We start from the raw sequence: 56,710 nt of genomic DNA, 5'->3' as shown, positions 1-56,710 counted from the left end.
TGGCCAGGTCGAGCGGCGCCGCCGATTCGACGGCGCGCTGCATCGCGCCATCCAGATGCAGTAGTTGCTTTTCCGGGCTGAGGTACCAGCCGTTGTCTTGGTAGTTCGATGCTTGCATGACGCTCTCCTCGGGCCTTGCCGGACTATAACCGGGGCCGGGCCGGGGGGGGGCGGCCATGACAGGTCGATCATCCCCCGGGAAGCGCCGTTGAGACGGAATACCCAGGCGGGCAAAGCCGCCGCCCGGGCGGGCGGCGGCCAATGGGTCGGCTCAGGGCCAGACCTTGAGGCTGTCGATCAGGTTGATCAGCTTGCCGGAGATGGCGCGATGGTCATTGACGGACGGATGCCACTGGCAGCCCATGCCGTCCAGGCCGTCATAGTAGAAGTACACCACGCGTGTATCGCCCTGTGCCTGCGCTTCCGCCACCACCGCCTGGGCGGTATCCGCCAGTGCGGTGGTCTGGTACAGCGCGGTCGCGCTCACGATCAGGTAGGCATCGTTGCCGTACTGGCGACGCAGCTTGCCCAGGAACTCCAGGTAGGCCGCCTTGTAGGTCGCCTTCAAGGTTTCGGCGGTATAGGGCTCGCCCGCATTCACCGGCGTCGAAAAGTCGTTGATGCCTAGCCCGACCACCACCACCTGCGGCTTCCAGTCGCCCTGCACCCATTGGTTGCCGACCACGCCGGGCAAGGCGCGATCGTAGTAGGTGCGATAGTCGGTGCCGCGGTCCGCGCCGTTGTAGTTGCGTACCAGGCCGACGCCCGAATAGCCGTTGAGCTGGTAGGCCGCGCCGTAGTGGCGCGCGGTCAGCGCACCGAAGCTGGCGTCGCTGTTGGTCGAGGACACCAGCAGCTCGTCGCTGCAATCGCGATTGCCCGATTCGGCCCCCAGGCCGGAAGTATACGAATCGCCGATGAACTCGATACGGCGGGTCGGGGCCGGCGGCGGGGCAAGCAGCGTGCCACCGTCGGCAGCGACCAGTCCGCCGAAGCGGGCGACGACGCTGGGGAATTCGGTGCGTTTGGACAGGCGCACGGTATGCACGCCATCGTTCAACCCCTTCACCCAGTAGGTGGTGTTGCCGGGCCGGGCCAGTCTGGCGAATGGCTTACCGTCGATCTCGACGTTGTAGTGATTGGTGCCGTCGTCCAGACGCAGCCCGACGCCGGTGCCGCTGAAGCGGCCCTCGAAATACACTCCGGGCCAGCCAAAGGCGACGCGCTCGGCCGACTCGGGCTGCACGCGACCGCCGGAGACGGTCTGCGCCAGCACACCGGCCGGCGTCGGTGTCACGGTCGGCGTGGGAAGCGGAGTCGGGGTAGGCGTCGGTTGCGGTGTCGGGGTCGGCGTGACCACCGAGCAATGGTCGACCTTGGTCCAGACACCCCAGGCCCCGGATTGCGCCGGGTCGTCGCCCTGGGTCCACCACTTGGCCTGATAGAGCACGCCGTTGCGGACGACGCGTTGCCCGCCCAAGTACACCGCGCTCTGCGTCCAGGCTTCGCCGCATGCGGTATTGCCCGGTGCCGGTGTCACGCTGGGCGTGACCGGCACAGCGGTCGGCGTCGCTGCGGGGGTGGGAGTCACCGCGGCGTCACAGCTGCCGCCCACGCGCCACAGCGTCGGCGTCGAGGCGGGGTTCCAGCCTGCGCCGACATGCGCGGTATGCGCCACCGTCGCGGTATAGGTCTGCTCCTGGTAGCGCACGGCGCTACCGGCGGCATAGTGTTCGCCTTCCTGCCAGCCCGGGCAGGCGGCAGCAGCGCCCCCGGACAGCGCCAGGCAGATCAGCCATGGCAAATGACTGCGCTTCATCGAGACTCCTCCTGGAATAAGCCCTCCACCATAGGTAGAAGACCAATTGGATTGTTTTCTTGCATTGCCATTTTCTATCAAAATGGCCGAGCACGGCCCTTGGATGTGGTAAACAAGCACCGTTACCCGATCCAGCCCCCATGCAAGCCGGCTCGGCCCTTGGCAAATTATAGTTTTAAACTATCAAAGTCAAGCCAACGATAAAGCTGAATAACAAAAAAGCCACGCAATGCGTGGCTTTTTTGTTGGGGTGTCGACCGCTTATTCGGCGGCCGGCTCCACCGGCGCAGCCGCAGCGGCTTCGTCGTTGAGCACCGCCTTGATGGACAGGCGCACCCGGCCCTTCTCGTCCTGCTCCAGCGCCTTCACGCGCACGACCTGCCCTTCCTTCAGGTAGTCGCTGACGTTCTTGATGCGCTCGTTGGCGATCTGGCTGATATGCACCAGCCCATCGCGCCCCGGCATGATCGAAACGATGGCACCGACGTTGTTGTCGAGGATCTTCACCACCGGGCCTTCGTAGATCTTGCCGATTTCCACTTCGGCGGTGATCTCGCCGATGCGGCGCTTGGCCTCGTCGGCACCTTCGGCCGAGATCGACGCGATGGTGATGGTGCCGTCTTCCTGGATGTCGATCTGGGTGCCGGTTTCCTCGGTCAGCGCACGGATCACCGAACCGCCCTTGCCGATCACGTCGCGGATCTTTTCCGGGTTGATCTTCATGGTGTACAGGCGCGGCGCATGGGCGCTGACTTCTTCGCGCGCACCGCCGACGGCATCCTTCATGATGCCCAGGATGTGCATCCGGCCGGCCTTGGCCTGATCCAGCGCCACCTTCATGATTTCCTTGGTGATGCCGTTGATCTTGATGTCCATCTGCAGCGCGGTGACGCCGCTGTCGGTACCGGCCACCTTGAAGTCCATGTCGCCAAGGTGATCCTCGTCGCCCAGGATGTCGGTCAGCACGGCGAAACGGTTGCCTTCCTTGATCAGGCCCATGGCGATACCGGCCACGTGCTTCTTCAGCGGCACGCCGGCATCCATCAGCGACAGGCAGCCACCGCAGACCGACGCCATCGACGACGAGCCATTGGATTCGGTGATCTCGGAGACCACGCGCATCGAGTAGCCGAACTCCTCGGCGCTGGGCAGCACGGCGATCAGCGCGCGCTTGGCCAGGCGGCCATGGCCGATCTCACGGCGCTTCGGGCTGCCGACGCGGCCGGTCTCGCCGGTGGAGTACGGCGGGAAGTTGTAGTGCAGCATGAAGCGGTCGGTGTATTCGCCGGCCAGTGCGTCGATGCGTTGTTCGTCCAGCTTGGTGCCCAGCGTGGCCACGACCAGTGCCTGGGTTTCGCCACGGGTGAACAGGGCCGAGCCGTGGGTGCGCGGCAGCACGCTGGTGCTGATCGTGATCGGACGCACGGTGCGGGTGTCGCGGCCGTCGATACGCGGATAGCCGTCCAGGATCTGGTTGCGGACGATCTTGGCTTCCATGTCGTGGAAGATGCCGCGGATCTTGTTCGCTTGCAGGGTATCAGTGGTTTCCGTGACCAGGGCGGTCTTCACCTTGTCCCAGGCTTCGTTCAGCTTGACGGTGCGGGCCTGCTTCTGCGGAATGCGGAATGCCTGGGCGATGTCCTCGCCGGCAATGCCGGCGACCTGGGCTTCCAGCGCTTCGTCGCGGCTCGGCTCGGCCCAGTCGAACAGCTCCGGGTTCACCTCGTCGGCCAGCTCATTGATGGCATTGATCGCGGCCTGCATCTGCTCGTGGCCATAGACCACGGCGCCCAGCATCACGTCTTCCGGCAGTTCCTGCGCTTCGGATTCCACCATCAGCACGGCCTGTTCGGTACCGGCCACCACCAGGTCGAGCTGGCTGGTGGTCAGTTCATCCTTGGTCGGGTTCAGCAGGTACTGGCCATTCAGGTAGCCGACGCGCGCGGCACCGATCGGGCCCTGGAACGGCACGCCCGAGATCGCCAGCGCGGCGGAGGCGCCGATCATGGCGGGGATGTCGGAATCGATCTGCGGATCGACCGACAGCACGGTGGCGACGATCTGCACTTCGTTGAAGAAGCCTTCGGGGAACAGCGGGCGGATCGGACGATCGATCAGGCGGCTGGTCAGGATTTCCTTTTCGGAGGGACGGCCCTCGCGTTTGAAGAAGCCGCCGGGAATCTTGCCCGCGGCGTAGGTGCGTTCCTGGTAGTCGACGGTCAGCGGGAAGAAGTCCTGGCCCGGCTTGACGCCCTTGGCGGCCACGACGGTCACCAGCACCACGGTGTCGTCCATCGACACGACCACGGCGCCGGATGCCTGGCGAGCGACCTCGCCGGTTTCCAGCTTCACCGTATGCCGGCCGTACTGGAACGATTTCACGATTTTGTTGAACACGGATTTTCCTTTCTTCAGTGGTGCGTCCTCGGCCTTGGACGTAACGGCAGTCCGCTGCAATCGGGCCGATGCCCCGCCAGTCCACAGCATTGCGCTGCATCGCGGGCGGTACGACGATTGCCGGTTCCGACACAACCACTTCTTCCCCGCCGCCGCCGGAACCGCTTTTTGACGGACGAGGAACACAAAACAAAAAAGTCGCAGTCTGACGACTGCGACTTTTTTGCCGGGATTACTTGCGCAGACCCAGCTTGGCGATCAGCTCGCGGTAGCTGTCAGCGTTGGTGCGCTTGAGGTAGTCCAGCAGGCGGCGACGACGCGACACCATCTTCAGCAGACCACGACGGGAGTGGTGATCCTTGGCGTTGGCCTTGAAGTGGGGGGTCAGATCGTTGATGCGGGCGGTCAACAGCGCGACCTGCACTTCGGGCGAGCCAGTGTCGCCTTGGGCGCGTTGGTAGGTCTTGACGATGTCGGCCTTCTGGTCAACGGTAACAGCCATTCTTGATTACTCCAGATAGATAAAGGGATCGAGTCCCGACAAGCCAGGCGAGCCGTGGCGACCCTTCCTGACTTCCCCATGCTCACGCGGTGGAAAGCAGTCGTTTGGACCGTAGCACGCCGTCGGCGCCCACCTCGCCCAAACCGAGGAACCGCGCATTATCCGTGCTTTGCTGTGTGCCGTAAAGCCGGAAGGTGCCCGGCGCGACATCCGGTCGGCGGGCGCTCATGCCGTGCAACATGCGGTGGGTGTCGGCCTCGTCGCAGCGCAGTTCGGGCAGATCGAGCACCAGCGTTTCCGCCGGCAGCAGCAGCGCCTCGCGCTGCGGCAGGTCCAGTTGGCCGAAGGCGTCGAGCCCGATGGCGTCGTCCAGCGAGAAGCCGGCGGTGCGCGTGCGCACCAGCCCCGCCAGATAGGCGCCGCAGCCCAGCGCGCGGCCGATATCGTCGGCCAGGGTGCGGATATAAGTACCTTTGGAGCAGCGCACGTCCAGCACCAGCACACCGCTGCCGGCGTCGTAGCTCAGCACGTCGAGCGCATGGATAGTCACGCGACGCACCGCGCGCTCGATCTCCACGCCCTGGCGCGCGTATTCGTAGAGCGCGCGCCCTTCGAACTTCAGCGCGGAGTGCATCGGCGGCACCTGGTCGATCTCGCCGCGAAATCGCGTCAAAACCGCTTCGATCGCCGCCAGGTCGGCAGGCGCGGCGCCGCTGTCGGCAATCTCGCCCTCGCCATCGAGCGTGCTCGATACCTGGCCTAGGCGGACGGTGGCGCGATATCCCTTGTCGGCGTCCAGCATGCGCTGGGCGAACTTGGTCGCTTCACCGAAGCACAGCGGCAGCAGGCCGGTGGCGAAGGGATCGAGCACACCGGTGTGCCCGGCCTTCTCGGCGCTCAGCAGCCAGCGCGCCTTTTGCAGCGCATTGTTGCTGGAAATGCCGAACGGCTTGTCCAGCAGCAGGACGCCGTCGATTTTTCGTTTTGCCATGTGAACGTCGAAGAGTGGTTTTGAAGACTTACGCTTCGTCGTCCGGCGCCTTGGGCAGGCGACCCGCCTCGGCGATCAGGCTGTCCAGGTGCATGCCCTGCTCCACCGAATGGTCGTAGTGGAAATGCAGTTCCGGCATCTTGAACAGCTTGAAGCCACGCGCCAGTTCGCTGCGCAGGTAACCCTTGGCCGCCTCCAGCTTGGCGGCGATGTCCTCGGCCTCCTCGGGGGTGCCGAGGAAGGTATAGAACGCCTTGGCATGCGAATAGTCGCGGGTAACTTCCACGTCGGTGATGGTGATCAGCGACGCCTTGGGATGATCCAGCTCGGCACGGATCAGTTCGGCCAGGTCGCGCTGCAACTGCTGCGCGATCCGGTCGGAGCGGGTGAAGTTCTTGGGCATCTCGATATCGTTCGATAAGGCGCGGTCGGCGAGGCATGCGGCCGCGGCCTGTCAAAAAAGCAAAAGGCGCAAGAGGCCGAAGCCCCCTGCGCCGGTGCCTGGGCCGACCGCGTACCTCGCGCCGGCCCCGCACACCTCATCGAATTACAGCGAACGCGCCACTTCGATGATTTCGAAGACTTCCAGCTGGTCGCCTTCCTGGATGTCGTTGTAGTTCTTCAGTTGCAGACCGCATTCGTAGCCGGCCTTCACTTCCTTCACGTCATCCTTGAAGCGCTTGAGGGTATCCAGCTCGCCCTGGTGCACCACCACGTTGTTGCGCAGCAGACGGACACCGGCGCCGCGCTTCACCATGCCGTCGAGCACGTAGCAGCCGGCCACCGAACCCACCTTGGAGATCACGAACACCTGGCGGATTTCCACCAGACCGATGATCTGCTCGCGCTTCTCGGGGGCCAGCATGCCGGACAGCGCCGCCTTCACGTCATCCACCACGTCGTAGATGATGTTGTAGTAGCGGATGTCCACGCCTTCGCTCTCGGCCAGCTTGCGCGCAGCCGCGTCGGCACGCACGTTGAAGCCGACGACCACGGCCTTGGAGGCCAGCGCCAGGTTGATGTCCGATTCGCTGATGCCGCCGACGCCGGAGTGCAGGATCTGCACGCGCACTTCGTCGGTGGACAGCTTCTGCAGACTGCTGCTGAGCGCTTCCAGCGAGCCCTGCACGTCGCTCTTGATGACGATGGGCAGGTTCTGCACCTCGCCCTCGGCCATCTGCGCGAACATGTTTTCCAGCTTGGCGGCCTGCTGCTTGGCGAACTTGACGTCGCGGAACTTGCCCTGGCGGAACAGCGCGATTTCGCGGGCCTTCTTCTCGTCGCCCAGCACCATCGCATCCTCGCCAGCGCCCGGTACTTCGGACAAGCCGAGGATTTCCACCGGGATCGACGGGCCGGCTTCGTTGATCTGCTTGCCGTTCTCGTCGAGCATGGCGCGGACGCGGCCGTAGACCTGACCGGCCAGCAGCACGTCGCCCTTGCGCAGCGTGCCCGACTGCACCAGCATCGTCGCCACCGCGCCACGGCCCTTGTCCAGGCGCGCTTCGATGATGATGCCCTTGCCCGGAGCGTCCACCGGCGCGGTCAGTTCCAGCACTTCAGCCTGCAACAGGATGGCGTCGAGCAGCGCGTCGATGTTCAGGCCCTGCTTGGCCGACACTTCGACGAACTGGGTATCGCCGCCCCAGTCTTCCGGCACCACTTCCTGCGCCACCAGTTCCTGGCGGATGCGCTCGGGGTTGGCGCCCTGCTTGTCGATCTTGTTCACCGCCACCACGATGGGCACGCCCGCCGCCTTGGCATGGTGAATCGCCTCGATGGTCTGCGGCATCACGCCGTCGTCGGCCGCCACCACCAGCACCACGATGTCGGTGGCGCTGGCACCGCGGGCACGCATGGCGGTGAACGCCTCGTGGCCCGGGGTATCCAGGAAGGTGATGATGCCCTTGTCGGTTTCGACGTGGTACGCACCGATGTGCTGGGTGATGCCGCCGGCCTCGCCCGCAGCGACCTTGGTGCGGCGGATGTAGTCCAGCAGCGAGGTCTTGCCGTGGTCGACGTGGCCCATCACGGTGACGACCGGCGCGCGCGGCAGTTGCTCGTGCTCGCCCTTGTCGTCGTCGCCCAGGTAGGTTTCCGGATCGTCCAGCTTGGCGGCGACCGGCACGTGGCCCATTTCCTCGACCACGATCATCGCGGTTTCCTGGTCCAGCACCTGGTTGATGGTCACCATCATGCCCATCTTCATCAGCGCCTTGACCACCTCGACGCCCTTCACGGCCATCTTGTGCGCCAGATCGGCGACGCTGATGGTCTCGGGCACGTCCACGGTGTGGACGATGGGTTCGGTCGGCGCCTGGAAGGCGTGAGCGTTATCGCTGTCGTTCTGCTTGCGGCCGCCCTTCTTCGACTTCCAACCACCCGAGGTATCGCCGCCACGGGTGCGCATGCCGCCCTTCTTGCCACGGCTGTCGCGGTCGTCGCGGTCGTCCTTGCGGGCGGCCGGCTTCTTGTCGGCGGGCTTGGCCGCCGCCGGGGCAGCGACCGGTTCCGCCTTGGCGGGTTCGGGCGCGCGCAGCGGTGTGTCCTTGGGCTTGCGCAATTCGACGCGCATGCCGATACGCGGGCGGTCGCCATGGGTCGGCGCCGGCGCGGCAGCCGCCGGGGTCGGCACCGGGGCCGGGGTCGGCGCGGCGACGGTCACCGGCTCGACGACCGGCTCGGCCACCACGGCTTCGACGACGGGCGCTTCGACCACTTCGGCAACCGGCTCGTCCTTGCGCACATCGCGTTCCTGCTTGGCACGCATCTCGGCGGCCTGGCGCTCACGCAATTCGGCCTGGCGACGGGCTTCGGTCTCGCGCTGGGCGCGCTCGGCATCATCCAGCACCGGGGCGGCGGCAACGGCACGCTCGGGCGCGGCGGCAGGCGCTGCCGGCACTTCCGGCGACACCACCACGCGCTTCTTGCGCACCTCGACCTGGATGGTCTTGGCCTTGCCGGTGGCATCGGTCTTGCGGATCTCCGACGTTTCCTTGCGGGTCAGCGTGATCTTCTGCTTGTCGCTGGCTGCGCCATGCTTCTGCTTCAGGTGGTTCAACAAGCGCGACTTGTCATCCGCGCTGACGGTATCCGACGGGCTCGACTTCTGCATGCCGGCCGCGCGCAACTGCTCCAGCAGTTCCTGGGGCGGCATCTTGAGCTCGGCGGCAAATTGACTGACATTTATTTCACTCATTCAAATCCCTCCCGGCTCACGCAAACCAATGCTCGCGTGCCTTCATGATCAATTGCTTGGCGGCTTCCTCGTCCATGCCGGTCAACTCGGTGAGTTCATCCACCGCCAGTTCGGCCAGGTCGTCGCGGGTATGGATCTCGTGCTCGGCCAGCGAGGCGGCGAGTTCCGGGGTCATGCCTTCCAAGGTCTTCAGATCCTCGGATTGATGCTCGAGCTTCTCCTCGCGCACGATGGCCTGCGTCAGCAGAGCGTCGCGGGCGCGAGCGCGCAGTTCGTTGACCGTTTCCTCGTCAAAGGCCTCGATCTCCAGCATCTCGTTCAGCGGCACATAGGCCACTTCTTCCAGGGTGTTGAAGCCTTCCTGCACCAGCACGTCGGCCACTTCCTCGTCGACGTCCAGCGCTTGCACGAACAGCTCGCGCACCTTGGAGAATTCTTCCTCGTGTTTCTTCTCGGCTTCGTCCACCGTCATGATGTTCAGCTTCCAGCCCGTCAGCTCGGAAGCGAGCTTGACGTTCTGGCCGCCACGGCCGATGGCCATCGCCAGGTTGTCCTCGTCGACGATCACGTCCATGGCGTGGCTTTCCTCGTCGACGATGATCGAGCTCACTTCGGCCGGCGACAGCGCGCCGATCACGAACTGGGCCGGATCGTTCGACCAGAGGATGATGTCCACGCGCTCGCCGGCCAGCTCGTTGGTCACCGCGTTGACGCGGGTGCCGCGCACGCCGATGCAGGTACCTTGCGGATCGACGCGGGGGTCGTTGGACTTCACGGCGATCTTGGCGCGCATGCCGGGATCGCGGGCCACGCCCATCAGTTCGATCAGGCTGTTCTCGATCTCGGGCACTTCCATCTCGAACAGCTTGACCATGAACTCGGGCGCGGTGCGCGACAGCACCAGCTGCGGGCCACGGCCGAGGCGATCGATGCGCAGCAGGAAGGCGCGGACGCGGTCGCCCACGCGCAGGTTTTCCTTGGGGATCATTTGGTCGCGCGGCAGCACGGCCTCCAGCTTGCCCAGCTCGATGATGGCGTTGCCACGCTCGATGCGCTTGATGGTGCCCGAGACGATGTGCTCGCGGCGATCCAGGAAATCGTTCAGGTTCTGCTCACGCTCCGCGTCGCGGATACGTTGCAGGATGACCTGCTTGGCGGTCTGGGCGCCGATCCGGCCGAACTCGATCGGCTCCAGCTCTTCTTCCCAGGTTTCGCCCAGTTGCAGGTCCTTGTCGTAGTCCGGCGCGTCGGTGATGGCGATCTGGCGGCTCGGCTCCTCGTGATCGTTGTCCTCGACCACGGTCCAGACGCGGAACGAGCGGTAGTCGCCGCTTTCGCGGTCGATTTCCACCCGGATGTCCACTTCGTCGTCGTAGCGCTTCTTGGTCGCGGATGCGAGCGCCATTTCCAGGGCGGTGAACACCACGTCCTTTTCTACGTTTTTCTCGCGGGCCAGCGCATCGACCAGCAACAGAATTTCACGGCTCATTGTCGTTTAATCCTTTAATCCTTCGCACAGACTGCATTCGATGATGTTCGGGTAACTCGTTCGGATCAGAACTGCGGCTCCAGTCGCACCTTGTCGATCTGGGTCAGCGGCAACGCCAGCCGTTCGCCGTCGCACTCGACCACGACGGCGTCGTCCTCCAGCCCCAGCAGGGTACCGACCACGCGCTTGCGCTTGTCCGGCAGCGGCAGGCGCAGCTTGACCTTGACCAGTTGCCCGGCGAAACGCTGGAAGTCGGCCGGCTTCCTGACCACGCGGTCCAGGCCCGGCGACGACACTTCCAGCCGCTCGTAGTTGATGTTCTCCACCATGAAAAGGCGGGTGAAGTGATTGCTGACGTGAACGCAATCGTCCACCACGATGCCGCCCGGCTTGTCGATGAACAGGCGCAACAGGCCGTTGTGGCCGATCTCCAGATCGACCAGTTCGTAGCCCATTGCGCTCAGCGTCGTTTCCAGAAGCTCTTGCAGATTGACTGCCAAATTCAATTCCTTCGCTGCAAACAAAAAATGGGCTGCAACACTGCGCCCATTTGGAAAGCACACCCCTGCCGGCGGAAGCTGCCTGCCCACCTTGGCCGGCCATATCGCCGACCCAGGTTTTCAAACAACCCCCTTGGGGATAGACCGGATTCTATCAGAAACAACCACTTGGCGAAACTGTCAAAACGGGGCGTCCGTTGCGTTACGTTTACGTGGCACACGTTGCATGGCACATTCCGGTGCATTGCCGATCCTGGCGCCCCAAGACACAGCGCGAACCACGCCACGCCGTGGTGATAAGAGGAGACAACACGATGGATCGCCCCTGGTTTCACAGTTACCCGGAACACGTGCCGCACCAAGTGAACATCGAGGAATTCAGCTCGATCCCGGACGTGTTCGCGCAGTCGGCCGCGAAGTATGCGGACCGGCCCGCCTTCGTGAACATGGGAAAATCCCTCAGCTACCGCGACATCGACGAGCGCGCCACGCAGTTCGCATCGTTCCTGCAGAACGACCTGAAACTGTCGCGCGGCGATCGCGTGGCGGTGATGATGCCCAACCTGCTGCAATACCCGATCGCGATCTTCGGCATCCTCAAGGCCGGGCTGGTGGTGGTGAACGTCAACCCGCTGTACACCGCGCGCGAACTCGAACACCAGCTCAAGGATTCGGGCTCCCGCGCCATCGTGATCGTGGCCAACTTCGCCCACACGCTGGAAAAGGCCATCGCCCATACCGACATCGAGCACGTGGTGGTGACCGGCATCGGTGACCAGTTCGACTTCCCCAAGCGCACGCTGGTGAATCTGGCGGTGAAATACCTGAAGAAGATGGTGCCGGCCTATTCCCTGCCCGGCCATATCGGCTTCAACGACGCGCTGGTGCGCGGCGCGCGCCACGCCTTCCGCCCGGTGGAACTCAAGCTGGAGGACCTGGCTTTCCTGCAATACACCGGTGGCACCACCGGCGTGGCCAAGGGCGCCATGCTCACCCACCGCAATATCGTCGCCAACATGCAGCAGGCGCATGCCTGGATCAACGGCGTGGTCGACGAGGGCCGCGAAGTGATCGTGACCGCGTTGCCGCTCTATCACATCTTCTGCCTGACCGCGAACTGCATGGTGTTCACCAAGATCGGCGCCACCAACCTGCTGATCACCAATCCGCGCGACATCCCCGGCTTCATCAAGGAGCTGGCCAAGTATCCCGTCACCTGCATGACCGGGGTGAACACGCTGTTCAACGCGCTGGCCAACCGCCCCGAGTTCGCGCAACTGAACTTCAGCACCTGGAAGCTGGCGCTCGGCGGCGGCATGGCGGTGCAGCAGGCGGTGGCGGACAAATGGAAGAAGATCACCGGCGTGCCGCTGGTGGAAGCCTATGGCCTGACCGAGACCTCGCCGGCGGCGATGATCAACCCGCTGACCATCAAGGAATACAACGGCATGATCGGCCTGCCGGTGCCCGCCACCGACGCGCAGATCCGCGACGACGACGGCCACGTGCTGGCGCCCGGCGAGGCGGGTGAACTGTTCATCCAGGGGCCGCAGGTGATGAAGGGCTACTGGAACCGTCCGGACGAGACCGCCAAGGTATTGGGCGACGACGGCTTCCTGGCCACCGGCGATGTCGCGGTGATGTCGCCCACCGGCTACTTCAAGATTGTCGATCGCAAGAAGGACATGGTGCTGGTGTCCGGCTTCAACGTTTATCCCAACGAGGTCGAGGACGTGGTCGCCGCTCACCCCGGGGTGCTGGAGGTGGCCTGCGTCGGCGTCAGCGACGACAAGACCGGCGAAGCGTTGAAGCTCTTCGTGGTGAAGAAGGACGCGGCGCTCACCGCGGAACAACTGATCGCCTACTGTCGGGAAAACCTGACCAATTATAAGGTGCCGAAGCAGGTTGAATTCCGCAGCGAGCTACCGAAGTCGAATGTGGGTAAGATTCTGCGCAGGGAGTTGCGAACCACCACTACATAAGATGCAGCCATGAATCTGTTGCCCTTCTTCAAGCTGATGGCGGAAAAGCAGGCTTCCGACCTGTTCCTTTCCGCCCATTCCCCGATCACCATCAAGATCAACGGTTTGTGCCACCCGGTGAACAATCAGGTGCTGGGGCCCGAGCACGTCAAGCAGCTGGTCTACCAGTTGCTCAAGCCCGACCAGATCGCGCGCTTCGAGGAAGACCTGGAACTGAACCTGGGCCTGCCGCTGGAAGGCCTGGGCAATTTCCGCATCAACGTGTTCCGCACCCGCGGCAACGTCGCCATGGTGGCGCGCTTCATCCGGCCGCGCGCGCTCAGCATCGAGGATCTGCGCCTGCCGCCGATCCTGAAGGACCTGGTGATGGAAAAGCGCGGCATCGTGCTGATGGTAGGCGCCACCGGCTCGGGCAAGTCGTCCACCGTCGCCGCCATGCTGGAGCACCGCAATGCGCTGCATCCCGGCCACATCCTCACCGTGGAAGACCCGATCGAGTATCTGTACTCGCACAAGAAGAGCCTGGTGAACCAGCGCGAGATCGGCCTGGACACCAAGAGCTATGGCGAAGCGCTGAAGAACGCCATGCGCGAGGCGCCGGACGTGCTGATGATCGGCGAGATCCGCGACCGCGAGACCATGAACTACGCGATGCAGTACGCCCAGGCCGGCCACCTGTGCATCTCGACGCTGCACGCCAACAACAGCTACCACTCGCTGTCGCGCATCGTGAACTTCTTCCCGCAGGATGCGCGCGAATCGCTGCTCTACGACCTTTCGACCGCGCTGAAGGCCATCGTGTCGCAGCGGCTGGTGCGCAATACCCAGGGCAAGCTGATCCCGGCGGTGGAGGTCATGCTCAATACCAACCGCATCGCCGAACTGATCCGCAACGGCCAGCTCACCGACATCAAGGATGCGATGGAGCAATCGCTGTCCGACGGCGCGCAGACCTTCGAGCAGGCGCTGTACCGGCTCTATCGCGATGGCGAGATCGAACTGGACGAAGCGCTGCGCAATGCCGACTCGGCCACCAACCTGTCGTGGATGGTGAACAACGCGCAGACGGTGGAGGAACAGCAGAACGCGCGGCACGCGCCATCGCCGCAGGCACAGGCCCAGACCGTGACAGCGCCCGACATCAACTTCGATATCTCGCTGCACTGACCCCCCCTCACCCACACGCCCCGCCCTGCGGGGCGTTGTTCTTTTTGGCGATGGCCTTCAGCACGCAGCGGCGAACGATTACCATCACGCCTTTTCGCGCACAGGATCTCCCCATGAAGCTCTACGGCATCCCCAACTGCGACACGGTGAAGAAGGCGCGCGCCTGGCTGGCAGAAGCCGGCGTCGCCTACGAGTGGCACGACTACAAGAAGCAGGGCGTGGATCGCGCGCTGCTCGCCGGCTGGATCGCCCAAGTGGGCTGGGAGCGCCTGGTCAATCGCGCCGGCACCACCTGGCGCAAGCTGGACGACGCCACCCGCGTCGGCGTGGTCGATGCCGAATCCGCCATCGCCGTGATGCTGGCGCAGCCGAGCGTCATCAAGCGGCCGGTGCTGGAGCGCGATGGTAAGATCGCGGTCGGCTTCAAACCAGACGACTACGCGGCTTTCCTGAAATGAGCAATCCAACCTTCGACCTCGCCATCCAGTTGATCAAACAAGCCTCGGTCACCCCCGAGGATGCCGACTGCCAGCAGATCATCGCCCACCGCCTGGAAAGGATCGGCTTCCAGATCGAGCACATGCGTTTCGAGGATGTCGACAACCTGTGGGCGCGTTTCGGCGAGAGCGGCCCGGTGCTGGTGTTCGCCGGTCATACCGACGTGGTCCCGACCGGCCCGGTGGATCGCTGGCAATCCGACCCGTTCATGCCCGAGTTGCGCGACGGCCACCTGTACGGGCGCGGCGCGGCCGACATGAAGGCATCGCTGGCGGCTTTCGTCACCGCCACCGAGGATTTCCTGGCCATGCACCCCGCCCCGCGCGGCTCCATCGCCTTCCTCATCACCTCAGACGAGGAAGGCCCGGCCCGCAACGGCACGGTCAAGGTGATCGAGACGCTGAAAGCGCGTGGCGAAGCCATCGATTACTGCATCGTCGGCGAGCCGACCAGCGCCGAGCATTTCGGCGACACCATCAAGAACGGCCGCCGCGGCTCACTGTCCGGGCATCTGGTGGTGCACGGCGTGCAAGGGCATATCGCCTATCCGCACCTGGCCAAGAACCCGATCCACCTGCTGGCGCCGGCGCTGGCCGAACTGGCCGGCACCGTATGGGATCACGGCAATGCCTATTTCCCGCCGACCACCTGGCAGGTGTCGAACATCCACGGCGGCACCGGTGCGACCAACGTCATCCCGGGCACGGCCGAGCTGATGTTCAACTTCCGCTTCTCCACCGAGAACACCGCCGACACCCTCAAGCAGAAGGTCCACGCCATCCTGGACGCCCACGGCCTGGAATACGAACTGGACTGGACCCTCAACGGCGAGCCGTTCCTCACCGACCACGGCGCGCTGATCGACGCCATCCGCGGCGCGGTGGAGGACGTCACCGGCCACACGCCGCAATTGAACACCACCGGCGGCACCTCCGACGGCCGCTTCATCGCCAAGCACTGCCCCGAAGTGGTGGAATTCGGCCCGATCAACAAGACCATCCACAAGCTCAACGAATGCGTGGCGGTGGAGGACATTCCCAAGCTGTCCGCGGTCTATCGCCGGACGCTGGAGCGGCTGCTGGGCTGACGTTGTCAGGTTTTGTCAGGATATCGCCAAGCGCATGACTTCGGCCTATGCTGGGTCCGGTCATCAACCCAGGAGTCATCCCATGTCGGAAACTGACGATATCCCCAGCATCATGTCGCACGTGTCCATCGGCACCAATCGGTATGCCGAAGCCGTGGCCTTCTACGACGCGGTGCTGCCCACCATCGGTGCGCGCCGCATCCTGGACATCCCCGGCGTCGAGGCGGTGGCCTACGGCAAGCAGTTCCCCGAATTCTGGGTCCAGACCCCAATCGACGGGCAGCCCGCCAACGTCGGCAACGGCACCCACTTCGGCTTCATCGCCCCCAGCAAGCAGGCGGTGGACGACTTCTACGCGGCAGCGCTCAAGGCCGGCGCACGCGGCGATGGTCCTCCCGGGCCGCGCCCCCACTACGGCGAGCCCTATTACGGCTGTTTCGTGCGCGACCTCGATGGCCACAAGATCGAAGCCAACTATTGGGACATGAGCAAGGACCAAAGCCACGGCGCCTGAGAGTGGCCGGCACCCCATCTGACCAGACCGTGCCGGATGGTCGTCGAACAGAAAGGCCGCCCGAAGGCGGCCTTTCTGTCTGCGGGCAACGCGTCAGCGCTGCCAGACACGCACGTAGTCCACCTTCAGGTACAGCGGGAAGTCGGCCTTGTTCGGCTCCGCCCACCCGGTGAACAGGCCGCCCAGCGCCAGGTTCAGGTTGATGTAGAACGGTTTGCGGAACTCTTCCATGTTCGCCGCCGTGATATCGATGGTGTGCACCGGTGTCGGCCGGGTTTCGCGATCGATGTAGTAGCGGATCTGGTTTGCATCCCATTCGATCGTATACAGATGGAACTGGGTCACATCGCCGACTTCGGCATTGCCCGGACGCTCGTTGTTCTGGCCGTCGGCCCACGGGAACACGCCGATGCGGCTATCCCAGAACACATTCTGGAACGAGCGCGTCTCGGTGTTCTTCTGCTCCATGATGTCGATCTCGCCGCAGCTCGACCAATTGGACGCCATGGTGTCGTAGTAGGTGATCGGCGCGTTGTAGTTGCTGGTATAGGTATCGTCGCAGGACGTGCCCATCATCCAGAACGCCGGCCAGGTGCCGATGCGCCGCGGCAATGCCATGCGCGCCTCGATCCGACCGAACTGCCATGAGTGCTTGCCCTTGGTGGTCAGCCGGGAAGAGCGCTGATACCACTGGCGACCGGCGATATTCATCGGCGCGTCGAGGTATTCCGCCTTGATCACCAGATTGCCGTTCTCGCGATACGCGTTTTCCGGGCGGTACCATTCCCATTCGCCGTTGCCCCAGCCCTGGAAGGCATTCAGGCCAGGATTCAGGCCATTGCCGACGTGATAGTTCCAGTTGGCCGAATCCGGCGCGCCGCTGCCATCGAACGTGTCCTCCCAGACTACGCGCCAACCATCGGATGGCGTGGGCGTCGGCGTGGGATTGGGCGTCGGTGTCGGGGTCGGATTGGGCGTCGGCGTCACCGAGCCGCTGAGGTTGAACTGGGTCCAGGCGGTATCGAACGCACCACCGGCCGCCTGCCCCACGGTAAGGAAATAGCGCACCGTGGCGCCGGCCGGCAGCCCCGAGACGGTATAGCTGTTGTTGCCTCCCGAGGCCGTCATGCGGATGTTGAGCTGTGCGCCGCCGTTGACCTGGTAATGCAGATCGGCCCACGGCGCATTGTTGGCAAAGAAGCGCACGCTGGACGACGACAGGATCTGGTGCCCATAGCTGCCGACCGGCGTCGGCGCAGGCGTCGGCTGGGGCGTGGGAGTCGGCGCCGGGGTCGGCACGGGTGTCGGCGCTGGCGTGGGCACGGGGGTCGCGCCGCCGCAGGTGCCCTGGTCGGCCCATAGCGACGGCGTCGCCGCCGGGTTCCAGTTGGCGCCGACATAGGCGGTATGCGTCACCAGCGCGCGATAGTTGTGCCCGTTGTACGACACCACCGTGCCGGCGGCGTAGGTGTTGCCTTCCGCCCAACCGGCAACGCAGGCCGCGGCTTGGGCGGCCAGGGGCACGCCGGCCAGCCCGGCCAACAGCAGGCAGGCGATCAATCGATTGGTTTTGTGCTTGGGTTTCATGGTTTCCATCCTTGCTCCGCGTGGTCCGCGCCGTGAGGGCGCGATGTTATGAAAGCGGTTTCATATTGCTATCGAAGGCCGGAAAAGTCATGGATGGACCCGATGAAGGGCAACCGCGACCATGCCATTGTCAAATCGGAAATGAGCAAAAACAGTGCTTGCCGGCACCGTTGCGGTGCGGTATCGCCGCGGCGTCAGCCGATGAGCGGAAGAAGGTTCACCCGCCGGGGCGCCATTGCGGCATCCAGCCACCGGCCATGCGATACGGCGCCGCCACGCCGATCCCCGGCACGGCGACCAGCGCATCGTCCAGGTACAGCAGCGGCCATGCCTCGCGCCGCCATGGCGGGATGGCGGCCTCCTGGTACAACGCCTTCAGCAGGCGCGACCCGCCGCCGACACGCAGACACAGCCGCTCGCCCCCCTGGCGTGGGCGCAGGCTCAGGCGCCCGCCAGCCAGCAGCGACGCATCCAGCCCCTCCGCGGCGGGCGACCAGTCGAGCACGCCTCGCCACGCGGGCACCGGCATCGCGGCGCCATCCGCCCAGCGCAGCACCGTCACTGGCCCTGGCGCCGTTTCCGGGGCCGGATACCAGGCGGCCCGATAGCGTCGCAGTTCGTGCGCACGCCAGCGCCAGCGCGGCGTCGCATCCTCGGCGGCATCGCCTTGGCGCCACAATTCGTCGAAGGCGCGCTGGTCCGGCACGATGCCCTGGCCGTCCAGCCAGCAACGCAACGCCTGCCGCGCCCTCGCCTCGCCCAACCCGCGCGCGCGCGTCAGGTCGAAGCCGCCCGCCGGGTCGAGACATTCCGGCAGATCCTGTTCGGCCTGGGCCGCGAGCAGGCATTCCGCCTCCGCCGCGTGGCCGGCGCTGCGGGCGAGCGCGGCGTCGCAGCCGGGAAAGCGTTCTCGCAGCAGCGGCAATACTTGGCGGCGCAGGAAATTGCGGTCGTAGCGGATGTCGTCGTTGCTTTCGTCCTCGACCCACGCCAGCTCGTGGCTGCGCGCATATGCCAGCAGATCGTCGCGCGGACTGTCCAGCAGCGGTCGCAGCAGCAGCACCTGGCCCAACGGCCGGGCCTGCGGCATCGCCGCCAGCCCCGCCAGCCCGCCGCCGCGCAGCAGATTGAACAGCACCGTTTCCGCCTGGTCGTCGCGATGGTGCGCCAGGCACAGCACGTCGGCGTCGCAGTGCTCGAACTCGGTGTAGCGCGCAATACGCGCGGCGGCCTCCAACCCCGAATCGGCAATGCCGACCACCTGCACCCGCGCCACGCGGCATGGCACGCCGAGGCGTTCGGCGAAGGCCCGGGCGTGGTCGGCCCAGGCATCGGCATTCGGCGACAGGCCGTGGTGGACGTGCAGCGCACTCAGCCGCAGCCCAAGGCGCGGACCAAGCGTGGCCAGCACATGCAGCAGGACGATGGAATCGAGACCGCCGGACAACCCGACGCACACGCGCCGGGCCGTGGGGGAAAGGTGGCGCGCCAGGACGGCCGCCACCCGCAGCGCCAGATCAGGCGACGCTGACTTCCTTGTACTTGCCATAGCCCATCAGGCGTTCGAAGCGGGCGTCGAGCAACTCGTCGACCGACTTTTCCTGCAGGCCCTTGAGCGCGTCGGCGATGGCCTTCTTCATCGAGGCCATCATCTGCGGGTAGTTGCGGTGCGCGCCGCCCAGGGGCTCGTTGATCACCTTGTCGATCAGGCCCAGCGTCTTCAGCCGGCCGGCGGTGATGCCCATGGCCTCGGCGGCCTCGGGCGCCTTCTCGGCGGTCTTCCACAGGATGGAGGCGCAGCCTTCCGGCGAGATCACCGAATAGGTGGAGTACTGCAACATCATCACCACGTCGCCAACCGCGATGGCCAACGCACCGCCCGAGCCGCCCTCGCCGATCACCGTGGTCACGACGGGCACGCGCAGTTTGGCCATCTCGAACAGGTTGCGGCCGATGGCCTCGGATTGGCCGCGCTCCTCGGCGCCGATGCCCGGATAGGCGCCAGGGGTATCGACGAAGGTCAGCACCGGCAGACCGAACTTCTCGGCCAGCTTCATCAGGCGCAGCGCCTTGCGATAGCCCTCGGGACGCGGCATGCCGAAGTTGCGGAACTGGCGATCCTTGGTATCGCGCCCCTTCTGGTGGCCGATCACCATCACGCTCTGCCCGTTGAAGCGGGCCAGGCCGCCGACGATGGCGGCGTCGTCCGCGTAAGTGCGGTCGCCGTGCAGTTCCTCGAAGTCGGTGCACAGCGCCTTGATGTAGTCCAGGGTGTATGGCCGCTGCGGATGACGGGCCACCTGCGAGATCTGGGTGGCGGTCAGCTTGCCGTAGATGGTCTTGGTGAGTTCCTGGCTTTTCTTTTCCAGATGGCCGATCTCCGCCGAGATATCGACGGCCGAATCGTCTTGGACAAAGCGCAGTTCTTCGATTTTGTTCTCAAGCTCCGCGATGGGCTGCTCGAAATCCAGGAATGTGGTCTTCATGCTTCTCTTTCCCCGCCCTGCGGGAGCAAGGCCGCCGTCCCCCCTGGGCGCGGCGAAAAATCAGGCAATCATACAGCAAGCCCCCAGGCGGCCCAATACCGGCCACCGCCTGGATCGCGATTGCCGAAACGGGGCTTCAGACAGCGTTGCGGAACACGATGTCGGCTTGCAGGCCGGTCTTCTGCAACCCCAGGCGGCTCTTGACGTTGATCACCAGCGGGGCCTGGGTATTGGCGCTGAACGGCTGGCCGGATTCCTGCTTGGCCAGCACCAGCAGCAAGGTCACGTCATCCGGGTTTTCCAGCTCGAGCAGCTGGCACTCGTCGTCGGAGAGCTGGATCTGGTAGTTCACGCCCAGCAGCTCGCTGGTGACGACGCTGAAGGCCAGGTTTTCATCGTCCAGCGATTGCAGCCACAGCACCTTGGGCTGCGGCTTGTCCTCGTGCAGCAGCTTGAAACGGGTGAATTGCTCGAAGCCGGGCAGGCCGCGCGGAAAGGTCAGGATGGTGTTCGGATCGACGGCGACTTCGCCGAAACGGGTCTTGATGATCTGCATGATTTCTCCTCTTGATCGTGTTGGTCGATGCGATGTGTCGTAGCATAGCGAAACGGCGTTTGCAGCAGAACACGGCTCTCCCATCAGGCTTAACTTATAGATCAATGATTCTCTAAAGTTTTCGGATTCGGTGACGATAGTGGAGGCATAATCGCACTGGACGCCCGCGCAGAGGCGCGACGAGGTACACCGTCATGAAAATCGATCAAACCGGCAAGAATGCGCTTCCCCAGCCGCCGCGCGCCGGCAATCGCCCCGTCGAGGGCGCGCCCAAGCCTGCGGGCAACGCGCCACAGGACAGCGTCACCCTCAACCCGGTCGCCAGCCAGATCAGCCAGGGCGACGAAGTCGGCAGCACCTTCGACAGCGCGCGCGTGGCCAGTCTGCGCCAGGCCATCGCCGAAGGCCGTTTTTCGGTGCGTCCCGAAGCCATCGCGGACAAGCTGCTCGACAGCGTCAAGGAACTGCTGAGTGAGTGAGACTGGCCGTGCGCAACTGTCGGCGCTGCTGGATGAACTGGAAGCCACGCTGACGCGCTTCAATGCATTGCTGATCGATGAAGAGGACCACCTCGTCCACACCCGGATCGACCAACTCGCCACCCTGACCGCCGACAAGCTGGCCATCACGCAACAACTGGATCAGCAGTTCCAGGCCTTCCGCGCTTTCGCGCAATTCTCCCGCATGCCGCTCAGCCCCGCCCACGTGCTGGACGAGGCCCTGGTGCGCTTCGATGCGCAACTGGGCGAGCAATGGCATCGCATCCGCGAGCTGAGCCTGGTGGCCAAGGCACGCAACACCAGCAATGGCCAGTTGATCGACAGCCGCAAACAGCTGAACGACCGCCTGTTCAACGAGCTTTCCCAACTGCGCGAAACACCGCAGCTCTACGGCGAGGACGGCCGCGTGCGCAGCACGCTGGGCGGCCAGCCGTTCGACAAGGCCTGACCCCTTCCCTGCCCCGCTCAGCGGCCCGCGAACAACGTGCGCCCGCCCTCGAATCGTTCGGCGAAATACGGTTTATCCAATGAATCGACGCGGATCTTGCCGCCGCTGGACGGCGCGTGGATGAACTTGCCGTCGCCGATGTAGACGCCCATGTGCGAGAACGAGCGCCCCAGCGTGTTGAAGAACACCAGGTCGCCCGCCTGCAGGCCCTTGCGTTCGACCGGCCGCGCCATCTGCGCGATCTGCGCCGCGTTGTGCGGCAATGCCACCCCGGCGGCGTTGCGGTAGATGAAGCTGACCATGCCGCTGCAATCGAGCCCGGCTTCGGGGTTGTTGCCGCCGAACTGATAGCCCACGTCCAGCAGGCCCAACGCGTACATCAGGATCTCCTGCCGTTGCGCCGAATCGACGTTGAGTTGCCCGATCGGCGTGGGCGCCGGCTTGTAGCCCGGCCTGGCGCTCTTCTGCGGCGCGGTGCCGCACGCCGCAAGTAGCGCAGCCACCGCCGCCAACAACACGAACTTCAACCTGGTTCCCATCGTTCTTCCCCTGTCGAGCCCGGTCGATGATACCGGACGCCCGGCGCGCCGACAGCCGTCGGCTTTCCCGGGTCAACCTGGCGCTTGCGTTCGCCTGCGCGAACATTTTCTTTCACTTCCAATCGGCGCATCATTTGCAGCGGAGATCTTTGCACCCGACCCATGCCAACGGTAAGCGGCGAATCAGTGCCGCCACAGTCATGGCCGGGCATTGTCTGGATTATCGTTTATGCTCAGACAACATCGGATGCTCCAGATGACAGCCACCGGTTGTCCCGCCACCGGCCATTTCCCGTGCCGGCAAATCTGGACCAGACCTCACCCGCCGACGACGGTTCCCGAATCGTGAGTCCACCCGCCGCGAGCCGTTCGCCAAATCCCGGTACCCGCTATCAGGAGGAAAGCAATGTTCTGGCAAGCACTCATCGACGATTTCATGAGCCGGATGCAGATTCATGCCGTGCCGGTCCGCATCCAGCTATGGAACGGCCACGCCGTGGATCTGGCGCCCGAGCCGCCCGTGGTCATCCGCGTGAATTCGCTCAAGGGATTGCGCCATGTGGCGCACGCGTCGCTCGACAGCCTGGGCCAGGCCTACGTGGAAGGCCATATCGATCTCGAAGGCAAGCTGCTCGACCTGATCGACGTCGCCGCACAACTGGCGCGCCATTCCGGCCATGCCGAACGCGCCGACAACGATGCGCCGCACGCCCACAGCCGCGAACTCGATCGCGACGCCATCCAGTATCACTACGACGTCTCCAACGCCTTCTACGCCCAGTGGCTGGACCCGGAGATGGTCTATTCCTGCGCCTACTTCCACACCCGCGACGACACGCTCGAAGCCGCTCAGCTGCAAAAGATCGACCACATCCTGACCAAGATCCGCCTGCAACCAGGGCAGACCCTGCTCGACATCGGCTGCGGCTGGGGCGCGCTGGCGATCCGCGCCGCCAAGCACTACGGCGCCAGGGTGCTGGGGGTGACCCTGTCTGAGAACCAGTACGAATTCGCGCAGGATCGCATCCGCCGCGAAGGACTGGCCGACCGCTGCGAAGTGCGGCTGCTCGATTATCGCGACGTCACCGGGCAGTTCGACCGCATCACCAGCGTCGGCATGTTCGAGCACGTGGGGCTGGCCAACCTGGAAACCTATTTCCGCTGCATCAACGAGCGCCTGGCCGACGGCGGCGTGGTGATGAACCACGGCATCACCAGCACCGACCCGCATTCGCGCGCCTCGCCGTGGGGCGGCGGCGACTTCATCGACCGCTATGTGTTCCCGCACGGCGAATTGCCGCATATCGGCCTGGTGCTGCAGACGATGAGCGCGGCCGGGCTGGAAGCGACCGACGTGGAAAACCTGCGCCACCACTACGCGCTCACCCTGCACCACTGGGCCGAACGCTTCGAGGCATCGCGCGACACCATCCGCACGCTGGCGGGCGAGGAGCGCTACCGCATCTGGCGCGTCTACCTGGCCGGCTGCGCGCACGCGTTCACGCACGAATGGGTGGCGTTGCACCAGGTGGTGGGCATCAAGGGCCAGGGCGCACGCCCGGGCTACCCGCTGCCGTTGACGCGCGACTACATGTACGTCCACTGAGGGCGGCGCGGCTAGCGCCGAGCGCTACTTGCGCAGCTTCAGCCCGGCCAGCGCCGCCGCCATCGCTCCCTGCGGCTCGGCCTGTCGTTCGGTGGCGCGTTGCTGGCCGCGCGTGGCGGGCACGTGGGTCGGCGCGGCGGCAGCCTGGTCGCGCGCGCTGTCGCCCATCCGCATGGTCAGCGCCACGCGGCGGCGCTTCAGGTCCACTTCCAGCACCTTCACCTTGACCACGTCGCCGGCCTTCACCACCTCGCGCGGGTCCTTGACGAAGCGGTTGGACAGCGCCGAGATATGCACCAGCCCGTCCTGGTGCACGCCGATGTCGACGAAGGCGCCGAAGTTGGTGACGTTGGTGACCACGCCTTCCAGCACCATGTCCGGCCGCAGGTCCTTCAGATCCTCGACACCATCGGCAAAGCTGGCGGTCTTGAATTCGGGCCGCGGATCGCGCCCGGGCTTTTCCAGTTCGGCGAGGATGTCCTTCACCGTCGGCAGGCCGAAGCGCTCGTCGGTGAACGCCTGCGCGTCCAGCTTCTTCAGGAAGGCACCGTCGCCGATCAGCGTGCGCACATCCTTCTGCACCTTGGCGATGATCTTCTCGACCACCGGGTAGGCTTCGGGGTGCACCGCCGAGGCGTCGAGCGGGTTGTCGCCGTTCATGACGCGCAGGAAGCCGGCGGCCTGCTCGTAGGTCTTTTCGCCCAGGCGCGGCACCTTGAGCAACGTAGCGCGGTTGGCGAAGGCGCCGTGCGCGTCGCGGTACTGCACGATGTTGGCGGCCAGCGTGCCGCTCAGGCCGGAGACGCGCGCCAGCAGCGCGGCCGACGCGGTGTTCACATCGACGCCGACCGCGTTCACGCAATCCTCGACCACCGCGTCCAGCGAGCGCGCCAGCTCACCCTGGTTCACGTCGTGCTGGTACTGGCCGACGCCGATGGACTTCGGGTCGATCTTGACCAGTTCGGCCAGCGGGTCCTGTAGCCGGCGGGCGATCGACACCGCGCCGCGCAGGCTGACGTCCAGGTCGGGGAACTCGCGCGCGGCCAGCTCGGATGCCGAATACACCGACGCACCGGCCTCGGAGACCACCAACTTGGTCAGGCGCAGCTCGGGCTGCATCCGGATCAGGTCGGCGGCCAGCTTGTCGGTTTCGCGGCTGGCGGTGCCGTTGCCGATGGCGATCAGTTCCACCTTGTGGCGGGCCGCCAGCGCGGCCAGCGTCGCCAGCGAGCGATCCCAGTCGCGGCGCGGCTCGTGCGGATAGATGGTCGCGGTATCGACCAGCTTGCCGGTGGCGTCGACCACCGCCACCTTCACCCCCGTGCGCAGGCCGGGGTCCAGCCCCATGGTGGCGCGCGGACCGGCCGGCGCGGCCAGCAGCAGGTCCTTCAGGTTGTGGGCGAACACGCGGATCGCATCCTGCTCGGCCTTGTCGCGCAATTGGCCGATCAGCTCCGATTCCAGACCGAGGAAGATCTTGGCGCGCCACGCCAGGCGCACGGTGTCGGCCAGCCACTTGTCCGCCGGCCGGCCCTGATTGTCGATGCCGAAACAGCGGGCGACCTTCAGCTCGCAGACGTTGGGGCCGCTGGGCCGCTCGGCGTCCAGCTCTTCCGGCAGCAGCAGCGTCAGGTTGAGCACGCCCTCGTTGCGCCCGCGCAGCACCGCCAGGATGCGGTGCGACGGCATGGCGGCCAGCTTTTCGTCGTATTCGAAGTAATCGGAGAACTTGGCGCCCTCTTCCGCCTTGCCCTCGACCACCCGGGTGCGGACCACGGCGTGCTGCGTCAGGTAGTCGCGCAATTCGCCCAGCAGCGCGGCGTGCTCGCCGAACTGTTCCATCAGGATGGCGCGCGCACCGTCGAGCGCGGCCTTGGTGTCGGCGATGCCGTGCTCGGCGTTGAGGTAGCCCTGCGCCAGCGATTCCGGCACCTGGCCCGGATCGGCCAGCAGGGTGTCCGCCAGCGGCTGCAGACCGGCTTCGCGCGCGATCTGGGCGCGGGTGCGGCGCTTGGGCTTGTATGGCAGGTACAGGTCTTCCAGGCGCTGCTTGTTGTCGGCCTCCAGCAATTGCGCCTTCAGCTCGGGCGTGAGCTTGCCTTGTTCCTCGACGCTGGCGAGCACGGTGGCGCGGCGGTCCTCCAGCTCGCGCAGGTAGCGCAGACGCTCGTCCAGCGTGCGCAGCTGGGTGTCGTCCAGCCCGCCGGTGACTTCCTTGCGGTAGCGCGCCACGAACGGCACGGTGGCGCCTTCGTCCAGCAACTGGATCGCGGCGTCCACCTGGTTGGGGCGGCAGGCGAGTTCTTGGGCAATGCGGTGGGAAATCGAAGGCAGCATGCGAAACCTGTAGGAATGCGGAGAAAGGCGCCGCAACGCGGCGCCGGGGGTTACGCGCCCTGGCGGGCGGCGATCAGTGTCAGCAGTTGCAGCACCGCCAGCGCCGGCAGGCGGGTGTTGTCGGCCACGCTCCACAGCGTGAGGCTGCGGCCATCGGGCGAGCGGCGCAACCGGCTGACCCACACCTTGTCCCCGCCCACCGCGTCCTGGCTGGCGGCCATGCCGGCGGCGCCGGGCACTTGCAGCACGAACACGCGCTCGGCGGCCTTGAGCGCGTCGGCGGCCGCCTCCAGCGTCACCGGCGCGGCGAAATGCAGCGACACGCTGGCGCCGTGGCCGAAGAAGTGCGGCGTGCGCACGCAGGTGACGTCCACCGGGCAGTCGTCGGGCACCAGCCGGCGCAACAGCGCCAGCGCGGCCTTCTCTTCCGGCGTGTGGCCGTCGGCATCCGGCTCGCCGAAGCCGCCCAGCAGGTTGTAGGCGATGCGCTTGGCGTAGACGGCGGTCTCGTGTTCGGTCTGCGCGAACAGCGCGCGGGTCTGCCCGGACAACGCGTCGACCCCGGCCTGACCCTCGGTCGAGACCGACAACAGGCCAGTGGCGCTGACGGCGAGCAACCGGCCCAGCTCCGCCAACGGCGCGACCACGCTGGCCAGCTGCTGCGAGAACGGGTCGGGCAGCGACAGCACCTGGCCGCGCGCCAGCTTGCCGCCGGCCGGGCGGCTGCCGGTCAGGTCGATCACGGTCAGCCCGGCATGGGCCGCGGCATCCAGCGCGGCGTCTGCGTCCGGCAGGCAATTGACCAGCACCGGGGCCTGCGCCCAGTCGAATTCGTCCAGCGGCAGCTCGGGGTAATCCTCGCCGCGGAACTCGATCAGGCCCGGCTCATCGCCAATGGAAAGCGGGAACAACTGCGGCAGGCGCAGCGGGCTATCCGCGATCACGTCGAGCAGCGCCGTGCCGAGCGCGGTATCGGCGCCGAGCAGCGCCAGGTTCATCGAGGACATGCGGTTCTCCCAAAAACGGCCAGGGCATGGTGCCCTGTAAAGGGGGGCAATTGTAAAGGATTCGCCCGCGCGGGTGCCGCACTACAATGCCAAGCATTCGTCCTTGCGAGATCGTCCAGTGCTCGATCCCACCACCCGCCGCCTGTTGCCGTGGCTCGTCGCCATCGGCTTCTTCATGCAGACCCTGGATTCCACCATTCTCAACACGGCGCTGCCGGCGATGGCCAAGGGGCTGAACGAGAGCCCCCTGCGCATGCAGTCGGTGGTGGTGGCCTACATGCTGACCGTGGCACTGTTGATCCCGGCATCCGGCTGGCTGGCCGACCGCTTCGGCACCCGCAAGGTGTTCATGAGCGCCATCGTGCTGTTCAGCCTGGGGTCGCTGCTGTGCGCGTTGTCGAGCAGCCTGACGCAACTGGTGGCGTCGCGCGTGGTGCAAGGCATGGGCGGCGCGCTGCTGCTGCCGGTGGGGCGCCTGGCCATCCTCAAGGCCTTTCCCAAGGAGCAGTTCCTGCCGGTGCTGTCGTTCGTCACCATTCCGGGCCTGATCGGCCCGCTGGTGGGGCCGACGCTCGGCGGCTGGCTGGTCGAGGTGGCGAGCTGGCACTGGGTGTTCCTGATCAACCTGCCGGTGGGCATCGTCGGCTGCTTCGTCACCGCGCGCTACATGCCCGAGCTGCTGGGCGACGAGAAGCGCTTCGACTGGCTGGGCTTTGTGCTGTTCGGCGCGGGCATGGTGCTGGTGTCGATCTCGCTGCAAGGCATGGGCGAGCACGCGCTGCCGCTGGCCACTTCGCTGATCCTGCTGTTCGCCGGGCTGGCCGCGATGGCGGGCTATTGGCTGCATGCCGCGCGTTCGGCCCTGCCACTGTTCAGCCTGAGCCTGTTTCGCATCCATACCTACGCCATCGGGGTGTGGGGCAACCTGTTCGCGCGCCTGGGCAGCGGCGCCATGCCGTTCCTGACACCGTTGTTCCTGCAGATCGGCCTGGGCTTTCCGCCGACGCAGGCGGGCCTGTTCATGATTCCCACCGTGCTCGGCGCCATGGTGTCCAAGGCCATGGTCGAGCCGCTGATCCACAAGCAGGGCTATCGCCGGGTGCTGGTCGGCAACACGCTGCTGCTGGGCATGATGATCGCCAGTTTCGCGCTGACCGACCGCCAGACGCCCCACTGGCTGCTGTTGCTGCAACTGGCGGTGTTCGGGGTGGTCAACTCGTTGCAGTTCACCGCGATGAACACGCTGACGCTGGGCGACCTGGGCCCGGATACCGCCAGCAGCGGCAACAGTCTGCTGTCGGTGATCATGCAGCTGTCGATGAGCCTGGGCGTGGCCGCCGCCGCGGCGCTGCTCGCCGGCTTTTCCGACCACGGCATCGCGCCGCAGCCGGAGCGGCTGCTGAACGCGTTCCAGAACACCTATATCTGCGTCGGTGTGCTGTCGATCCTGGCTGCCTGCATCTTCATGCAGCTACGGCCGGGCGATGGCGATCACGCGCGCAAACCCATCTCCGCCGTCGAGGAAGGCTGACCAAACCCGGCGCCGCGGCTCGGGCAAGACGGACGAACGCAGACAGCCAGTGAGTCCGGCCCGGCCGGAAGGATTTTGTCAGCCGCGCCGATCCGGCGACGGCCCGTTCCATCGATCTGAGGAGAAACACCATGTCCCTGGCCCATGTCTATCTCGCCCCCGGCTTCGAAGAAGTGGAGGCACTGACCATCGTCGACGTGCTGCGCCGCGCCGGCGTGGAAACGCTGTTGGTGGCGCTGGATGACCAGTTGTCGGTCACCGGCGCGCACGATGTGGTGGTCCACGCGGACCGCACCTTCGCGGCGGTGGAAGGCCAGCTGGCCGACGCCATCGTGCTGCCGGGCGGCCCCGGTGCCGAGGCGCTGGCCAGCCACCCGGGGGTGACGGCGCGGTTGCGCGCCCACCAAGGCGCCGGCAAGCGCGTGGCGGCTATCTGCGCCGCGCCGTCGGTGCTGTCGCGCGCCGGTGTGCTGGAAGGCCGCAAGGCCACCTGCTTCCCCGGCTACGAGGAAAAGCTGCGCCAGGGCGGCGCGGAATACGCCGGCTACAACGTGGTGCACGACGGCCAGTTCACCACCGGCCGCGGCCCGGCCACGGCAGGGTTGTTCGCGCTGGAGCTGGCGCGCCAACTGGCCGGCGAGGAAGCCGCGCTCAAGGTGGGCCGCGCCATGCTGTACGTGTAGCCCGCCGCGTTCGACACCGACAAAAAAGCCGGCGGGTGTCCCCGCCGGCTTTTTGCTGGATGCGAGCCGTTGCTCAGCGCGCAGGCGGATGCGGTACTTCGCGCGCCAGCTCGTACACCGTCTTGCCGCGCAGCTTGAACAGGTCGACCGCGTGGTAGAGGTTTTCGGAGTGGCCGACGAACAACAGCCCTTCCTGCTTCATCAGCGGGGCGAAGCGTTGCAGGATTTTGAGCTGGGTGGCTTTATCGAAATAGATCATGACGTTGCGGCAGAAAATCGCATCGAATGGTCCGCGGATCATCCAGTTGGGCTCCACCAGGTTGAGGCGGCGATAGACGATCATGTCGCGCACTTCCTGCTTGACCAGGTAGCGGCCGTCCGGCAGCCGCTCGAAAAAGCGGCGCACCCGGTTGGGATCGAGCTTCTGCACTTCCTCGCCGGCATAGATGCCGGCGCGCGCGTGGTCGAGCACATTGGTGTCGAGGTCGGTGGCGATGATCTTCACCGGCGGGCGCATCGAGTCGAAGGCCTCGCAGGCGGTAATCGCCATGCTGTACGGCTCTTCGCCGGTGCTGGACGCGGAACACCACAGGTTGAGCGTGCCGGCGCCGCGGTTGGCCTTGAGGTGGTCGGCCAGGATGGGGAAGTGGTGCGATTCGCGGAAGAACGAGGTGAGGTTGGTGGTCAGCGAGTTGGTGAACAGCTCGAATTCCTTCTGGTCCCCACGCTCCAGCACGTGCAGGTAGTCGTTGAAGGTCTTCAGGTTCAGCGCCCGCAGGCGTTTGGCCAGGCGGCCGTACACCATGTCGTGCTTGGTGGGCGACAGCGCGATGCCGGCGTAGTCGTAGATGATCTTGCGGATCTTCTCGAAGTCCTGCTCGGTGAAGGCGAATTCTCGAGTGGGGGGTTGCAGCATGAAGTTGTCCTCAGCGCCTGTTCAGGTTCTTGTCGTATGGCGACGCCGCTCGCGCCGAACTCGAAGCATAGCGTGCAGTCAGGCGACTTGTAATCAATGGGCGGGACCGCGCCCCAGCCGGGCGAGGCATCGCGCGGCGTAATCCGTCGGCACGGCCAGCGCAGCATGGCCGGAATGACGCAGCAAGGCATTGATCCGGGCCAAGCGCTGCTGCAAGGCCGGCGCGGCCTCGCCGGCGGTGGCCAGTTGCAGCGCCAGTTCCACCGCCTCGGCGTGCAGCTGCAACTCGGGCGGCAGGTAGCCGGCGTTCTTCAACACCCGATAGGCCATGCGCTGGTGTTCGGGCACCAGCGGGTCGATGTCCTCGGCCGGCAACGGCCGGCCGCTGCCGGGCAGGTTGTCCAGCTCGCCCGCGTCGCGCGCCTCGGCGATGCGCCGCTCCGCCAGTTCATTGAGCCACCACATGGCGTTCTCCTCGATCGCGATGCCGGATGGACCGGCCGGCGCGCGTCAAATGCCCAGGTCCCGCCAGATGGCGTCCACCCGCGCCACCACGGCCGGATCGCGGTCGATCACCCTGCCCCACTCGCGGGCGGTTTCGCCCGGCCACTTGTTGGTGGCATCCAGCCCCATCTTGCCGCCCAGGCCGGACACCGGGCTGGCGAAGTCGAGGTAATCGATCGGCGTATTCTCGACCAGCACGGTGTCGCGCACCGGGTCCATGCGGGTGGTGATCGCCCAGATCACCTCCTGCCAGGAGCGGGTATCGACGTCGTCGTCCACCACCACGATGAACTTGGTGTACATGAACTGCCGCAGGAACGACCACACACCGAACAGCACGCGCTTGGCGTGGCCCGGGTACTGCTTGCGGATCGAGACGATGGCCATGCGGTAGCTGCAGCCTTCCGCCGGCAGGTAGAAGTCGACGATCTCGGGAAACTGCTTTTGCAGGATGGGCACGAACACTTCGTTCAGTGCCACGCCGAGCATGGCCGGCTCGTCGGGCGGCTTGCCGGTGTAGGTGCTGTGATAGATCGCGTTTTCACGCTGGGTGATGCGGTCGATCTCGAATACCGGGAACCAGTCCTGCTCGTTGTAGTAGCCGGTATGGTCGCCATAAGGGCCTTCCAGCGCGTGCAGGTAGCCGCCGATTTCCTTCAGCGGCACGCCATGCTCGGATACCCCGGCGAAGCCCGGCTCGCACGGCTTGATGGCGCCTTCCAGCACCATTTCCGCCATGGCCGGCACGTCCAGATCGTTGCCGATGCAGCGGGTGAGTTCAGTCTTGGCGCCGCGCAGCAGGCCGGCGAACTGGTACTCGGACAAGGTATCCGGCACCGGGGTGACCGCGCCCAGGATGGTGGCCGGGTCGCACCCCAGCACCACGGCGATGGGGAACGGCTGTCCGGGGTGCTGCGCCGCGTGTTCGCGGAAATCGAGCGCGCCGCCGCGATGCGCCAGCCAGCGCATGATCACCTGGTTGCGGCCGATCACCTGCTGGCGGTAGATGCCCAGGTTCTGACGCTTCTTGTGCGGCCCGCGCGTGACCACCAGCCCCCAGGTGATCAGCGGTGCCACGTCGCCCGGCCAGCAGTGCTGCACCGGAATGCGCGCCAGATCGACGTCCGGGCCTTCGATCACCTGTTGCTGGCACGCGCCGTTGCGCACCGACTTGGGCGCCATGCTCAGCACCTGCTTGAGCAGCGGCAGCTTGTCCCACGCATCCTTCAGGCCACGCGGCGGTTCGGGTTCCTTCAGGTAGGCCAGCGTCTTGCCGATCTCGCGCAGCGCCTCGGCGCCCGTGGCCCCCATGCCCAGCGCCACGCGCCGCGGGGTGCCGAACAGGTTGCCCAGCACCGGCATGGTATGACCGGGCACGTTGTCGAACCGCAGCGCCGGTCCTTGCGCCCGCAACGTGCGGTCGCAGATCTCGGTCATTTCCAGGACCGGCGACACCGGCACGCCGATGCGCTTGAGTTCGCCCTGGGCTTCGAGTTGTGCGCAGAAGTCGCGCAGATCGCGGTATTTCATGGAGAACCTGTCGATGGTCTAGGCATGTGGACTGCGCGACGCAGGATCGGCGCGGCGGCCCGGCCGGAAAGCCGTCATTGTAACCGCCAAACGAAAACGCCCGGCTCGGGCCGGGCGTGACAGCAGCACGAAGCGCTCAGGAGAACGACAGCGTCAGCCACTTCTCGTAGACGTCGCCGGGCGCCAGCGTCAGCGCATCGTCGAACACGTCGCCGCGTTCGACGCAGACGAAGTGCCGATAGGCTTCGCCGACGTCGGCGATGTTGAGCGCGAAATCGCCGGGATTCCAGACCACGGCGCTGCGGGTATCGCTCTCGATATGCGTGGTGCCCTGCGCGGTGCGGATGGTCTGCACCGCGGGCACGTCGAGGTAGACGCGATCGGTCGGGGCATCCAGACGTAGCGTGCCTTGCTGGGCGTGCCGGGTGTTGGCGCCGCCGACGGTGTTGATATAGGTGCAGCCGTCCAGCCCGTCGATATCGGCCAGCGTCACGTCGGGTACCGCGAAATAGGTATGCAGGGCGCACGAGAACGGCACCGTCACCTCGCCGCGATGCTCGACCCGCAGCGCCAGCGTCAGCGCGCTGCCCACGGTCACGGCCAGGCGGAACACGAAGTCGTGCGGCCACAACGCGCGGGTGGCGTCGTTGGGCAGCAGTTCCAGCGTGACGCGGGTGGTGCCATCGGACAGCGCCTCGGCGCCGACGAGGGTCCAGGGCTGGTTGCGGCCGAAGCCGTGCGCCGGCTTGCCTTCCGGATGGCCGCCGAACCACGGCAGGCACAGCGGAATGCCACCGCGCACCGCCTTGCCGGGAACGAACGCCGCCTTGGGCGACAACCACAGCAGTTCGCGGCCGCCGGCCGGTACGAACGAGGTCAGGTGAGCCCCCTGCAACGTCAGTTCGGCACGGCCCAGCGCGTTCTCCACGATCAGCATGGGCAGGCCGGCGCCTTCGCCGCCGTGGATTTCGGTGGAACTGGCTACGGAGACACCGGCGGCATCGGCCAGGCGCGAATCGAATGCGGACAAGGTCTGCATCGGTCTTTCCTCGTGACAAAGTACCGTATTGTAGAACAAAGGCCGCTGCCGCTCGTGCCTGCCCCGCGTCTGTGCAGGATCGGCAAATCAGCCCTGGCGCGGCACCCAGACCAGCGCGTCGCCGTCGAGCACCTTCTCGCCGCGCACCAGGCAGTAGGTGCTGAGCCGCACGCGCTGCTTCTCGGGGATGATCTCGGCCACCTCGGCCAGCGCGGTCACGGTGTCGCCGATCTTGACCGGCTTGATGAAGCGCAGGTTCTGGCCCATGTAGATGCAGCCCGGGCCGGGCAGCTTCATCCCGATCACCGACGACAGCAGCGACGAGGTCAACATGCCGTGGATGATGCGGCCGCCGAAGCGGGTGGCCGAGGCGAATTCCTCGTCGATGTGCATGGGATTGTTATCGCCGGTGAGGCCCGCGAACAGCACGACGTCGGTTTCGGTGATGGTCTTGCGGTATTCGGCCTTCAGGCCGACGTGCAGTTGCTCCAGGGTATAAGACAAGGTTATCTCCTGAGACACAAATATTGTGCACTGCAATATACGCCGCTTCTTGGGACGCGGCCAATCAGGCGTTGGGATCCAACCAGCGGGAGAACCACTTGAACAGCCGGCGATAGGCATCAGCCGCCGCCTCCGGATTCGGACCGACGGTCACACCCTGGCGGGGATAGCGCCCGGCGGGCACGTCGCGCCGCACCCGCAGCTCGCCGCCGAGCACGTCGAAATCCTGGTAGGTCAGCGGATATCCGACCAAGTGCAGCGATTGGTGCGCGTCCCGATCGACCAACTCGCGGCAGCGCTCGATCAGGCTCCAGTCGTCGGATTCGCCCATCAGGATCAAGGTAGGGATACGCACGCGATAGCGCTTTTGCCGCGTCAGGCCGCTGCAATCCGGGTAGAACACCGCCGCGACGTCAAGGCCCTCGGTCTGACGGCCCGCCAGCGTCAGCACGGCGGAACCGCCCTGCGACCAGCCGACCGCCCCCACCCGCGCCGCATCCACTTGCGGCCGGGTACGCAACCAGGCCACCGCCCACTGCGCGTCGTCGGCGCGCCGCGCGGCGCTCACCTTCTGCCGCGAGGGTACGACCGTGCACTGCTCGCGCACGCCACGCGGGCCGAAGCTGTCCGGAATCAGCACCGCGTAGCCCAGTTCCTGGAACAAACCGGCCATGTGCGCATAGCGCGGCCCGAGCTGGCCGCGTCGCCACATGCCTTCACAGCCGTGCATCAGGATCACTGCCGGCGCACCCTGCTCGTTCTCCCTGGGTGGGAAGTACTCACCGCGTAGCACGCCCCCCGGCCCCGCGAACGAAACGGGCTCGGCGATCGCGGGCAGGGCCGGCAGCAGCGACAGGCCAAGCAGCAAGGCACGCACGGAGGATGTCATGAGGCGGATCAGGGAAATCTGAACAACGGCAGAGGCCGCACTTTATCACAGCGCACACCGAAGACGCTTGGCAGTCGGTGCACGCCTCGGCTAAATCGAACGTGCCTGGAACCGTTCTCCGCCAGGGACGGGAATGCCAACCGAGGAGGTCGCGTGAGCGATACCCTGCAATACGAAATCGGCGGCGATCAGGTCGCCCGCATCAACCTGGATCGCCCGGCCGCATGCAATGCGTTCGACGATGTGATGATCGCCGAGCTGACCGCTTGCCTGGCCGGCCTGGCGCAGAACAGCACCTTGCGCGCGCTGGTGCTGTCCGCCAGCGGACCGTTCTTCTGCGCGGGTTTGGACTACGCCTGGCTGCTGCGCGCGTCGAGCAACGACCAGCACCGCAATTTCGAGGAAGCGCTGGCGTTGTCGCGGCTGATGCAGTTGCTGGACCGCTTTCCGGTGCCGACCATTGCCCGGGTGCAGGGTGCCGCGTTCGGCATGGGGCTGGGATTGATCGCCTGTTGCGATCTGGTGGTGGCACGACGCGACGCCCATTTCCAGCTCTCCGAAGTGCGCCTCGGGCTGGTGCCGGCGATCACCGCGCCGTACATCCAGTCGAAGATCGGGCTTTCGGCGGCGCGGCGCTATTTCCTGACCGCGGAACGGATCGACGGCGACTGCGCCCACCGGCTGGGCCTGGTGCATGAACTGACCGACGACGATGCGGGACTGGATGGGTGGGTGGCGCATTGGCTGGACGCGCTGCGCCGGAACGGCCCACGTGCGATGCAGGCGGCCAAGCGTTTGGTGGCGGCCATCGAGCACCGGCCGATCGACGATGCACTGCTCTCCGACATCGCGCACCGCATTGCCCACCTGCGGACGCGCGCAGAAGCGCAAGAGGGCGTCGCGGCCCATGTGGCCGGACGCCCTCCGCGTTGGTACGAACTGGATTAACCGAAGAAACAGGTCGGGGAGGATTCCTTCTGCCTGGCGGCCTCCGCCTCGGCCACGGACAACAGGCGCAACTGCAATTCGGGACGCGCCGCCTGCTGCTGCGGCATTGCCGTCCGGGCCGCCCTGGCGGCGATTGCGGGCTCCTCGAGCGCCTCGGCGCTTCCCGAAGACATATCGTAAGTCTTCAACATGGTGTGCCCTCCTCCGATGGAATCGCATTGCGCGAAAACTTGCTTACATCCGGAATATCGGCGTGGCGGGGCGGAAATTCAATTCCGCCCGTCGCCATGAAAAAAGCGGCGGGAAGTCCGCCGCTTTTTCTTACTCCACCGGGTTGCCGGCATCCGCCGGCGCTTTCCGGTATTCCACCTTGAAAGCTGCCTTCAGGTCGGAGATGTACTTCGACACTTCGACCTGGCCGTAGGTACGGGCCACTTCGTCACGCATGCGCTGCGCCATCTCGTCGCTCAGCGGCGGCGCGGGAATCGCCGACACCACCTTGAAGATCACGTAGCCGGCGCCAGGCACTTCCTGGCCGACATACGCAGGCAGCTTGTCCGCCGGCGCGCTGAAGACCGCCGCCAGCGTGGCGCTGTTCAGCTCGCGCTCACCCAGACGCCCCACCTGGCGCGACGGCTGCCAGGTCAGTTGAGCGTCCTGCCCGGCCTGCAACGCGGCCAGTTGCTTGGCACCCGCCTCGGCAGCCAGCTTGGCGGCCTTTTCCAGCTTGAGGCGCTGCTCGATGTCGCCACGCACGGTGTCGAGCGGAGTCTGCTGAGCTGCCTTGTGTTCCAGGATACGCGCCGACACCAGGGTATCCGGGGCAACTTCGATGGCTTCGGAGTTGTGCTTGCCCTTGAGCACATCGTCGCTGAACACCGCTTCGGCCAGCTTGGGGTTGTTCAGCTGCGGGTCCTGCGCGCCCTGGCGGGTGATCCAGCCGCTTTGCTGGATCGGCAGCTTGAACTCGTCGGCCGCCGGCTTCAGGCTGTCGCCCTTCTGGTAGACCAGTTCGCCGAAGGCCTGGGCCTGGGTGCGGTACTGCGACTCGGCCTTGTCGCCTTGCAGCTTGGCCACGACCTGCGGCTTGACCTGCTCGAACGTGCTCTTGGCCTGGATATCGTTGACCCGGATGATGTGGAAGCCGAATTCGCTTTCCACCAGATCGCTCAACTGACCCTTGGGCAGCTTGAACATGGCTTCCTTGAACGGCGCCACCAGCGAGGCATCGGCACCGAACACACCCAGCTCGCCGCCATTGGCCGCGGAGCCCGGGTCCTTGGAATACTGCTTGGCCAGCTCGGCGAAGCGGCCTGGATTGGCCTTGAGTTCGGCCAGTACTTTCTCGGCCTCGGCGCGAACCTTGGCCTTCACGTCCGGCTTCGCGCCCTTGGGCACTTCGAACAGGATGTGCGCCACGTCGCGCTGTTCGCCCAGCAATTCGGCGCGGTGAGCATCGAAGTACTTCTGGATCTCTTCATCGCTGACCGCCAGCTTGGCGGCGATCTGCTGGCGCGACAGCATCACGTACTCGACCCGCACCATCTCCGGCGCCTTGAATTCGCTGGCATGGCTGTCGTAGTACTTCTTGATTTCGTCGGCGCTGACGCTGACCTGGCCGACAAAGGCCGAAGGCGCCAGGACAGTGGCCTGCACTTCGCGGCGCTCGCCCACCAGCTTGGCCATGCGTGCCAGCGTGGTCTGCGGCACGATGTTGGTCACGCTGTAGGCACCCAGCAGGGTGCGGGCGGCGATACTGTCGCGCACGCGTTGCTCGAACATGGCCGGCGACATCTGCTGCGCGGCCAGCATCTCCTGGTAGCGCGTGGGGCTGAACTTGCCGTTTTCGTGGAATGCGTCGATCTGGGAGATCGCCTGCTGCAACTGGGGCTTGCTGGGGTTCAGGCCCAGCTTGTCGGCGGCGGCGAGGACGAGTCGCTGCTGCACCAGTTGTTCGATCACCATCGGGCGCATTTCGTTGGAAATCGGCTGGCCGTTGGTGGCCTGCTGCACGTCGTACTCGGTGATCGACTTGCCATCGACTTTGACCAGTGCATGGTCTGCGCCGCTCATGGCGCTGTAACCCGACACCCCCGCGCCGATGACCAGACCCAGGGCCACCAGACCCAGTACGATCTGCACCAGCGTTTTATTTTTTTGGACTATGTCAAACATGAAAACAGGCGCTCCACATCCAAGTTTTGGCGGCGACCATGATGCCAGAAGGCAGGCGCACTGTGTTGAACCATTGACCTGAACATGAACGGCAAGCCGCGGCGGATGCGGAGGGAGAAAAGCAAAAAAGCCAAGCTTACGCTTGGCTTTTTTGTCGAAGCTGGCGGAGCGGACGGGACTCGAACCCGCGACCCCCGGCGTGACAGGCCGGTATTCTAACCAACTGAACTACCGCTCCGGTGAAGAACAGCGATCTTAGCAGCTTTTCAGAAAATTGCAACTACTGTCGCAGTACTGAATCTTGCCTGAAGCGCTGTGGTGGGTAGTAGTGGATTCGAACCACCGACCTCCTGCGTGTGAAGCAGGCGCTCTAACCAACTGAGCTAACCACCCCTTGCATCTTTCGTCACTAATTCCTTAGCGACGAAAGACAATCATTGTACTGCATCTTTCAGGGATTTGCCAGCCCTAAATTTCGGTTGCTTGGCGGCATCGATCTTGATGGTTTCGCCGGTCCGCGGATTACGGCCATTGCGGGCTTCGCGCTCGGCAACGTAGAACGTGCCGAAGCCGACCAGCGTCACTTCGCCGCCGCTCTTCAGGGCTGCGGAAATCGCATCGATGGTGGCATCCAGTGCCTTGCCAGCGGAAGCCTTGGACAGGCCTGCGGATTCGGCGATAGCGTCGATGAGTTCGGATTTATTCACTTACGTCCCCTTTGGTTCTGGTTGGATAGGTCCGGTCGGCCGATTGCTTGAGCTTTATAGCAAGCGGCAAAAATAGGTGTCAACTAATGCTTGGTGGGCGGTGTTGCCGTTTCCGCACTAGGATTGGCGGGCGATTGCGCCGCAATCGGCTCATCGCTCCCTTCGACCTTTCCCTCGGGTTCCGGCAGACGCTCCAGCGCATGGCCCAGTACCTGGTCGAACCACTTGACCGAATGGATGGCCAGGCCGCGTTTCACGTTGTCCGGAATCTCCGCCAAGTCTTTGACATTGCCGTCAGGAATCAGCACATGCTTGATGCCGCCGCGGTGCGCAGCCAGCAGCTTTTCCTTCAGGCCACCGATCGGCAACACCTCGCCGCGTAAGGTGATTTCACCCGTCATGGCCACGTCGCACCGTACCGGAATGCCGGTCAGGATCGACGTCATGGCGCTGGCGATGGCGATGCCCGCCGACGGGCCGTCCTTCGGCGTGGCGCCCTCGGGCAAGTGGATATGGATGTCGTTCTTCTGGTAGAACTCGGGGTCGATCCCCAGCGAATTCGCCCGCGAACGCACCACCGACAGTGCCGCCTGGATCGATTCCTGCATCACGTCGCCCAGCTGGCCGGTCTGGATCATCTTGCCCTTGCCCGGCAGCTTCACCGCTTCGATGGTCAGCAGTTCGCCCCCCACCTCGGTCCAGGCAAGGCCGGTCACCTGGCCGACCTGGTTCTGCTGCTCGGCCACGCCGTACTCGTACCGACGCACGCCCAGGTACTTGTCGAGGTTCTTGGCGGTGACGGTCAGCTTCTTGTCGCTGGGCTTCACCATCAGGCTCTTGATCACTTTGCGGCAGATCTTGGCGATTTCGCGGTCCAGACTGCGCACGCCCGCCTCGCGGGTGTAGTAACGCACGATGTCGCGCACCGCGCCTTCATTGATCACCAGCTCGCCTTCCTGCACGCCGTTGTTCTTCATCTGCTTGGGCACGAGGTACTTGAGGGCGATATTGACCTTTTCGTCCTCGGTGTAGCCCGACAGACGGATGATCTCCATCCGGTCCAGCAGCGGCGCGGGGATGTTCAGCGAGTTGGCAGTAGCGACGAACATCACGTCGGACAGGTCGTAATCGACCTCCAGGTAATGGTCGCTGAAGGCGTGGTTCTGCTCGGGATCGAGCACTTCCAGCAGGGCCGAGCTCGGGTCGCCGCGGAAATCGGCGCCCATCTTGTCCACTTCGTCGAGCAGGAACAGCGGGTTCTTGACGCCGGCCTTGGTCATGCTCTGCAGGATCTTGCCGGGCATCGAGCCGATGTAGGTACGGCGATGGCCGCGGATCTCGGCCTCGTCGCGCACGCCGCCCAGGGCCATGCGCACGAACTTGCGGTTCGTGGCGCGGGCGATCGATTCGCCCAGCGAGGTCTTGCCGACGCCGGGAGGCCCGACCAGGCATAGGATCGGGGCCTTCAGCTTGTCGACGCGCCCCTGCACCGCCAGGTATTCCAGGATGCGTTCCTTGATCTTCTCCAGGCCGTAGTGGTCGGTGTCGAGCACGGTTTCCGCCTCGGCCAGATCCTTGCTGATCTTGGATTTCTTCTTCCACGGCAGGCCGACCAGGGTATCGATGTAGTTGCGCACCACCGTGGCTTCGGCGCTCATCGGCGACATCATGCGCAGCTTCTTCAGCTCGCCTTCGGCCTTCTCGCGGGCTTCCTTGCTCATGCCCGCGGCCTTGATGCGCTTTTCCAGATCATCGAGCTCGGCGTTCTCGTCGATCTCGCCAAGTTCTTTCTGGATCGCCTTGACTTGTTCGTTCAGGTAGTACTCGCGCTGGCTCTTTTCCATCTGCCGCTTCACGCGGCCGCGGATGCGCTTTTCCACCTGGAGGATGTCCAGCTCGGTTTCCAGTTGCTTGAGCAGGTGTTCCATGCGGCGGCGCACGTCTTCCATCTCCAGCACGGCCTGCTTCTGCTCCAGCTTGAGCGGCAGGTGGGCGGCGATGGTGTCGGCGAGGCGCCCGGCCGATTCGATGCCCGACAGCGAGGTCAGGATCTCCGGCGGGATCTTCTTGTTCAGTTTGACGTACTGGTCGAACTGCGAAAGCAGCGCGCGGCGCATGGCCTCGGCCTCGTGGCCGGCATCCTCATTGGGATCATGCGGCAGCGCGTCGGCGCGGAAATAGCCGTCGCCATCGTGCAGCGCGCTGACCGTGGCGCGTTGCAGGCCCTCGACCAGCACCTTGACGGTGCCGTCGGGCAGCTTGAGCAGTTGCAGGACGGTAGCCACCGTGCCGACCGGATAGATGTCGGCCATGCTGGGCTCGTCCTTCTGGGCATTCTTCTGCGCCACCAGCAGGATATGCCGCCCTTCTTCCATGGCGGCTTCCAGGGCGCGGATCGATTTGGGTCGTCCCACGAAGAGCGGAATCACCATGTGCGGGAACACGACCACGTCCCGCAACGGCAACATCGGGAACTGGGCTGGCTCTGAAGGCAGGACTTGGGATTCGGACATATTGGATGACCTGTGAGTTTGTGTGAGGCGCCCGGAGGCGCCTTTCCAATGATGTGGCCTGACTACGGGAAATTCAACGCCGCCGGGAGCGGCCATGCAAACGGCATCGAAAATGAGTACCGCCCACCACAAATGGTGGGCGGCTTGGTACTGCGGACTTCGTCAGCGGCCGAATGACTGACGGTGCGCGCCCGGTCAGGCGGCGGCGGACTCCGCTGCCGGCGGTGCGGCCACCTGCTCCGGCGGCTGGCCGGAGACGATGGTTTCCGGTCCCACCACCACGCGTGCCACGCCTTCCAGTGCCGGCAGCTCGTACATGGTGTCGAGCAACGCGCCTTCCAGAATCGAGCGCAGGCCGCGCGCGCCGGTCTTGCGTTCCATCGCCTTCTTGGCGGCGGCTTCCAGCGCGGCCTGGGTCAATTCCAGCTCCACGCCTTCCATCTCGAACAGCTTCTGGTATTGCTTGACCAGCGCGTTCTTCGGTTCGGTGAGGATGGAGATCAGTGCCGATTCGTCGAGCTCATCCAGGGTGGCGATGACCGGCACCCGGCCGACGAACTCGGGAATCAGGCCGAAGCGGATCAGATCGTCCGGCTCCACCTGGTGCAGCATCTTGCCGACGCTGCTCTTCTCGTCCTTCGCCTGCACCTCGGCGTTGAAGCCGATGCCGCCCTTGACCGAGCGATTGCGGATGATCTTGTCCAGCCCTTCGAAGGCACCGCCGACGATGAACAGGATATTGGTGGTATCGACCTGCGGCATCTCGTGGTTGGGATGCTTGCGGCCACCATGGGGCGGCACCGAGGCCACCGTACCTTCGATCAGCTTGAGCAGCGCCTGCTGCACGCCTTCGCCCGACACGTCGCGGGTGATGGAAGGGTTTTCCGACTTGCGGGCGATCTTGTCGATCTCGTCGATGTAGACGATGCCGCGCTGCGCCTTCTCCACGTCGTAGTCGCACTGCTGCAACAGCTTGGCGATGATGTGCTCGACATCCTCGCCGACGTAGCCGGCCTCGGTCAGCGTGGTGGCATCGGCGATCACGAACGGCACGTCGATCAGCTTGGCCATGGTCTGGGCCAGCAAGGTCTTGCCCGAGCCGGTGGGGCCGATCAGCAGGATGTTGGACTTGGACAGCTCCACATCGTTGCCCACCTTCTGGCCCTTGGTCGCCAGGCGCTTGTAGTGGTTGTACACCGCCACCGCCAGGATCTTCTTGGCGCGTTCCTGCCCGATCACGTATTGATCCAGCACTTCACGGATCTCGGTGGGCTTGGGCAGCTTCTTGCCGGACGGGGTCTGCGTTTCGGCGTTCGGCGTCTGCGCGGCTTCATCCTTGATGATGTCGTTGCACAGCTCGATGCACTCGTTGCAGATGAACACCTGCGGACCGGCGATCAGTTTGGTCACCTCGTGCTGGCTTTTGCCGCAAAAGGAGCAATAAAGCAGTTTTTCGTTGGACTTGTCGGTCATCAGCCATCTCCCCTCGACACGCGGGAGCCGCGGTATCAATACAAAAGCCGCCAGCGCTGGGCTGGCGGCGCATTCATGCCGTCACGCGACGATCGCTCAGGCGATCGACGAACGCGAATTCAGCACTTCATCGATCAAGCCATAGTTCTTCGCTTCGTCGGCCGCCAGGAAATTGTCGCGGTCGGTATCGCGCTCGATGGTCTCGATCGGCTGGCCGGTGTGCGCGGCCAGCAGCTCGTTCAACTGACGCTTGGTCTTGAGCAGTTCGCGGGCATGGATCTCGATGTCCGACGCCTGGCCGGCCAGACCGCCGATCAACGGCTGGTGGATCATGATCCGCGAATGCGGCAATGCAAAGCGCTTACCCTTCGCACCGCCCGACAGAAGGAACGCCCCCATCGACGCCGCCATGCCGACGCATAGCGTCGACACGTCGGGCTTGATGAACTGCATGGTGTCGTAGATCGCCATGCCCGCGGTGACGGAGCCGCCGGGGGAGTTGATATAGAGATGGATATCCTTGTCGGGATTCTCGCTCTCCAGGAACAGCAGCTGCGCGACCACCAGGTTGGCGGTCTGGTCGTTCACCGGGCCGACCAGGAAGACGACCCGCTCCTTCAACAGACGCGAGTAGATGTCGTAAGACCGCTCGCCGCGGCCGCTCTGCTCGACCACGATGGGCACGAGGCCAAGGTTCTGCGGGTCGTAATCCGATCGTTGCATGGGGTGTTCCTCAGTGGAGGTCGATCAGCCTTGCTGGCCCATCAGTTCGTCGAAGGCAACGACCTTCTCGACGGACTTGGCCTGGCCCAGCACGAAGTCGACCACATTGTCTTCCAGCGCCATGGATTCCGGGCCTGCGAGGCGCTCGCGCTGCTCGTAGTACCAGGCGATCACATCGGCCGGATCCTCATAGTTCTCGGCGAGGTCTTCGATGATGGCCTTGACCTGCTCCGGCTTGGCCTCCAGCTTGTTGGCCTTCACCACGTCGGCGAGCACCAGGCCGAGGTGAACACGGCGCTTGGCCTGCTCTTCGAACATTGCCGGCGAGAACGGTACCAATTTGGGATCGATACCGCGGGCTTTCAAGTCCGCCTGGGCTTGTTCGGCGAGACGGCCGATTTCCATGCCGACCAGCGCGCGCGGCAGATCCAGCGGCGCGGAGTCGATCAGCGCGCTCATCACGCTTTCCTTGACGCGGGCCTTCAGGCGCAGGCGCACTTCGCGCTCCAGGTTCTTCTGCACCTCGGCGCGCATCTTGGTCACGTCGCCGTCGGCGATGCCCAGGGCCTTGGCGAAGTCGGCATCCACCGCCGGCAGTTGCGGCGCGGCCACGTTCTTCACGGTGATTTCGAACACCGCGGCCTTGCCGGCCACTTCCTTGCCTTGGTAGTCCTCGGGGAACTTGACCTCGACGTTCTTGGTTTCGCCTTCCTTCATGCCGCGGATGCCGTTCTCGAAGTCGGCCAGCATCTGGCCCTTGCCCAGCAGGAACGCATAGTTCTCGGCCGAACCACCCTGGAACACTTCACCGTCGATGGTGCCCTTGAAGTCGATGATCACGCGATCCTCGTCCTGCGCGGCGCGCTCGACGCGCTCGAAGCGGGTGCGTTGGCGGCGCAGGATCTCGATGGTCTGGTCCACTTCGGCGTCGCCGACGGTCAGGGTCGGCTTTTCGATTTCCTTGCCGCTCAGATCACCCAGCTTCACTTCCGGATAGACCTCGAAGGTGGCGACGAATTGGAAGTCACCGTCTTCGGAAGAACCTTCGGCCGGCGCGAACTGGGGATAGCCCGCCACTTGCAGTTGCTGTTCCTGCACGGCCTCGCCGAACGAGCGCTCGACGGTCTCGCCCAGCACTTCTTCCTGCACGCGGAAGCCATGTTGCTGGGCCACGATGTTCAGGGGCGCCTTGCCCGGACGGAAGCCGGCGATCTTCGCCTTCTTGGCCACGTCCTTCAGACGGGCGTCGACGCGCTTGGAAATCTCGGCGCGGGGGATCGTGAAGCTGAGGCGTCGTTCCAGGCCGCTCAGGGTTTCCAGTTGTGCTTGCATGATTGAGGTCCTTGATGCGAATTCTTCAACCGCGGGCGGCTGCGGGCACGCGTACGCAGTGCGTTGATTTGACGATAAAAAACCGGCTCGATTTGGCCGGTGCGGGAGAACGGCGGCCGGGCCGCCTAGGCTTGCTCGTGCGGCGCTTTCTCCACGGCAAGCCTGAGAGGATAACGCAACCCGCCACGGTTCGCCAATGACGGGCAAGCGCCGTCCCGCCAGGGCCCGCGCCGTTTTCCTACAACCGTTTCGGCACCCCGCCACTCACCCGCCGGGCCGGGCCGCGGTGTAATGGGCAGCGTAACCAGGAGACACCGATGCATACCCGCTTTCCTTCGCTACTGCTGAGCGCCGCGCTGTTGATCGCCATCCTCGCGGCCTTGACGCTGCACGATGATCCGGTGGCCCGCCTCCAAGTGCATGGCGGCAACGAAAAGCCGGTCGCCGTGGCGGGAAGACAGCTCGGCACGCCGCCTGCCGCGTGGCTCGATGCGGTCAAGCCGGCATCATGACCGGCGCGGCTACCGTGCTGCCGGCGTACCGGCGTAATTGAATGCCCACTGCCTGCGGGACGCCGCCAGATCATCACCGGCCACCGGTGCACATCGCATATGAAAAAGCCCCGCCATGGCGGGGCATATAGCGATTACCACGTGGGTCATTCGACACCGATCAATTCTTCCAGCCGCCCCTGCGCCATGTCGGTCTCGTGCGCCAGACAGTGCTCCGCCTGCTCAGCGATGAAGCCGGTGACGTCCAGCGCATGCTGCAACAACGGATCGTTGCCACGATGCAACTGCTGCATGATGGTGACCATGGTGCCGATCATCGACAGGTAATCGTGCGCGAGGTTGGCCACGTCCAGACGGCTGCCGGCCAGGGCCTGCAGCGCGGCGTGGTGACGCGAGGCGTCTGACGACCGTTCTTGCTTGCCGGCAAGGGGGTCCATAACATCCATATTGGTGTTTCCTCTGAGTATTGTTCTTGGAATGCCAATCGATGGCCGGCGGGTGCCTCCGCCGGCCATCGCCTTTCACGGGCTTGCGCCCGAGCTGTCAACCATTACCACACCAGCGGGGCACGGACCACCCGCCAAGCTCCTTGCGGATGACAGATTCAAGCATGTTACATACAAAGCAGACTGTGCCCCCGGGCTCGGACGAGCCAAGCACTGCATTGGTTCACCCGGTGCGCGGATGAGAATTCGGTTGGGGCACCCCGCCCCCTTCCCACGCAGTGACCCATCATGGCTTACCCACGGGTAAATCCAGGCGCCGCCATACCCGGCACCATCAGCCTGTACCAACGCCCCGGGGCCAGCGAACAGGCGACAGCGCAGCGGATCAGATGGGGATCAACTGATCGCCGACCGTTCAGCCGGGCACCATGCCGGTTCATAGTGACGTTTCCCCGTGTCGCAAGGATCCATTCACCATGCGAGTGCCGGTCTACTTCGGCATGTCCGACATCGACCTCGCCGCCGGCGAGCTGCGCCATTACGGGCTGATCGTGGTCGAGACCACCCGGCCCCACGCCCGCCAGTTGTTCAAGGAATTTCGCGCCAGGCTCGACATCGACGAGGACCAGGAAGACGGCCCCGTTCTCCTGCATGCATCGGTCTCGGTGGATGACCAGGGTTGGAGCGATTTCTACGTCTATTCGCCCACGCTGGAATATCGGATTCCCGAAATCCACGAGGCCGTGCGGGCCGCGGCGCGGCAGGCCGCCACAGCCCGGCGCCCGGCGCGTTTTCTGGCCACGGTGGACTATGAGCAGGAGCCATTGCTGGAAGACTAGTTTCCGGATGCCGCGGTAATGATCGGTTCGAAGCGCTGATGCCATCCCAGGGGATCGGCATTACGCTGGAAATAAAAAACGCCCCGCTGAACGGGGCGCAATCCATTCGTATCGCCACCTGCCTATTGCACACAATGACCCGTGCAACCCTGAATGGCGGAACGACCCGCGGCCAATCATCCCGCCCGAAATGGCTCGCCATGGCCGTTCGCCTCGGCATTGCCGCCGATATGAGCGCCATCACCGTGAAAGAAGTAAACGTCCGATGGACAAAACAAAGCCCCGCAATCGCGAGGCTGGAGGTTACATCAGCTGCGCACGCCGCTGCGCTTCGATGTTGTTGAGCGAAATACGCGCTTCATCGACGTCCGAAGCGGCGGCATGCTCCGCCATTTCGGCGATGAATCCGGTCACGTCCAGCGCATGCTGCCATAGCGGATCACTGCCGCGTTGCAGCGTCTGCATGATGCTCACCATCGTCCCCACCATATGGGCATAGTCGTATGCCCGGCTGGCGACGTCGTAACAGGTATTGAGGTGAGCGACCAGCTCCGGCTGGAATCGCGCATCCAAAGGTTGTTCAATTGACGACCGTTCGTGGCGGCCTGTTGCAGTCATAGTGATTTCCTTCATTGTTGTTGTCGGTACTTCGAATCAGGTCGCGGCAGCATCCGCGAACCAACGGACAGCGGGCATGCAACGTACCCGCTGGAGGTGCATTATCGACACCAATTCGAATTCCTGAAGGCAACATCACGTTACGGTTTGGCAATGCAATGTGTATTGCTCGCCAATAGCGGCCACCGCACAGCACTCCGCCCTTCGGATCAAGCAGCCGATTTGCAGGATATTTGCCAAAACCTCGACAAGAAGCGAGCGCAGAAATGCGGTGGAAGGCCCAGGCGCTTCGCCGCGCAGCGTTCCTGCCCAGCGCGATGAAGCGGCAACAACCCAATCGATTTGAATAAAGCCGAATAAAGTCTAGATGGTGCGAGAGGGGGGACTCGAACCCCCACACCTAACGGCGGCAGGACCTAAACCTGCTGCGTCTACCAATTCCGCCACCCTCGCCCGGGGGACACCAGTCGGCAAGGCCGGCTGGGAAGTGCGCGATTATAGGGAAAGCAGGGCCGAATCTCAAACGGAGCCGAACAATGTGCCGTGCTTCGTCGGCCCTGGGGTTTATGTCATACTCCGCCATCTTTCAGGCAAGCCTGCTGCAAACCGACGTGAGCGTATCCCACCCGCCCCTCAGCCTTCGTCTGCTGCTCGACGGCAATCCCGACGGCGATCGGCCGCTTGCCTGGTTCCTGGTGGATGACGCCGGTTACGTCGCGCAAAGCGGCGCTGACACCATCGGCCATCTGCCCGCCGCGTCGCGGCTGGAACTGCTGATCTCTCCCACCCACGTCAGCGCGCATGTGCTGACCCTGCCGCGCCAGCCGCTGGCCAAGCTGCGGCCGCTGTTGCCGCTCGCGCTGGAAGACAAGCTGCTCGCGCCGCCCGAGGCACTGCATTTCGCGCTGTTGCCACTGGGCGACGATCGCTGGCGCGTGTTCGCGGTCGAGCGCTCCTGGCTGCAACGCTGGCTGGCGACGCTGAGTGCCTCGGGCCGCCAGGCGGAAGCCGCCTACCCGCTCGCCGGCCTGCTGGCACCCGATCCCGAATCCTGGCTGCGGCTGGCGTTGCCCGACGGCGCGGTGCTGCTGGTGAACCCCGCCGGGGATACCGCGTTGCTGGACGACGGCGCCACTGCCGATGCCATCGTCGGCGAATCTCCGGTCAGCGTGCTCGCGTTGCGCGAAGCGTGCGGCGGGCCGGCCGGCAACGCGGCCAATCTGTTGCAAGGCGAACTCTCCCCCGGTCCGACGTGGCGGTTCGAGTGGCGCCCCTGGCGCCGCGCCGCCGTGCTGGCGCTGTTGCTGCTGGTGCTGTGTACGGCGGTCAACCTGGCCGACTGGGCGCGGCTGGCGCAGCGCGAAAAAGCGCTGAAGCGCGAGATGCGCCAGACCTTCGCCGCGGCCTTCCCCGGCGTGCCGGTGGTCGATCCGTCGCTGCAACTGGCCAGCCGGTTGCGCGAAGCCGGGGTGGCCGACGGCGCCGCGGCAGCGACTGCCGGCGATCTGCTGGCGGTGTTGCAGAAGCTGGACGCGCTCGGCGGCGCGCAATTGCGCCTGACGCGGATCTCGCTGGCCGACGGCAAGCTGGAGATCGAGACGGTGGGCGATGCCAGCGCGCTGCAAAAGCAGCTGGCCGACGCCGGCCTCGCCTTCGAGCTGGCCGGCGAAAGCCGCAACCTGCTGCGCCATCAGGAATAAGGCATGAATCCGTTCGTCCAACGTCTCCGCCAGTTCTGGTTGCAACGCAATCCCCGTGAACGCCTGTTCCTCGCTGCCTGCGGCACGGTGATCGCGGTGGCCCTGTTCTACGCGCTGCTGTGGCAGCCGGCGGTGGACGGTCGCGCGCGCCTGCAGAAACAGTTGCCGCGCCTGGAGGCCGATCTGGCCGAAATGCAGCGCCAGATCGCCCTGCTCAAGGGTGCCCCCGCCGCGGGCGCAGCCGCCGAGGGCGATCTGCGCAGTGCGGTGCAGGCAGTGACCGGCGCGGTCGGCATCAAGGCCGATCTGCGCGCCCTGCCCGGCCAGCGCGTGGCGGTCGACGCGCCCGACCTGCCGTTCCCGCAGGTACTCGAATTGCTCAGCGCGGTGCGGCGCGATGCCGGCGCCCGCATCGTCAAGCTGGATGCCAAGGCCACCGGCGCGCCGGGCCGGGTGTCGCTCAACCTGGAAGTACAACGATGAAGCGGCGCGTCTCCCGCATCGGCTGGCTGTTCTTCGCGCTGCTGCTCTGTTTCGCCGTGGTGCGCCTGCCGGCGACGCTGTTCGCCGGACAACTGCCCAAGCCGTGGCAGGCCGGTCTGGTGGAAGGCACGCTGTGGCACGGCCGCATCGGCCAGTTGGGCGTCAATGGCATGCAGCTGTTGCAGGACGTGCGCTGGGATTGGCAGCCCGCCGCCTTGCTGCGCGGCGATCTGGCGTGGCAGGTGAATACCCGTTACCGCGAGCAGCAGGGCACGGCCCGCGTGGCGGCCGGGCTGGGCGGCCTGCGCGCCGAGGCGGTACGCCTGCAACTGCCCGCCGCGCCGTTGTTCTCGCTCGACAAGCGCCTGGCCGGCGTGCAGCTCGGCGGCGACCTGGACATCAGCGCGCCCAAGGTGTCGCGCGACGCCTGGAACGGCGCGGTGGTGCAATGGCTGCGCGCCAATTCGATGCTCACGCCGCGGGTCAATCCATTCGGCGACTACCGCATCACCCTGGGGCGCGACGGGCAGGCGCTCACCTGGCAGATCGCCCCCACCGGCGGCGTGCTGGCGATCAACGGCCAAGGCAAGGTGGACGGCAAGGGCCCCAGCGGTGCCCTCACCTTCACCCCGGCGTCGGGCCAGGAAGGCCAGTTCGCGCCGTTGCTGAACCTGATGGGCGGCAGCGGCAACAGCCGCACGCTGACGCTGGGCCGCTGAGCGTATTCGAAAATGCCGATTGCCAAGCCCGCCCGGGGCGGATAAACCGATCATTGCGGCAGCCGGTCGCGCGATCTCGCGAGGGCGCCGCAAGCATTCGTTGACGAGGATTCCACCATGAAGAAGATCGAAGCCATCATCAAACCGTTCAAGCTCGACGAAGTGCGCGAGGCGCTGTCCGACCTGGGCATCTCCGGCCTGACCGTGCTCGAGGTCAAGGGTTTCGGCCGCCAGAAGGGCCACACCGAGCTGTATCGCGGTGCGGAGTACGTGGTCGACTTCCTGCCCAAGACCAAGGTCGAAGTGATCCTGGCCGACGATCAGGTGGAAGCCGCGATCGAGGCCATCGTGCAGGCGGCGCGCACCGGCAAGATCGGCGACGGCAAGATCTTCGTCACCCCGGTGGAGCACGTGGTGCGCATCCGTACCGGCGAGACCAACGAAGAAGCCATCTAAGAGCGGCTAACAAAACCCTCCTGGCGGCGTCGCGCGGGGGCGCCGAGCCTCACTTGCCGTACGCCGTGTACTGTCTGCGTTTCACGCTCCTTGCCAGGACCGCTTCGCTGGGTTTTGTTAGCCGCTCCAGGCGCCTGTTCAAGATCTTTTCGCGGCAGCGTTCGCCACGCCGCATCCAGCCCGGCCTCGGCCGGGCTTTTTCATGGCTGGCCCAGCAACGGGCTGTCGGGCGGCAGACGCAGCCGCAGCGCGCCCGGCACCACCTCGATGCGGAAGCGCGTGCCCGCCAGTGGCTCGCCGTCCAGGTTGAGCCGGATCTCGCGCGGCGCTTCCAGCGTCAGCCACGGCAACTGCGCACCGACCACCCGCTCGGCCTCGTCCCCCACCAGCAATCCTTCCAGCAAGGCCGGCAATAGCTCGCCGCCGGCCAGGATGCGCAGGTCGAGCAGCCCGTCGTCGAGCCGGGCCTGCGGGCACAGCCGGTGTCCGCCGCCGGCCTGCACCCCGTTGCCGATCGCCAGCGCCAGGAAGTCGCCCTCCCACTGGAAATCCGGCCCTTCGATGCGCACCTGCTCGGCTTCGATGGCATTGAGGCGCTTCAGCCCGGTCAACAGATAGGCAAACGGCCCCAGCGCCGATTTCTGCTGTTCCGGCGTATCCAGCGTCACCTGGGTGCCGAAGCCGCCGGTCGCCATGTTGACGAAGGCGCGGTCGCCGACCCGCGCGGCGTCGATGGCGCGCGGCTCGCCCAGCAGCGCCAGCCGTAGCGCTTCGGGCAAGGCCAGCGGCAACGCGGCGCCGCGTGCGAAGTCATTGGCCGTGCCCAGCGGCAGCAACCCCAGCGGCGGACGGGCGGCGGCCTCGTGCGCCAGCAGGGCCGTGGCGACTTCGTTCAAGGTGCCGTCGCCCCCGCCCGCGATCAGGTTGGCCGCGCCGTCGGCCAGTGCCTCGGCCACATAGCGCGCCGCGTCGCCGCCCTCCCAGGTGACGCGCACTTCCAGCGCGTGCCCGGCCTGGCGGGCCAGGGCCACCGCGTCGCGCAATTCGGGCGCGAGCGCGGCCTTGCCGTTGACGATCAGACGATGGAGCGGTGCGGTCATGGCGATCCGTAATGAGTGGTCCTGGCGATCAGATATACGATCGGCGGCGCGTTTATCCAAGCAAGCAGATGCACGTGAACCCTCGACGCCCGGCGTGGTCGCGCCCGCGCAACGCCGCAACGCCCGCCTGGCACGCGGGGCGCAGCCGCGTCTCTCCGACCAAGACGCAGTGCCCGGCATGCCGAGCGGCCAGACTGGCCGAACGCTCAGAATTCCTGCGGATCGACGTCCAGCGCCCAGCGCACGCCGCGCGGCGGCGCCTCGGCCAGATGCTGCGCCAGGAAGCGCAGCGCCGCCTGCAACGGTGCGCGGCCGCTGGCGCTGAGCACCACGTGGGCGCGCTCCCAGCCCGCCTTGCGCGCCAGCGCGGCGGGCACTGGGTCGGCGACGTGGACAGCGCTGCCCGCCAGCAGCGCCTTGGTTTCGCGCAGGAAGGCCAGCGCGAGCTGCAATTGCCTGGCCTCGGCGCGCAGCACTGCCCAGGCGGCATAGGGCGGCAAGGCCAGCGCGCGGCGTTCCTGCAACTGGCCATCGGCGAAGGCGGCGTAGTCGCCGGCCAGCAGCGCCGCGTAGAACGGGTGGTCGGGGTAATGCGTCTGCACCAGCACCCGCCCCGCGCGGTCGGCGCGGCCGGCGCGGCCGGCCACCTGGAGCAGCTGGGCGAACAACCGTTCCTCGGCGCGGAAGTCGGCGCTGAACAGGCCGCCGTCGGCGTTGAGCACCACCACCAGCGCCAGGCCGGGAAAGTCGTGACCCTTGGCCAGCATCTGCGTGCCAACCAGCAGATCGGCCTCGCCGGCGTGCACCCGGCGCAGCATCTCGCCCAGCGCGCCCTTGCGGCGGGTGCTGTCGCGGTCGATGCGCAGCAGGTTGGCGTCGGGGAACAGCGTCTCCAGCACCGCCTCCACCCGCTGCGTGCCGTGCCCGACCGGCTTCAGGTCGTGGTTGCCGCAATCCGGGCAGGCGGGCGGCACGCGCTCTTCGTGCCCGCAGTGGTGGCAGCGCAGGCGGCGCTCGGTCAGGTGCAGCACCAGCCGGGCCGAGCAGTGGCGGCACGACGACATCCAGCCGCATTCCTGGCACGACAGCACCGGCGCGTAGCCGCGCCGGTTGACGAACACCAGCGCCTGCCCACCCGACGCCAGCGTGTCGCGCAGCGCGCCCAGCACGGTGTCGGAGAAGCCGTCGGTCAAGCGCTGGCGCTGGGTCGGCACCAGTTCGACGGCGGGCGGCCGGGCGCCGCTGACGGCGCGTTCGGTCAGCCGCAACAGGCGATAGCGGCCGTCGCGCGCGTTCTTCCAGCTTTCCAGCGACGGCGTGGCCGATCCCAACAACACCGGCACGTCGCGCAGCCGCGCCCGATAGATCGCGGCGTCGCGCGCCGAGTAGCGGAATCCCTCGGCCTGGCGGTACGAGGCGTCGTGCTCCTCGTCGACCACCACCAGCCCCAGCCGCGGCAGCGGGGCGAACACCGCCAGCCGGGTGCCGAGCACGATGCCGGCACGGCCTTCGGCGGCGTCCAGCCAGTGGCGCACGCGCTCGCCGTCGGCCAGCCCGCTGTGCAGGCTGACGATGTGCTCCTGCGGGAAGCGCGCGCGGAAACGTGATTCCAGCTGCGGCGTCAGGTTGATTTCGGGCACCAGCACCAGCGCCTGCCGGCCGCGCCGCCGCACCGCTTCGATGGCGCGCAGGTAGACCTCGGTCTTGCCGCTGCCGGTGATGCCGTACAGCAGCCACGGCTGAAAACCTTGCGGCGCCGCCACCGCATCCACCGCCGCCTGTTGCCCGGCGTTCAGCGCGGGCGACGCGGCCGGCGCCACCTCGGCGTCCAGCGTCGGCGCCGCGGTGCGCACCACCCATCCGGCGGCGATCCAGTCGCGCAGCCAGCGCATGGCGTCGCCGGCCACCGCGCGGATCGTCTCCACCCGGCGCGGCTGCGCCAGCAGCTCGGCCAGCGCGCGCTGCCTGGCGGCGCGCGGCGACAGCGTGGCCAGCAATGCCGCCGGATCGGGCGCGACATAGGCGCCGGCGTCCTCGTGGCCCGGCCAGGGTTTGGGCTGGCGGAACGCGCCGGGCAGCGCGGCGGCCAGCACGGCGCCCAGCGGATAGGCGTAGTAGTCGGCGCAGAAACGGCACAGGTCGAGCACGTCGTCGGGCAAGGCCGGCATGTCGGCGGGCACGTCGAGCACGTCGCGCACCGTGGCGACGTCGGGTGCGGTCTCGCCCAACGCCAGCACCACGCCGGACAGCACCTGGCGCCCGAACGGGACGATCACCCGCTGCCCCACCGCCACCTGTTGCATGCCGGGCAGGCGGTAATCGAAGACGCGCGGCAGGGGGACGTCGAGGGCGACGGTGGCGAAGCGTTCGCTCACCGCGTGCCTCCGATCGGCCCGGACGCGATGTAAGTCTCAACGGAAAAACGGCGTAGGAATCGCATGCGGCGCGATGGTTCCGTCAGGATGACAACTACCCACAGCTCTTGTGGATAACTTTGTGAGCAATCTGGCGATATCCGCCCCCAACCCTTGGTTTCTCGGGCAGGGGGCTAGATTGCCTATTTTTTAAACCAAATAAAAATATTGTTTTAATTCAATTGGTTAACAAAACACCCAATTCATGGCGTGGTTTTTTGCCTGACAGCTTGACAACCGCCACAAAGCCTTGGGCCCGTTGTGCATAACTTACTGTCGGAACCGCGAGCGCCACGCTAACAAGGGGTGGTAAACCGTTGTTTTCGCTGGCTCTTGGCCGCCCTCAGGCGTGATACGGACGCGAATGGCGATGCACGGCCTCGACCAGCGCCGTCACGTGCTCGGGCGGGGTGTACTGGTTGATGCCGTGGCCCAGGTTGAACACGTGGCCGCCGCCATGGCCGTAGTCGGCCAGCAGGCGCGCCACTTCGGCGTCGATCGCCTGCGGGTTGGCGAACAGTGCGTTCGGGTCGAAGTTGCCTTGCAGTGCCACCCGGTCGCCGACGCGCTGGCGCGCCTGCGCCAGGTTCATGGTCCAGTCCAGGCCGATGGCGTCGCAGCCGATGGCGGCGATGTCCTCCAGCCACAGGCCGCCGCCCTTGGTGAACACGATCACCGGCACGCGACGGCCTTCGGCCTCGCGCGTCAGTCCGGCGACGATGCGCTGCATATAGGCCAGCGAGAACTCCTGGTACTTGCCGTAGGCCAGCGCGCCGCCCCAGGTGTCGAAGATCTGCACCGCCTGGGCGCCGGCGGCGATCTGGGCGTTGAGGTAGTCGGTGACCGCGCGGGCGTTGATGTCGAGCACATGGTGCAGCAGCGCCGGGCGGTCGTACATCAGCGTCTTGACGCGGCGGAAGTCGCTGGAGCCACCGCCTTCGATCATGTAACAGGCCAGGGTGAACGGGCTGCCCGAGAAGCCGATCAGCGGCACGCGCCCGTCCAGCGCGTGGCGGATGCTGCGCACCGCGTCGGTCACGTAGGCCAGTTCGGTGCCGACATCGGGCACCGCCAGCGCGCGGATGGCGGCTTCGTCCTGCAATGGCCGTTCGAACTTGGGACCCTCGCCTTCGGCGAAGTACAGCCCCAGCCCCATGGCGTCCGGCACGGTCAGGATGTCGGAGAACAGGATGGCGGCGTCCAGCGGGAAGCGTTCCAGCGGTTGCAGCGTCACCTCGGTGGCCATTTCGGGCGACTTGCACAGTTGCAGGAAGGAACCGGCGCGTTTGCGGGTGGCGCAGTACTCGGGCAGGTAGCGCCCGGCCTGGCGCATCAGCCACAGGGGGGTGTAGTCGGTGGGCTGACGCAGCAAGGCGCGCAGGAAGGTATCGTTCTTGAGTTGGGTCATGGGGATATCCGGAAGCGTGGCGCCCGCCCGCGGCGGGCGCCGGTCGCCGACGCTCAGGCGAGCGCCCAGCGGCCTTCGCCCTCGCAGTCGAGGAAGCGGTTGTGGAAGACCTTCAGCGAGGAACGGTGGCCCACGCTGATCATGATGCTGTCCGGCAGCGCCGCCAGCAGCGCGCCGTACAGCAGTTGTTCGGTGTCCTCGTCGATGGCCGAGGTGGCTTCGTCGAGCACCAGGAAGGCCGGGCGATGCAGCAGCGCGCGGGCGATGGCGATGCGCTGCTGTTCGCCCAGGCTGAGCACGTGCGCCCAATGGTCGGTATCGTCCAGCCGGGCGACGAGGTGCCCCAGCCGCACCTGGATCAGCAACCCGCGCAGCAGTTCGGTATCGCCGGCGCGCTCGTGCGGGTACGACATGGCGTCGCGCAAGGTGCCCAACGGCATATAGGGCCGCTGCGACAGGAACAACACGCCACCGTGGCGCGGGATGGCGGTGTCGCCCTGCGCGAACGGCCAGATGCCGCCCAGCACGCGCAGCAGTGTGCTCTTGCCGACGCCGGACGCGCCGCGCACGAGCAACCGCTCGCCGGGCACCAGCGACAAGGCGAGATCGGTCAGCAGCGGGGTGCCGTCGGGCTTGCTCACGGCCAGCCCGCGCACCGTGGCGTTGACGGGCGCGTCGGCCGGGGTCAGCACCGGCAGTTTTTCCATATCGGCCATGCCCTGCTCGAAGGTGGCCAGACGGTCGATGATGGCCTTCCAGGCCGCCAGCGAGTAGAAGCTGGCGATGACGAATTCGAGCGCGTCGTAGACCTCGCGGAAGGCGTTGCTGATCTGCATCACCACGCCGAAGTCGATGGCCTTGGCGAAGTAGCGCGGTGCGGCGACGATGAACGGGAAGATGATGGCGAGCTGGCCCCAGAACGAGGTGAACCAGGTCAGGCGCTTTTGCATGCGCATGATCTGCCAGTAATTGGTCACCACCCGCATCAGCCGCAGACCCAGGCGCTGGTCCTCCTGGCTTTCGCCGCGATAGAGCGCGATCGATTCGGCGTTCTCGCGGATGCGCATCAGCGAGAAGCGGAAATCCGCCTCGCGTTGTTGCTGCACGAAGTTCAGCCCCACCAGTGGCTTGCCGATCAGGATGGTGATGGCGGTGCCGACCAGCGCGTAGAGGATCACCACCCACAGCATGTAGCCCTCGATGACCCAGTCGCTACCGGCGAAATGGAAGCGCAGCGGGCCGGACAGCGCCCACAGGATGGCGACGAACGAGACGAAGCTCACCACCGAGCGCAGCAGGCCCAGCGACAGCCCCAGGGTGGTGGAGACGAAGTCGCG

Annotated in this window: 52 protein-coding genes and 3 tRNA genes (2 of these 55 running past the window's edge); 17 read left to right on the top strand and 38 right to left on the bottom strand. The window is 65.7% G+C overall.

Annotated features, from left to right (window positions below):
* The 9 genes from C556_RS0107950 to rimP form a co-directional block, all read right to left on the bottom strand.
* Window positions 1-118, bottom strand: partial view of a tetratricopeptide repeat protein gene (locus C556_RS0107950; protein WP_018747710.1) — the beginning only. 875 nt of this gene lie to the left of the window's left edge; only the first 118 of its 993 coding nucleotides appear in the window; it begins with the start codon at window positions 116-118; its stop codon lies beyond the left edge, outside the window.
* A gap of 153 nt (window positions 119-271) precedes the next feature.
* Window positions 272-1,819 carry a carbohydrate-binding protein gene (locus C556_RS22895; protein ID WP_018747709.1) on the bottom strand — a complete coding sequence of 516 codons (1,548 nt, stop codon included), beginning with the start codon at window positions 1,817-1,819 and terminating at the stop codon, window positions 272-274.
* Window positions 1,820-2,080: 261 nt separating this feature from the next.
* Window positions 2,081-4,216, bottom strand: coding sequence for a polyribonucleotide nucleotidyltransferase (gene pnp / locus C556_RS0107940; RefSeq protein WP_018747708.1), 2,136 nt, complete (start codon window positions 4,214-4,216; stop codon window positions 2,081-2,083).
* Window positions 4,217-4,448: 232 nt separating this feature from the next.
* Complete coding sequence (gene rpsO, locus C556_RS0107935; protein ID WP_018747707.1) at window positions 4,449-4,718, bottom strand: 30S ribosomal protein S15; 270 nt, start codon at window positions 4,716-4,718, stop codon at window positions 4,449-4,451.
* Between the two features lie 82 nt (window positions 4,719-4,800).
* Window positions 4,801-5,709 (bottom strand): tRNA pseudouridine(55) synthase TruB, encoded by a 909-nt coding sequence (gene truB, locus C556_RS0107930; RefSeq protein WP_018747706.1) that lies wholly within the window; start codon window positions 5,707-5,709, stop codon window positions 4,801-4,803.
* Between the two features lie 28 nt (window positions 5,710-5,737).
* Window positions 5,738-6,112, bottom strand: a complete 375-nt coding sequence (gene rbfA, locus C556_RS0107925; protein WP_018747705.1) for a 30S ribosome-binding factor RbfA — start codon at window positions 6,110-6,112, stop codon at window positions 5,738-5,740.
* 144 nt (window positions 6,113-6,256) lie between these two features.
* Window positions 6,257-8,908 (bottom strand): translation initiation factor IF-2, encoded by a 2,652-nt coding sequence (gene infB / locus C556_RS0107920; protein WP_026262907.1) that lies wholly within the window; start codon window positions 8,906-8,908, stop codon window positions 6,257-6,259.
* Window positions 8,909-8,924: 16 nt separating this feature from the next.
* Window positions 8,925-10,397, bottom strand: a complete 1,473-nt coding sequence (nusA, locus tag C556_RS0107915; protein ID WP_018747703.1) for a transcription termination factor NusA — start codon at window positions 10,395-10,397, stop codon at window positions 8,925-8,927.
* A gap of 65 nt (window positions 10,398-10,462) precedes the next feature.
* Entirely contained in the window at window positions 10,463-10,897 is a 435-nt protein-coding gene (rimP, locus tag C556_RS0107910) for a ribosome maturation factor RimP (RefSeq protein ID WP_040430729.1), read from the bottom strand.
* Between the two features lie 314 nt (window positions 10,898-11,211).
* On the opposite strand from rimP, the gene fadD reads away from it, so the two are divergent.
* The 5 genes from fadD to C556_RS0107885 all read left to right on the top strand — a co-directional run bounded on the left by fadD (window position 11,212) and on the right by C556_RS0107885 (window position 16,145).
* Window positions 11,212-12,879 carry a long-chain-fatty-acid--CoA ligase FadD gene (gene fadD, locus C556_RS0107905; protein ID WP_018747701.1) on the top strand — a complete coding sequence of 556 codons (1,668 nt, stop codon included), beginning with the start codon at window positions 11,212-11,214 and terminating at the stop codon, window positions 12,877-12,879.
* 9 nt (window positions 12,880-12,888) lie between these two features.
* A complete protein-coding gene (locus C556_RS0107900; protein WP_018747700.1) occupies window positions 12,889-14,046 on the top strand; it encodes a PilT/PilU family type 4a pilus ATPase in 1,158 nt (385 codons plus the stop codon).
* Between the two features lie 113 nt (window positions 14,047-14,159).
* Window positions 14,160-14,504: an ArsC family reductase gene (locus tag C556_RS0107895; RefSeq protein WP_018747699.1), complete on the top strand. Its 345-nt coding sequence runs from the start codon at window positions 14,160-14,162 to the stop codon at window positions 14,502-14,504.
* Window positions 14,501-15,631, top strand: a complete 1,131-nt coding sequence (gene dapE, locus C556_RS0107890) for a succinyl-diaminopimelate desuccinylase (RefSeq protein WP_018747698.1) — start codon at window positions 14,501-14,503, stop codon at window positions 15,629-15,631. The genes C556_RS0107895 and dapE overlap by 4 nt, the downstream gene beginning before the upstream one ends.
* A gap of 82 nt (window positions 15,632-15,713) precedes the next feature.
* On the top strand, window positions 15,714-16,145 hold the full coding sequence (locus tag C556_RS0107885; protein ID WP_018747697.1) for a VOC family protein: 432 nt from the start codon (window positions 15,714-15,716) through the stop codon (window positions 16,143-16,145).
* 93 nt (window positions 16,146-16,238) lie between these two features.
* Here C556_RS0107885 and C556_RS19775 read toward each other — a convergent pair whose 3' ends face one another.
* The 4 genes from C556_RS19775 to fliW form a co-directional block, all read right to left on the bottom strand.
* The gene (locus C556_RS19775) at window positions 16,239-17,732 is read right to left on the bottom strand and encodes a carbohydrate-binding protein (RefSeq protein WP_018747696.1); all 1,494 of its coding nucleotides are present in this window, start codon (window positions 17,730-17,732) and stop codon (window positions 16,239-16,241) included.
* 217 nt (window positions 17,733-17,949) lie between these two features.
* Window positions 17,950-19,281, bottom strand: coding sequence for a tRNA lysidine(34) synthetase TilS (gene tilS, locus C556_RS0107875; protein WP_026262905.1), 1,332 nt, complete (start codon window positions 19,279-19,281; stop codon window positions 17,950-17,952).
* Window positions 19,250-20,218: an acetyl-CoA carboxylase carboxyltransferase subunit alpha gene (locus C556_RS0107870; RefSeq protein WP_018747694.1), complete on the bottom strand. Its 969-nt coding sequence runs from the start codon at window positions 20,216-20,218 to the stop codon at window positions 19,250-19,252. The genes tilS and C556_RS0107870 overlap by 32 nt, the downstream gene beginning before the upstream one ends.
* A 136-nt stretch (window positions 20,219-20,354) precedes the next feature.
* On the bottom strand, window positions 20,355-20,774 hold the full coding sequence (gene fliW / locus C556_RS0107865; protein ID WP_018747693.1) for a flagellar assembly protein FliW: 420 nt from the start codon (window positions 20,772-20,774) through the stop codon (window positions 20,355-20,357).
* A 194-nt stretch (window positions 20,775-20,968) separates the two neighbouring features.
* On the opposite strand from fliW, the gene flgM reads away from it, so the two are divergent.
* Together flgM and C556_RS0107855 are read left to right on the top strand one after the other, a co-directional pair.
* Window positions 20,969-21,253: a flagellar biosynthesis anti-sigma factor FlgM gene (gene flgM / locus C556_RS0107860; protein WP_018747692.1), complete on the top strand. Its 285-nt coding sequence runs from the start codon at window positions 20,969-20,971 to the stop codon at window positions 21,251-21,253.
* Window positions 21,246-21,722, top strand: coding sequence for a flagella synthesis protein FlgN (locus tag C556_RS0107855; RefSeq protein ID WP_018747691.1), 477 nt, complete (start codon window positions 21,246-21,248; stop codon window positions 21,720-21,722). Before flgM ends, C556_RS0107855 begins: the two co-directional genes overlap by 8 nt.
* Window positions 21,723-21,739: 17 nt before the next feature.
* Here C556_RS0107855 and C556_RS0107850 read toward each other — a convergent pair whose 3' ends face one another.
* Window positions 21,740-22,261, bottom strand: coding sequence for a C40 family peptidase (locus C556_RS0107850; protein WP_026262904.1), 522 nt, complete (start codon window positions 22,259-22,261; stop codon window positions 21,740-21,742).
* Window positions 22,262-22,667: 406 nt separating this feature from the next.
* Between C556_RS0107850 and C556_RS0107845 the strand changes: the two genes are divergently transcribed.
* Complete coding sequence (locus C556_RS0107845; protein WP_018747689.1) at window positions 22,668-23,867, top strand: class I SAM-dependent methyltransferase; 1,200 nt, start codon at window positions 22,668-22,670, stop codon at window positions 23,865-23,867.
* Window positions 23,868-23,891: 24 nt separating this feature from the next.
* Here the strand turns inward: C556_RS0107845 and C556_RS0107840 are convergent, their stop codons facing one another.
* Together C556_RS0107840 and C556_RS19770 are read right to left on the bottom strand one after the other, a co-directional pair.
* Window positions 23,892-26,204 (bottom strand): Tex family protein, encoded by a 2,313-nt coding sequence (locus C556_RS0107840; protein ID WP_018747688.1) that lies wholly within the window; start codon window positions 26,202-26,204, stop codon window positions 23,892-23,894.
* Window positions 26,205-26,254: 50 nt separating this feature from the next.
* Window positions 26,255-27,211, bottom strand: a complete 957-nt coding sequence (locus C556_RS19770) for an Asd/ArgC dimerization domain-containing protein (RefSeq protein ID WP_018747687.1) — start codon at window positions 27,209-27,211, stop codon at window positions 26,255-26,257.
* A gap of 103 nt (window positions 27,212-27,314) precedes the next feature.
* Here C556_RS19770 and mdtD point away from each other — a divergent pair, with 103 nt between their 5' ends.
* Complete coding sequence (gene mdtD, locus C556_RS0107830) at window positions 27,315-28,742, top strand: multidrug transporter subunit MdtD (protein ID WP_040430786.1); 1,428 nt, start codon at window positions 27,315-27,317, stop codon at window positions 28,740-28,742.
* Between the two features lie 131 nt (window positions 28,743-28,873).
* On the top strand, window positions 28,874-29,425 hold the full coding sequence (locus C556_RS0107825; RefSeq protein ID WP_018747685.1) for a DJ-1 family glyoxalase III: 552 nt from the start codon (window positions 28,874-28,876) through the stop codon (window positions 29,423-29,425).
* Window positions 29,426-29,498: 73 nt separating this feature from the next.
* Here the strand turns inward: C556_RS0107825 and C556_RS0107820 are convergent, their stop codons facing one another.
* The 6 genes from C556_RS0107820 to C556_RS21580 all read right to left on the bottom strand — a co-directional run bounded on the left by C556_RS0107820 (window position 29,499) and on the right by C556_RS21580 (window position 34,807).
* Window positions 29,499-30,341 (bottom strand): CheR family methyltransferase, encoded by an 843-nt coding sequence (locus C556_RS0107820; protein ID WP_018747684.1) that lies wholly within the window; start codon window positions 30,339-30,341, stop codon window positions 29,499-29,501.
* Window positions 30,342-30,434: 93 nt separating this feature from the next.
* Entirely contained in the window at window positions 30,435-30,806 is a 372-nt protein-coding gene (locus C556_RS0107815; protein WP_018747683.1) for a DnaJ family domain-containing protein, read from the bottom strand.
* A 45-nt stretch (window positions 30,807-30,851) separates the two neighbouring features.
* On the bottom strand, window positions 30,852-32,375 hold the full coding sequence (gene ubiD / locus C556_RS0107810) for a 4-hydroxy-3-polyprenylbenzoate decarboxylase (RefSeq protein ID WP_018747682.1): 1,524 nt from the start codon (window positions 32,373-32,375) through the stop codon (window positions 30,852-30,854).
* 136 nt (window positions 32,376-32,511) lie between these two features.
* Window positions 32,512-33,414, bottom strand: a complete 903-nt coding sequence (locus C556_RS19765) for a D-hexose-6-phosphate mutarotase (protein WP_018747681.1) — start codon at window positions 33,412-33,414, stop codon at window positions 32,512-32,514.
* A gap of 87 nt (window positions 33,415-33,501) precedes the next feature.
* Window positions 33,502-33,918, bottom strand: a complete 417-nt coding sequence (locus C556_RS0107800; RefSeq protein WP_018747680.1) for a MaoC family dehydratase — start codon at window positions 33,916-33,918, stop codon at window positions 33,502-33,504.
* A gap of 64 nt (window positions 33,919-33,982) precedes the next feature.
* A complete protein-coding gene (locus C556_RS21580) occupies window positions 33,983-34,807 on the bottom strand; it encodes a dienelactone hydrolase family protein (RefSeq protein ID WP_018747679.1) in 825 nt (274 codons plus the stop codon).
* Window positions 34,808-34,960: 153 nt separating this feature from the next.
* On the opposite strand from C556_RS21580, the gene C556_RS0107790 reads away from it, so the two are divergent.
* Window positions 34,961-35,755, top strand: a complete 795-nt coding sequence (locus tag C556_RS0107790) for an enoyl-CoA hydratase-related protein (RefSeq protein ID WP_018747678.1) — start codon at window positions 34,961-34,963, stop codon at window positions 35,753-35,755.
* Here the strand turns inward: C556_RS0107790 and C556_RS0107785 are convergent.
* The 9 genes from C556_RS0107785 to tig form a co-directional block, all read right to left on the bottom strand.
* Window positions 35,752-35,946 (bottom strand): hypothetical protein, encoded by a 195-nt coding sequence (locus C556_RS0107785; RefSeq protein WP_018747677.1) that lies wholly within the window; start codon window positions 35,944-35,946, stop codon window positions 35,752-35,754. The two genes, C556_RS0107790 and C556_RS0107785, sit on opposite strands and share 4 nt — an antisense overlap.
* A gap of 130 nt (window positions 35,947-36,076) precedes the next feature.
* Window positions 36,077-37,930 carry a SurA N-terminal domain-containing protein gene (locus C556_RS0107780; protein ID WP_026262903.1) on the bottom strand — a complete coding sequence of 618 codons (1,854 nt, stop codon included), beginning with the start codon at window positions 37,928-37,930 and terminating at the stop codon, window positions 36,077-36,079.
* 161 nt (window positions 37,931-38,091) lie between these two features.
* Window positions 38,092-38,168, bottom strand: a tRNA-Asp gene (locus C556_RS0107775).
* Window positions 38,169-38,246: 78 nt separating this feature from the next.
* Window positions 38,247-38,323: transfer RNA gene (locus C556_RS0107770), tRNA-Val, on the bottom strand.
* A gap of 41 nt (window positions 38,324-38,364) precedes the next feature.
* On the bottom strand, window positions 38,365-38,637 hold the full coding sequence (locus C556_RS0107765) for an HU family DNA-binding protein (RefSeq protein ID WP_018747675.1): 273 nt from the start codon (window positions 38,635-38,637) through the stop codon (window positions 38,365-38,367).
* A gap of 83 nt (window positions 38,638-38,720) precedes the next feature.
* Window positions 38,721-41,150, bottom strand: a complete 2,430-nt coding sequence (gene lon, locus C556_RS0107760) for an endopeptidase La (protein WP_026262902.1) — start codon at window positions 41,148-41,150, stop codon at window positions 38,721-38,723.
* A gap of 195 nt (window positions 41,151-41,345) precedes the next feature.
* On the bottom strand, window positions 41,346-42,623 hold the full coding sequence (gene clpX, locus C556_RS19755; protein WP_018747673.1) for an ATP-dependent Clp protease ATP-binding subunit ClpX: 1,278 nt from the start codon (window positions 42,621-42,623) through the stop codon (window positions 41,346-41,348).
* 96 nt (window positions 42,624-42,719) lie between these two features.
* Complete coding sequence (clpP, locus tag C556_RS0107750) at window positions 42,720-43,346, bottom strand: ATP-dependent Clp endopeptidase proteolytic subunit ClpP (RefSeq protein WP_018747672.1); 627 nt, start codon at window positions 43,344-43,346, stop codon at window positions 42,720-42,722.
* A gap of 24 nt (window positions 43,347-43,370) precedes the next feature.
* Window positions 43,371-44,678, bottom strand: a complete 1,308-nt coding sequence (tig, locus tag C556_RS0107745) for a trigger factor (RefSeq protein WP_018747671.1) — start codon at window positions 44,676-44,678, stop codon at window positions 43,371-43,373.
* A 317-nt stretch (window positions 44,679-44,995) separates the two neighbouring features.
* Here tig and C556_RS0107740 point away from each other — a divergent pair, with 317 nt between their 5' ends.
* Complete coding sequence (locus C556_RS0107740; protein WP_018747670.1) at window positions 44,996-45,190, top strand: hypothetical protein; 195 nt, start codon at window positions 44,996-44,998, stop codon at window positions 45,188-45,190.
* Window positions 45,191-45,336: 146 nt separating this feature from the next.
* Here the strand turns inward: C556_RS0107740 and C556_RS0107735 are convergent, their stop codons facing one another.
* Window positions 45,337-45,636: a hypothetical protein gene (locus C556_RS0107735; RefSeq protein ID WP_157236017.1), complete on the bottom strand. Its 300-nt coding sequence runs from the start codon at window positions 45,634-45,636 to the stop codon at window positions 45,337-45,339.
* 476 nt (window positions 45,637-46,112) lie between these two features.
* On the opposite strand from C556_RS0107735, the gene C556_RS0107730 reads away from it, so the two are divergent.
* Window positions 46,113-46,475 carry a hypothetical protein gene (locus tag C556_RS0107730; protein ID WP_018747668.1) on the top strand — a complete coding sequence of 121 codons (363 nt, stop codon included), beginning with the start codon at window positions 46,113-46,115 and terminating at the stop codon, window positions 46,473-46,475.
* Window positions 46,476-46,778: 303 nt separating this feature from the next.
* Here the strand turns inward: C556_RS0107730 and C556_RS0107725 are convergent, their stop codons facing one another.
* Together C556_RS0107725 and C556_RS0107720 are read right to left on the bottom strand one after the other, a co-directional pair.
* Window positions 46,779-47,108, bottom strand: coding sequence for a hypothetical protein (locus C556_RS0107725; RefSeq protein WP_157236015.1), 330 nt, complete (start codon window positions 47,106-47,108; stop codon window positions 46,779-46,781).
* A 353-nt stretch (window positions 47,109-47,461) separates the two neighbouring features.
* Window positions 47,462-47,546, bottom strand: a tRNA-Leu gene (locus tag C556_RS0107720).
* 158 nt (window positions 47,547-47,704) lie between these two features.
* Here C556_RS0107720 and gspL point away from each other — a divergent pair.
* From gspL to C556_RS0107700, 4 genes are all read left to right on the top strand, one after another.
* Complete coding sequence (gene gspL, locus C556_RS0107715) at window positions 47,705-48,793, top strand: type II secretion system protein GspL (RefSeq protein WP_169338605.1); 1,089 nt, start codon at window positions 47,705-47,707, stop codon at window positions 48,791-48,793.
* A 3-nt stretch (window positions 48,794-48,796) separates the two neighbouring features.
* Window positions 48,797-49,276: a type II secretion system protein M gene (locus C556_RS19750; protein ID WP_018747665.1), complete on the top strand. Its 480-nt coding sequence runs from the start codon at window positions 48,797-48,799 to the stop codon at window positions 49,274-49,276.
* Entirely contained in the window at window positions 49,273-49,995 is a 723-nt protein-coding gene (gene gspN / locus C556_RS0107705) for a type II secretion system protein N (protein ID WP_018747664.1), read from the top strand. The genes C556_RS19750 and gspN overlap by 4 nt, the downstream gene beginning before the upstream one ends.
* A 117-nt stretch (window positions 49,996-50,112) precedes the next feature.
* Window positions 50,113-50,451: a P-II family nitrogen regulator gene (locus C556_RS0107700; protein WP_018747663.1), complete on the top strand. Its 339-nt coding sequence runs from the start codon at window positions 50,113-50,115 to the stop codon at window positions 50,449-50,451.
* Between the two features lie 200 nt (window positions 50,452-50,651).
* Here C556_RS0107700 and yegS read toward each other — a convergent pair whose 3' ends face one another.
* The 4 genes from yegS to C556_RS0107680 all read right to left on the bottom strand — a co-directional run.
* Window positions 50,652-51,551, bottom strand: coding sequence for a lipid kinase YegS (yegS, locus tag C556_RS0107695; RefSeq protein ID WP_018747662.1), 900 nt, complete (start codon window positions 51,549-51,551; stop codon window positions 50,652-50,654).
* Window positions 51,552-51,757: 206 nt separating this feature from the next.
* On the bottom strand, window positions 51,758-53,926 hold the full coding sequence (locus tag C556_RS0107690; RefSeq protein ID WP_018747661.1) for a primosomal protein N': 2,169 nt from the start codon (window positions 53,924-53,926) through the stop codon (window positions 51,758-51,760).
* A gap of 382 nt (window positions 53,927-54,308) precedes the next feature.
* On the bottom strand, window positions 54,309-55,373 hold the full coding sequence (gene hemE / locus C556_RS0107685) for a uroporphyrinogen decarboxylase (protein WP_018747660.1): 1,065 nt from the start codon (window positions 55,371-55,373) through the stop codon (window positions 54,309-54,311).
* Between the two features lie 53 nt (window positions 55,374-55,426).
* Window positions 55,427-56,710, bottom strand: partial view of an ABC transporter ATP-binding protein/permease gene (locus tag C556_RS0107680; RefSeq protein ID WP_018747659.1) — the 3' portion only. Its footprint extends 438 nt past the window's final position; the window shows 1,284 of its 1,722 coding nt (coding positions 439-1,722); the start codon falls outside the window, past its right edge; its stop codon occupies window positions 55,427-55,429.

This window comes from Chitiniphilus shinanonensis DSM 23277 (assembly GCF_000374805.1).
Lineage (GTDB): Bacteria > Pseudomonadota > Gammaproteobacteria > Burkholderiales > Chitinibacteraceae > Chitiniphilus > Chitiniphilus shinanonensis.
Note: the sequence above shows the minus strand (reverse complement) of the source record. Positions and strands in the feature narration are given on the sequence as shown.

What these genes read in the sequence shown, in the direction of transcription:
- C556_RS22895 (WP_018747709.1), bottom strand. Translation starts at nt 1,819, where the DNA reads ATGAAGCGCAGTCATTTGCCATGGCTGATCTGCCTGGCGCTGTCCGGG.
- rpsO (WP_018747707.1), bottom strand. Translation starts at nt 4,718, where the DNA reads ATGGCTGTTACCGTTGACCAGAAGGCCGACATCGTCAAGACCTACCAA.
- truB (WP_018747706.1), bottom strand. Translation starts at nt 5,709, where the DNA reads ATGGCAAAACGAAAAATCGACGGCGTCCTGCTGCTGGACAAGCCGTTC.
- rbfA (WP_018747705.1), bottom strand. Translation starts at nt 6,112, where the DNA reads ATGCCCAAGAACTTCACCCGCTCCGACCGGATCGCGCAGCAGTTGCAG.
- infB (WP_026262907.1), bottom strand. Translation starts at nt 8,908, where the DNA reads ATGAGTGAAATAAATGTCAGTCAATTTGCCGCCGAGCTCAAGATGCCG.
- nusA (WP_018747703.1), bottom strand. Translation starts at nt 10,397, where the DNA reads ATGAGCCGTGAAATTCTGTTGCTGGTCGATGCGCTGGCCCGCGAGAAA.
- fadD (WP_018747701.1), top strand. Translation starts at nt 11,212, where the DNA reads ATGGATCGCCCCTGGTTTCACAGTTACCCGGAACACGTGCCGCACCAA.
- C556_RS0107900 (WP_018747700.1), top strand. Translation starts at nt 12,889, where the DNA reads ATGAATCTGTTGCCCTTCTTCAAGCTGATGGCGGAAAAGCAGGCTTCC.
- C556_RS0107895 (WP_018747699.1), top strand. Translation starts at nt 14,160, where the DNA reads ATGAAGCTCTACGGCATCCCCAACTGCGACACGGTGAAGAAGGCGCGC.
- dapE (WP_018747698.1), top strand. Translation starts at nt 14,501, where the DNA reads ATGAGCAATCCAACCTTCGACCTCGCCATCCAGTTGATCAAACAAGCC.
- C556_RS0107885 (WP_018747697.1), top strand. Translation starts at nt 15,714, where the DNA reads ATGTCGGAAACTGACGATATCCCCAGCATCATGTCGCACGTGTCCATC.
- C556_RS19775 (WP_018747696.1), bottom strand. Translation starts at nt 17,732, where the DNA reads ATGAAACCCAAGCACAAAACCAATCGATTGATCGCCTGCCTGCTGTTG.
- tilS (WP_026262905.1), bottom strand. Translation starts at nt 19,281, where the DNA reads ATGGCAAGTACAAGGAAGTCAGCGTCGCCTGATCTGGCGCTGCGGGTG.
- C556_RS0107870 (WP_018747694.1), bottom strand. Translation starts at nt 20,218, where the DNA reads ATGAAGACCACATTCCTGGATTTCGAGCAGCCCATCGCGGAGCTTGAG.
- fliW (WP_018747693.1), bottom strand. Translation starts at nt 20,774, where the DNA reads ATGCAGATCATCAAGACCCGTTTCGGCGAAGTCGCCGTCGATCCGAAC.
- flgM (WP_018747692.1), top strand. Translation starts at nt 20,969, where the DNA reads ATGAAAATCGATCAAACCGGCAAGAATGCGCTTCCCCAGCCGCCGCGC.
- C556_RS0107850 (WP_026262904.1), bottom strand. Translation starts at nt 22,261, where the DNA reads ATGGGAACCAGGTTGAAGTTCGTGTTGTTGGCGGCGGTGGCTGCGCTA.
- C556_RS0107845 (WP_018747689.1), top strand. Translation starts at nt 22,668, where the DNA reads ATGTTCTGGCAAGCACTCATCGACGATTTCATGAGCCGGATGCAGATT.
- C556_RS0107840 (WP_018747688.1), bottom strand. Translation starts at nt 26,204, where the DNA reads ATGCTGCCTTCGATTTCCCACCGCATTGCCCAAGAACTCGCCTGCCGC.
- C556_RS19770 (WP_018747687.1), bottom strand. Translation starts at nt 27,211, where the DNA reads ATGTCCTCGATGAACCTGGCGCTGCTCGGCGCCGATACCGCGCTCGGC.
- C556_RS0107825 (WP_018747685.1), top strand. Translation starts at nt 28,874, where the DNA reads ATGTCCCTGGCCCATGTCTATCTCGCCCCCGGCTTCGAAGAAGTGGAG.
- C556_RS0107820 (WP_018747684.1), bottom strand. Translation starts at nt 30,341, where the DNA reads ATGCTGCAACCCCCCACTCGAGAATTCGCCTTCACCGAGCAGGACTTC.
- C556_RS0107815 (WP_018747683.1), bottom strand. Translation starts at nt 30,806, where the DNA reads ATGTGGTGGCTCAATGAACTGGCGGAGCGGCGCATCGCCGAGGCGCGC.
- ubiD (WP_018747682.1), bottom strand. Translation starts at nt 32,375, where the DNA reads ATGAAATACCGCGATCTGCGCGACTTCTGCGCACAACTCGAAGCCCAG.
- C556_RS19765 (WP_018747681.1), bottom strand. Translation starts at nt 33,414, where the DNA reads ATGCAGACCTTGTCCGCATTCGATTCGCGCCTGGCCGATGCCGCCGGT.
- C556_RS21580 (WP_018747679.1), bottom strand. Translation starts at nt 34,807, where the DNA reads ATGACATCCTCCGTGCGTGCCTTGCTGCTTGGCCTGTCGCTGCTGCCG.
- C556_RS0107785 (WP_018747677.1), bottom strand. Translation starts at nt 35,946, where the DNA reads ATGTTGAAGACTTACGATATGTCTTCGGGAAGCGCCGAGGCGCTCGAG.
- C556_RS0107780 (WP_026262903.1), bottom strand. Translation starts at nt 37,930, where the DNA reads ATGTTTGACATAGTCCAAAAAAATAAAACGCTGGTGCAGATCGTACTG.
- lon (WP_026262902.1), bottom strand. Translation starts at nt 41,150, where the DNA reads ATGTCCGAATCCCAAGTCCTGCCTTCAGAGCCAGCCCAGTTCCCGATG.
- clpX (WP_018747673.1), bottom strand. Translation starts at nt 42,623, where the DNA reads ATGACCGACAAGTCCAACGAAAAACTGCTTTATTGCTCCTTTTGCGGC.
- clpP (WP_018747672.1), bottom strand. Translation starts at nt 43,346, where the DNA reads ATGCAACGATCGGATTACGACCCGCAGAACCTTGGCCTCGTGCCCATC.
- tig (WP_018747671.1), bottom strand. Translation starts at nt 44,678, where the DNA reads ATGCAAGCACAACTGGAAACCCTGAGCGGCCTGGAACGACGCCTCAGC.
- C556_RS0107740 (WP_018747670.1), top strand. Translation starts at nt 44,996, where the DNA reads ATGCATACCCGCTTTCCTTCGCTACTGCTGAGCGCCGCGCTGTTGATC.
- C556_RS0107735 (WP_157236017.1), bottom strand. Translation starts at nt 45,636, where the DNA reads ATGGATGTTATGGACCCCCTTGCCGGCAAGCAAGAACGGTCGTCAGAC.
- C556_RS0107730 (WP_018747668.1), top strand. Translation starts at nt 46,113, where the DNA reads ATGCGAGTGCCGGTCTACTTCGGCATGTCCGACATCGACCTCGCCGCC.
- C556_RS0107725 (WP_157236015.1), bottom strand. Translation starts at nt 47,108, where the DNA reads ATGAAGGAAATCACTATGACTGCAACAGGCCGCCACGAACGGTCGTCA.
- C556_RS19750 (WP_018747665.1), top strand. Translation starts at nt 48,797, where the DNA reads ATGAATCCGTTCGTCCAACGTCTCCGCCAGTTCTGGTTGCAACGCAAT.
- gspN (WP_018747664.1), top strand. Translation starts at nt 49,273, where the DNA reads ATGAAGCGGCGCGTCTCCCGCATCGGCTGGCTGTTCTTCGCGCTGCTG.
- C556_RS0107700 (WP_018747663.1), top strand. Translation starts at nt 50,113, where the DNA reads ATGAAGAAGATCGAAGCCATCATCAAACCGTTCAAGCTCGACGAAGTG.
- yegS (WP_018747662.1), bottom strand. Translation starts at nt 51,551, where the DNA reads ATGACCGCACCGCTCCATCGTCTGATCGTCAACGGCAAGGCCGCGCTC.
- hemE (WP_018747660.1), bottom strand. Translation starts at nt 55,373, where the DNA reads ATGACCCAACTCAAGAACGATACCTTCCTGCGCGCCTTGCTGCGTCAG.